General features: G+C 62.6%; 59 protein-coding genes and 1 tRNA gene (2 of these 60 only partly in view). 29 read left to right on the forward strand and 31 right to left on the reverse strand.

Going from position 1 to position 55287, the window contains the following annotated elements; all coding sequences use genetic code 11:
* The 4 genes from AC0L28_RS25375 to AC0L28_RS25390 all read right to left on the reverse strand — a co-directional run.
* Positions 1-791, reverse strand: the 5' portion of a protein-coding gene (locus AC0L28_RS25375; protein WP_287307058.1) for an amidase. Its footprint begins 658 nt before the window's first position; 791 of the gene's 1449 nt are visible here — the first part of the coding sequence; the start codon lies at positions 789-791; the stop codon falls past the left edge of the window.
* Between the two features lie 5 nt (positions 792-796).
* A complete protein-coding gene (locus AC0L28_RS25380; protein ID WP_473480977.1) occupies positions 797-1708 on the reverse strand; it encodes a ribokinase in 912 nt (303 codons plus the stop codon).
* A 146-nt stretch (positions 1709-1854) separates the two neighbouring features.
* Positions 1855-2733 (reverse strand): methylated-DNA--[protein]-cysteine S-methyltransferase, encoded by an 879-nt coding sequence (locus tag AC0L28_RS25385; RefSeq protein WP_473480979.1) that lies wholly within the window; start codon positions 2731-2733, stop codon positions 1855-1857.
* 221 nt (positions 2734-2954) lie between these two features.
* The gene (locus AC0L28_RS25390; protein ID WP_023797457.1) at positions 2955-3449 is read right to left on the reverse strand and encodes a DUF2244 domain-containing protein; all 495 of its coding nucleotides are present in this window, start codon (positions 3447-3449) and stop codon (positions 2955-2957) included.
* Positions 3450-3471: 22 nt separating this feature from the next.
* Between AC0L28_RS25390 and nth the strand changes: the two genes are divergently transcribed.
* Positions 3472-4275: an endonuclease III gene (nth, locus tag AC0L28_RS25395; RefSeq protein ID WP_473480981.1), complete on the forward strand. Its 804-nt coding sequence runs from the start codon at positions 3472-3474 to the stop codon at positions 4273-4275.
* Here nth and AC0L28_RS25400 read toward each other — a convergent pair.
* Positions 4269-4724, reverse strand: a complete 456-nt coding sequence (locus AC0L28_RS25400) for a DUF2214 family protein (protein WP_473480983.1) — start codon at positions 4722-4724, stop codon at positions 4269-4271. The genes nth and AC0L28_RS25400 overlap by 7 nt on opposite strands.
* A gap of 170 nt (positions 4725-4894) precedes the next feature.
* On the opposite strand from AC0L28_RS25400, the gene AC0L28_RS25405 reads away from it, so the two are divergent.
* Both AC0L28_RS25405 and AC0L28_RS25410 read left to right on the forward strand, forming a co-directional pair.
* Positions 4895-5095, forward strand: coding sequence for a YdeI/OmpD-associated family protein (locus tag AC0L28_RS25405; RefSeq protein WP_128169938.1), 201 nt, complete (start codon positions 4895-4897; stop codon positions 5093-5095).
* A gap of 201 nt (positions 5096-5296) precedes the next feature.
* Positions 5297-5836, forward strand: a complete 540-nt coding sequence (locus tag AC0L28_RS25410; RefSeq protein WP_473480985.1) for a GNAT family N-acetyltransferase — start codon at positions 5297-5299, stop codon at positions 5834-5836.
* Between the two features lie 51 nt (positions 5837-5887).
* On the opposite strand, the gene AC0L28_RS25415 is transcribed toward AC0L28_RS25410, so the two are convergent.
* On the reverse strand, positions 5888-6673 hold the full coding sequence (locus AC0L28_RS25415) for an IclR family transcriptional regulator (protein WP_128169896.1): 786 nt from the start codon (positions 6671-6673) through the stop codon (positions 5888-5890).
* A 192-nt stretch (positions 6674-6865) separates the two neighbouring features.
* Between AC0L28_RS25415 and AC0L28_RS25420 the strand changes: the two genes are divergently transcribed.
* The 5 genes from AC0L28_RS25420 to AC0L28_RS25440 all read left to right on the forward strand — a co-directional run bounded on the left by AC0L28_RS25420 (position 6866) and on the right by AC0L28_RS25440 (position 12102).
* Positions 6866-7843 (forward strand): Bug family tripartite tricarboxylate transporter substrate binding protein, encoded by a 978-nt coding sequence (locus AC0L28_RS25420; protein ID WP_027153050.1) that lies wholly within the window; start codon positions 6866-6868, stop codon positions 7841-7843.
* Between the two features lie 129 nt (positions 7844-7972).
* Positions 7973-8509 (forward strand): tripartite tricarboxylate transporter TctB family protein, encoded by a 537-nt coding sequence (locus AC0L28_RS25425; RefSeq protein ID WP_128169897.1) that lies wholly within the window; start codon positions 7973-7975, stop codon positions 8507-8509.
* Between the two features lie 4 nt (positions 8510-8513).
* Positions 8514-10037, forward strand: coding sequence for a tripartite tricarboxylate transporter permease (locus AC0L28_RS25430; RefSeq protein ID WP_128247366.1), 1524 nt, complete (start codon positions 8514-8516; stop codon positions 10035-10037).
* Positions 10038-10052: 15 nt separating this feature from the next.
* Positions 10053-11237, forward strand: coding sequence for a CaiB/BaiF CoA transferase family protein (locus AC0L28_RS25435; protein WP_128169899.1), 1185 nt, complete (start codon positions 10053-10055; stop codon positions 11235-11237).
* Between the two features lie 13 nt (positions 11238-11250).
* Positions 11251-12102, forward strand: a complete 852-nt coding sequence (locus tag AC0L28_RS25440; RefSeq protein ID WP_128169900.1) for a citryl-CoA lyase — start codon at positions 11251-11253, stop codon at positions 12100-12102.
* Here AC0L28_RS25440 and AC0L28_RS25445 read toward each other — a convergent pair.
* From AC0L28_RS25445 to AC0L28_RS25530, 18 genes are all read right to left on the reverse strand, one after another.
* Positions 12078-12587 carry an NUDIX hydrolase gene (locus tag AC0L28_RS25445; RefSeq protein ID WP_128169901.1) on the reverse strand — a complete coding sequence of 170 codons (510 nt, stop codon included), beginning with the start codon at positions 12585-12587 and terminating at the stop codon, positions 12078-12080. The two genes, AC0L28_RS25440 and AC0L28_RS25445, sit on opposite strands and share 25 nt — an antisense overlap.
* A 129-nt stretch (positions 12588-12716) precedes the next feature.
* On the reverse strand, positions 12717-12983 hold the full coding sequence (locus AC0L28_RS25450; protein ID WP_084646721.1) for a hypothetical protein: 267 nt from the start codon (positions 12981-12983) through the stop codon (positions 12717-12719).
* A 136-nt stretch (positions 12984-13119) separates the two neighbouring features.
* Entirely contained in the window at positions 13120-13308 is a 189-nt protein-coding gene (locus tag AC0L28_RS25455; protein ID WP_031254200.1) for a hypothetical protein, read from the reverse strand.
* A 26-nt stretch (positions 13309-13334) separates the two neighbouring features.
* A complete protein-coding gene (locus AC0L28_RS25460; RefSeq protein ID WP_128169902.1) occupies positions 13335-14789 on the reverse strand; it encodes an HlyD family type I secretion periplasmic adaptor subunit in 1455 nt (484 codons plus the stop codon).
* On the reverse strand, positions 14786-16546 hold the full coding sequence (locus AC0L28_RS25465) for a type I secretion system permease/ATPase (protein WP_287180638.1): 1761 nt from the start codon (positions 16544-16546) through the stop codon (positions 14786-14788). Before AC0L28_RS25465 ends, AC0L28_RS25460 begins: the two co-directional genes overlap by 4 nt.
* A gap of 78 nt (positions 16547-16624) precedes the next feature.
* On the reverse strand, positions 16625-17866 hold the full coding sequence (locus AC0L28_RS25470) for a CAP domain-containing protein (protein WP_473480990.1): 1242 nt from the start codon (positions 17864-17866) through the stop codon (positions 16625-16627).
* 588 nt (positions 17867-18454) lie between these two features.
* A complete protein-coding gene (locus AC0L28_RS25475; protein ID WP_473480992.1) occupies positions 18455-19147 on the reverse strand; it encodes a response regulator transcription factor in 693 nt (230 codons plus the stop codon).
* 10 nt (positions 19148-19157) lie between these two features.
* Complete coding sequence (locus AC0L28_RS25480; protein WP_473480994.1) at positions 19158-21875, reverse strand: DUF4118 domain-containing protein; 2718 nt, start codon at positions 21873-21875, stop codon at positions 19158-19160.
* A gap of 69 nt (positions 21876-21944) precedes the next feature.
* Positions 21945-22514, reverse strand: coding sequence for a potassium-transporting ATPase subunit KdpC (gene kdpC / locus AC0L28_RS25485; protein WP_023797475.1), 570 nt, complete (start codon positions 22512-22514; stop codon positions 21945-21947).
* A 12-nt stretch (positions 22515-22526) separates the two neighbouring features.
* Positions 22527-24620: a potassium-transporting ATPase subunit KdpB gene (kdpB, locus tag AC0L28_RS25490; RefSeq protein WP_473480996.1), complete on the reverse strand. Its 2094-nt coding sequence runs from the start codon at positions 24618-24620 to the stop codon at positions 22527-22529.
* A gap of 232 nt (positions 24621-24852) precedes the next feature.
* Positions 24853-26556, reverse strand: coding sequence for a potassium-transporting ATPase subunit KdpA (gene kdpA, locus AC0L28_RS25495; RefSeq protein ID WP_473480998.1), 1704 nt, complete (start codon positions 26554-26556; stop codon positions 24853-24855).
* 33 nt (positions 26557-26589) lie between these two features.
* On the reverse strand, positions 26590-26679 hold the full coding sequence (locus AC0L28_RS25500; protein WP_023797479.1) for a K(+)-transporting ATPase subunit F: 90 nt from the start codon (positions 26677-26679) through the stop codon (positions 26590-26592).
* A 500-nt stretch (positions 26680-27179) separates the two neighbouring features.
* On the reverse strand, positions 27180-27362 hold the full coding sequence (locus AC0L28_RS25505) for a hypothetical protein (RefSeq protein WP_036262205.1): 183 nt from the start codon (positions 27360-27362) through the stop codon (positions 27180-27182).
* Positions 27362-27550, reverse strand: coding sequence for a DUF3606 domain-containing protein (locus AC0L28_RS25510; RefSeq protein WP_023797481.1), 189 nt, complete (start codon positions 27548-27550; stop codon positions 27362-27364). Before AC0L28_RS25510 ends, AC0L28_RS25505 begins: the two co-directional genes overlap by 1 nt.
* 220 nt (positions 27551-27770) lie before the next feature.
* The gene (locus AC0L28_RS25515; RefSeq protein WP_167366476.1) at positions 27771-28031 is read right to left on the reverse strand and encodes a DUF982 domain-containing protein; all 261 of its coding nucleotides are present in this window, start codon (positions 28029-28031) and stop codon (positions 27771-27773) included.
* Positions 28032-28564: 533 nt separating this feature from the next.
* Positions 28565-29329: an NYN domain-containing protein gene (locus AC0L28_RS25520; RefSeq protein ID WP_473481046.1), complete on the reverse strand. Its 765-nt coding sequence runs from the start codon at positions 29327-29329 to the stop codon at positions 28565-28567.
* An 86-nt stretch (positions 29330-29415) separates the two neighbouring features.
* A complete protein-coding gene (locus tag AC0L28_RS25525) occupies positions 29416-29688 on the reverse strand; it encodes an Atu4866 domain-containing protein (RefSeq protein ID WP_128247428.1) in 273 nt (90 codons plus the stop codon).
* A gap of 85 nt (positions 29689-29773) precedes the next feature.
* Positions 29774-30499: an SDR family oxidoreductase gene (locus tag AC0L28_RS25530; protein WP_419694683.1), complete on the reverse strand. Its 726-nt coding sequence runs from the start codon at positions 30497-30499 to the stop codon at positions 29774-29776.
* Between the two features lie 121 nt (positions 30500-30620).
* Between AC0L28_RS25530 and AC0L28_RS25535 the strand changes: the two genes are divergently transcribed.
* From AC0L28_RS25535 to AC0L28_RS25545, 3 genes are all read left to right on the forward strand, one after another.
* Positions 30621-31511 carry a LysR family transcriptional regulator gene (locus AC0L28_RS25535; protein WP_473481001.1) on the forward strand — a complete coding sequence of 297 codons (891 nt, stop codon included), beginning with the start codon at positions 30621-30623 and terminating at the stop codon, positions 31509-31511.
* Positions 31512-31738: 227 nt separating this feature from the next.
* Positions 31739-32146, forward strand: a complete 408-nt coding sequence (locus tag AC0L28_RS25540; protein WP_128173515.1) for a hypothetical protein — start codon at positions 31739-31741, stop codon at positions 32144-32146.
* Positions 32147-32354: 208 nt separating this feature from the next.
* Positions 32355-32810, forward strand: coding sequence for a YybH family protein (locus AC0L28_RS25545; RefSeq protein ID WP_473481003.1), 456 nt, complete (start codon positions 32355-32357; stop codon positions 32808-32810).
* Positions 32811-33057: 247 nt separating this feature from the next.
* Here AC0L28_RS25545 and AC0L28_RS25550 read toward each other — a convergent pair whose 3' ends face one another.
* On the reverse strand, positions 33058-33246 hold the full coding sequence (locus AC0L28_RS25550; RefSeq protein ID WP_287230387.1) for a DUF3606 domain-containing protein: 189 nt from the start codon (positions 33244-33246) through the stop codon (positions 33058-33060).
* 71 nt (positions 33247-33317) lie between these two features.
* Between AC0L28_RS25550 and AC0L28_RS25555 the strand changes: the two genes are divergently transcribed.
* The 3 genes from AC0L28_RS25555 (at position 33318) to AC0L28_RS25565 (ending at position 36170) form a co-directional block, all read left to right on the forward strand.
* On the forward strand, positions 33318-34214 hold the full coding sequence (locus AC0L28_RS25555) for an ATP-dependent DNA ligase (protein ID WP_473481005.1): 897 nt from the start codon (positions 33318-33320) through the stop codon (positions 34212-34214).
* 357 nt (positions 34215-34571) lie between these two features.
* A complete protein-coding gene (locus AC0L28_RS25560; protein ID WP_287230423.1) occupies positions 34572-35288 on the forward strand; it encodes a hypothetical protein in 717 nt (238 codons plus the stop codon).
* Positions 35289-35966: 678 nt separating this feature from the next.
* Positions 35967-36170, forward strand: a complete 204-nt coding sequence (locus AC0L28_RS25565; RefSeq protein ID WP_473481007.1) for a hypothetical protein — start codon at positions 35967-35969, stop codon at positions 36168-36170.
* A 1230-nt stretch (positions 36171-37400) separates the two neighbouring features.
* Here the strand turns inward: AC0L28_RS25565 and AC0L28_RS25570 are convergent.
* Positions 37401-37490: transfer RNA gene (locus AC0L28_RS25570), tRNA-Ser, on the reverse strand.
* Between the two features lie 369 nt (positions 37491-37859).
* Between AC0L28_RS25570 and AC0L28_RS25575 the strand changes: the two genes are divergently transcribed.
* The 3 genes from AC0L28_RS25575 to AC0L28_RS25585 all read left to right on the forward strand — a co-directional run bounded on the left by AC0L28_RS25575 (position 37860) and on the right by AC0L28_RS25585 (position 40093).
* Positions 37860-38177 carry a hypothetical protein gene (locus AC0L28_RS25575; RefSeq protein WP_128173521.1) on the forward strand — a complete coding sequence of 106 codons (318 nt, stop codon included), beginning with the start codon at positions 37860-37862 and terminating at the stop codon, positions 38175-38177.
* A 77-nt stretch (positions 38178-38254) separates the two neighbouring features.
* On the forward strand, positions 38255-38917 hold the full coding sequence (msrA, locus tag AC0L28_RS25580) for a peptide-methionine (S)-S-oxide reductase MsrA (protein WP_473481009.1): 663 nt from the start codon (positions 38255-38257) through the stop codon (positions 38915-38917).
* Positions 38918-39103: 186 nt separating this feature from the next.
* Positions 39104-40093, forward strand: coding sequence for a BMP family lipoprotein (locus AC0L28_RS25585; protein ID WP_128169914.1), 990 nt, complete (start codon positions 39104-39106; stop codon positions 40091-40093).
* A gap of 65 nt (positions 40094-40158) precedes the next feature.
* Here AC0L28_RS25585 and AC0L28_RS25590 read toward each other — a convergent pair whose 3' ends face one another.
* A complete protein-coding gene (locus AC0L28_RS25590) occupies positions 40159-40368 on the reverse strand; it encodes a SlyX family protein (protein WP_091600472.1) in 210 nt (69 codons plus the stop codon).
* A 163-nt stretch (positions 40369-40531) separates the two neighbouring features.
* Between AC0L28_RS25590 and AC0L28_RS25595 the strand changes: the two genes are divergently transcribed.
* The 6 genes from AC0L28_RS25595 (at position 40532) to deoA (ending at position 46813) form a co-directional block, all read left to right on the forward strand.
* Positions 40532-42064 (forward strand): ABC transporter ATP-binding protein, encoded by a 1533-nt coding sequence (locus AC0L28_RS25595; RefSeq protein WP_287172181.1) that lies wholly within the window; start codon positions 40532-40534, stop codon positions 42062-42064.
* Positions 42061-43200: an ABC transporter permease gene (locus AC0L28_RS25600; RefSeq protein WP_287172179.1), complete on the forward strand. Its 1140-nt coding sequence runs from the start codon at positions 42061-42063 to the stop codon at positions 43198-43200. Before AC0L28_RS25595 ends, AC0L28_RS25600 begins: the two co-directional genes overlap by 4 nt.
* Before the next feature lies 1 nt (position 43201).
* Positions 43202-44173 carry an ABC transporter permease gene (locus tag AC0L28_RS25605; RefSeq protein WP_023797500.1) on the forward strand — a complete coding sequence of 324 codons (972 nt, stop codon included), beginning with the start codon at positions 43202-43204 and terminating at the stop codon, positions 44171-44173.
* A gap of 78 nt (positions 44174-44251) precedes the next feature.
* Positions 44252-44644 carry a cytidine deaminase gene (gene cdd / locus AC0L28_RS25610; protein WP_023797501.1) on the forward strand — a complete coding sequence of 131 codons (393 nt, stop codon included), beginning with the start codon at positions 44252-44254 and terminating at the stop codon, positions 44642-44644.
* A gap of 31 nt (positions 44645-44675) precedes the next feature.
* Positions 44676-45494, forward strand: coding sequence for a purine-nucleoside phosphorylase (locus AC0L28_RS25615; protein WP_473481011.1), 819 nt, complete (start codon positions 44676-44678; stop codon positions 45492-45494).
* Positions 45494-46813: a thymidine phosphorylase gene (deoA, locus tag AC0L28_RS25620; protein WP_473481013.1), complete on the forward strand. Its 1320-nt coding sequence runs from the start codon at positions 45494-45496 to the stop codon at positions 46811-46813. The genes AC0L28_RS25615 and deoA overlap by 1 nt, the downstream gene beginning before the upstream one ends.
* Before the next feature lie 59 nt (positions 46814-46872).
* Here deoA and AC0L28_RS25625 read toward each other — a convergent pair whose 3' ends face one another.
* The 3 genes from AC0L28_RS25625 to AC0L28_RS25635 form a co-directional block, all read right to left on the reverse strand.
* A complete protein-coding gene (locus AC0L28_RS25625; protein ID WP_473481015.1) occupies positions 46873-47424 on the reverse strand; it encodes a TIGR02281 family clan AA aspartic protease in 552 nt (183 codons plus the stop codon).
* 110 nt (positions 47425-47534) lie between these two features.
* Entirely contained in the window at positions 47535-48164 is a 630-nt protein-coding gene (upp, locus tag AC0L28_RS25630) for a uracil phosphoribosyltransferase (RefSeq protein WP_023797505.1), read from the reverse strand.
* A 200-nt stretch (positions 48165-48364) separates the two neighbouring features.
* The gene (locus AC0L28_RS25635) at positions 48365-49339 is read right to left on the reverse strand and encodes an adenosine deaminase (RefSeq protein ID WP_473481017.1); all 975 of its coding nucleotides are present in this window, start codon (positions 49337-49339) and stop codon (positions 48365-48367) included.
* Positions 49340-49487: 148 nt separating this feature from the next.
* On the opposite strand from AC0L28_RS25635, the gene ubiE reads away from it, so the two are divergent.
* The 6 genes from ubiE to coaBC all read left to right on the forward strand — a co-directional run bounded on the left by ubiE (position 49488) and on the right by coaBC (position 54088).
* Complete coding sequence (ubiE, locus tag AC0L28_RS25640; RefSeq protein ID WP_473481019.1) at positions 49488-50264, forward strand: bifunctional demethylmenaquinone methyltransferase/2-methoxy-6-polyprenyl-1,4-benzoquinol methylase UbiE; 777 nt, start codon at positions 49488-49490, stop codon at positions 50262-50264.
* 70 nt (positions 50265-50334) lie between these two features.
* Positions 50335-51909, forward strand: a complete 1575-nt coding sequence (gene ubiB, locus AC0L28_RS25645; RefSeq protein ID WP_473481021.1) for a 2-polyprenylphenol 6-hydroxylase — start codon at positions 50335-50337, stop codon at positions 51907-51909.
* A gap of 71 nt (positions 51910-51980) precedes the next feature.
* Entirely contained in the window at positions 51981-52190 is a 210-nt protein-coding gene (locus AC0L28_RS25650) for a FitA-like ribbon-helix-helix domain-containing protein (protein ID WP_023797509.1), read from the forward strand.
* A gap of 2 nt (positions 52191-52192) precedes the next feature.
* Positions 52193-52447: a FitA-like ribbon-helix-helix domain-containing protein gene (locus tag AC0L28_RS25655; RefSeq protein ID WP_023797510.1), complete on the forward strand. Its 255-nt coding sequence runs from the start codon at positions 52193-52195 to the stop codon at positions 52445-52447.
* Complete coding sequence (locus AC0L28_RS25660) at positions 52444-52851, forward strand: type II toxin-antitoxin system VapC family toxin (protein WP_031254220.1); 408 nt, start codon at positions 52444-52446, stop codon at positions 52849-52851. The genes AC0L28_RS25655 and AC0L28_RS25660 overlap by 4 nt, the downstream gene beginning before the upstream one ends.
* 19 nt (positions 52852-52870) lie before the next feature.
* On the forward strand, positions 52871-54088 hold the full coding sequence (coaBC, locus tag AC0L28_RS25665) for a bifunctional phosphopantothenoylcysteine decarboxylase/phosphopantothenate--cysteine ligase CoaBC (RefSeq protein WP_473481024.1): 1218 nt from the start codon (positions 52871-52873) through the stop codon (positions 54086-54088).
* Here the strand turns inward: coaBC and AC0L28_RS25670 are convergent.
* Positions 54085-55287, reverse strand: partial view of an MFS transporter gene (locus tag AC0L28_RS25670; RefSeq protein WP_473481026.1) — the 3' portion only. 234 nt of this gene lie beyond the right edge of the window; 1203 of the gene's 1437 nt are visible here — the last part of the coding sequence; its start codon lies beyond the right edge, outside the window; the stop codon is at positions 54085-54087. The two genes, coaBC and AC0L28_RS25670, sit on opposite strands and share 4 nt — an antisense overlap.

Raw genomic sequence — 55287 nt, forward strand, 5'->3', positions numbered from 1 at the left:
CCCTGCAGGAAGCAGTCCTGCTTGTGATGCGAGAGCGGCGCGCGAGGGTCGTAGCCAGCCTGCTCGTCGAGCAGCAACGCCATGTCGCGAACGTTGCGGCCCATCGGCCCTTCGACGCCCATCTGGGCGTGGAAGACGTCAAGCTCGGGGCCGGCCGGGACAAGTCCCTGCGACGGACGGAAGCCATAGACGTTGTTGTAGGCGGCCGGGTTGCGCAGCGAGCCGCCAAAGTCGCTGCCGTCGGCGACAGGCACCATGTCGAGCGCCAGTGCGACCGCCGCGCCGCCGCTCGAACCGCCGGCGGTCAAGGCCGGGTCGAAAGCATTGAGTGTCGAACCGAACACCGTGTTGTAGGTGTTGGAGCCCAGGCCGAATTCGGGAACGTTGGTCTTGCCGATGATGATGGCGCCGGCCTTGCGGATGCGCTCGACGAAGAAATCGTCTTCCTGCGGCACGAAATCGGCGAAGATCGGCGAGCCGAAGCTGGTCCTGAGGCCCTTGGTCTGCGCGAGATCCTTGATGGCGATCGGCAGACCGAACAGCGGTCCGGCATGCCCAGCATGCGCCAGATGGGCGTCTGCCCTGTCGGCCTCGCGCAAGATGTCGGCACGGTCGCGCAGCGAGACGATGGCGTTGACCAGCGGGTTTACCGCGTCGATCCGGTCGAGGAATGCCGTCGCCACCTCGCGCACCGACAACCGCCTGCGCCGGATCGCCTCGGCAAGATCCACGGCGGACAGGCGGCAGATATTGCCGGCAGGCGGCACGGCGTGTTTTGTGGCCGGACGCATGGCTCTCACCTGGCTGGCGTGTTTTGGAGCGCCGCCTCGACGTCCTTCGCTAGTGGGATCGCCGGCTGGGCGCCGGGCTTCAGGCAAGCGAGCGAACCAGCGGCTGCAGCACGGGCGAGCGTCTGGTCGAGCGGCAGGCCCGATGACAGCCCGGCGGCGAAATAGCCGCAGAACGTGTCGCCGGCGCCGACCGTATCGACCGGAGTGATGTTCAACGCCGGAACCATCAGGAGATCGGCTGGCGTGGCGGCCAGAACGCCGTCACCGCCGAGCGTGACGACTATTGTGCGACCGGTCGTCCCCGCGAAATCGCGCATCCGCGCCGGGCGATCGCGGCCGCTCAGCGACAGCGCCTCGCCATAGAGGTCGAATTCGGTTTCGTTGGCGACGACATAATCGGCCTTGCCGAGGAAGGCGGCCGCCTCTGCGCGGAACGGTGCCGTGTTGAGCACGGTAACCGCGCCTGCCGCCCGTGCTGCGTCCAGTGCTGCATCGACAGTCTGCAGCGGGATCTCCTGCTGCAGGAGCACGACATCGCCCTTCTTCATGAAAGCCTTGGAGAGGTCGCCTGTGACGACCGAATCATTGGCGCCCGGCACCACGGCAATGACATTCTCGCCGTCGTCGGCGACCATGATCAAGGCCGTGCCGGTCGAGGCGAAGGTTTCACCGACACCGGACAGGTCGATCTTGCCGTCCCGCAACAGCGCCAACGCTTCGGTGGCGAAATTGTCCTTGCCGACCGCGCCGACCATGCGCACCTTGGCGCCGGCACGCGCGGCGGCCAGCGCCTGGTTGGCGCCCTTGCCGCCGGGTGCGGTGGCGAAACCGGAGCCACGGACCGTCTCGCCCGGTGCGGGCAAGCGGTCGACATTGGCGATAAGGTCGAGGTTGATCGAGCCGACAACGATTATCAAGTGGTGCCTCCCTGCTGACTGCGGGAAGCTACTCCGTAAGGCCGCCGCTTGCCAGACCGCACGATCTAATCGCGTCAGGTTTGAACGCGCTTCTCAGCGCAACTCCAGGCGTCGGCGGCGCCGACATCGACAATTGGCGCGCGATTTCAGGATCCGACCTGTCCCGCTTCCCAGCCAAGGATGGCGCGTTTGCGGGTCAGGCCCCAGTGGTAGCCGGTCAGCGCGCCGGACTTGCCGAGAGCCCGGTGGCACGGCACCACGAAGGACATCGGATTGGCGCCGACCGCGGCACCCACCGCCCGGCTGGCGCTCGGTGCGCCGATGCCGGCAGCGATCGAGGAATAGGTGCAGGCCTTGCCCATCGGGATGCGCAGCAGGGCCTCCCAGACGCGGACCTGGAAGTCGGTGCCGATCAAGACGACGCGCAGCGGCTGGTCGGGGCGCCACAACGCCGGATCGAAGATGCGCGCCGCATAGGGCGCCGTCGCGGCCATGTCCTCGATATAGTTTGCGTTCGGCCAGCGGCCGGACATGTCGGCGAAGGTCGCACGCTCGTCGCCGACATCGCTGAAGGCGAGGCCGGCAAGCCCACGGTCTGTGACCATGATCAGGGCGATGCCGAAAGGCGAGATATGATAGCCGTAGCGGATCGTCAGCCCGGCGCCGCGCGTCTTGTAGTCGCCCGGCGACATCGCTTCATGGGTGACGAAAAGGTCGTGCAACCGGCCGGGGCCCGACATGCCGACCTCGAAAGAAGCCTCGAGCAGCGGCATGCCGGAATCGAGCAGTTTGCGCGCGTGGTCGAGCGTGACCGCCTGCAGAAACGCCTTGGGCGACAGGCCGGCCCAGCGGGTGAAGAGCTTCTGCAACCCGGTCGGTGTCTCGCCGACTTCCTCCGCCAATATCTCGAGCGACGGCTGGTCACGATAGTCAAGGCTGATCTTCTCGATCGCGCGCCGAACAACTTCGTAGTCACCGCCTTCGGGTGTGATGTCTTTCTTCAGAATAGCTGTCTGTGCGTTCATCGGGCCATCTCCTTGATCGTGAATATCGTCCTTCGCGGCTCCGATCACCACCCGAAACTTGCCTTCTCGTCATGTGCATCCAGATAGATTTGGCTTCGAGCAAGGAGCCGACGATGGCTGGCGAAAACGTGCATCCCACCAAGGAGAAGTAGACGCTGCCGATTACCGTTTATGGCAAGGCACCGCAGAACCGGTTCGCGAAGGAGGCGGTTCGCTCACATTCAGCGCGCTTTCGCGGTCGCCAGGGCGCGCGAAAAGGCTGACGCAAAGCTCTCGCGGTCATCGGGATTGAGAAAGCCGCCGATCGGCACATTCTGGCCTTGTGCTTCCACCGCCATCCTGGTGATGCCGATTTCGGCGTGGCGGGCGACCGAAAAACGCGCCCAGAACGGATTGAAGCGATGGGCTTCCGATTTGCCTGATGGCGCGGTCTTGCGGATGTCGAGGCTGGTGCGCGAGACCGACACCTCCTCACGGGCGCGGGCGGCACGATAATTGGCGCGAAAGGCGATGTAGACGGCGATGACGTCGAGACCCAGGAAGCCGAACACCGGCCAGGCGCCGCGCGACAGGAAAAACGCTCCGGTGACCAACGAGCCGAACAGCAGAGCGCCCATCAGGATGGCAAAGCCGGTTTTGCCCAGCGAGCGATGCGGTATCAGCAACGCCTGGAAGAATGGCTCGTCGGCCTGATATGAGGCGTTTGTGTCGCTCATGCCGGGATATTATAGGAAGGGGATGACGAGCCCCAAGTCCAAAAAATCCTCTACACCCAAAAATGAATTGCTCCCCGGCCGACGCGACGGCGCGAACGCCAAACCGCGTGCCCGGCCGGTGCGGTCCGATTCGCGCTACAGCCCGGCCGAAGTGCACGAGATTTTCCGACGCTTTTCCGTTCAGCGGCCCGAGCCGAAGGGCGAGCTCGAACACATCAACGCCTTCACGCTGCTGGTGGCGGTGGTGCTTTCGGCACAGGCGACCGATGTCGGGGTCAACAAGGCGACGCGGGCGCTGTTCAAGGTCGCCGACACGCCGCAAAAGATGCTGGCTCTCGGCGAAGCCAAGGTCGGCGACTATATCCGCACCGTTGGGCTCTGGCGCAACAAGGCCAAGAACGTCATCGCGCTGTCGGAGGCGCTGATCCGCGATCATGGTGGCGAGGTGCCCGACGACCGCGATCAATTGGTCAAGCTGCCGGGCGTCGGGCGCAAGACCGCCAATGTCGTGCTCAACATGGCCTTCGGCCAGCACACCATGGCGGTCGACACGCATATCTTTCGCATCGGCAACCGGCTGCGGCTGGCGCCCGGCAAGACGCCGGAACAGGTCGAGCAGGGGCTGTTGAGGATCATTCCGGACGAATACATGCGCCATGCGCATCACTGGCTGATCCTGCATGGCCGCTATGTCTGCAAGGCGCGCAAACCGGATTGCCCGATCTGTGTCATCGCCGACATCTGCAAGGCCGAGGAGAAGACGAATGATGTTCCGGCGCCACTGGTCGAAATTGCGCGGCTCGAACCGGTAAGCGAAATTCAGTAGCCGTAGCCGCGCGCCATCGCCGCGGCGAAGACCGGGATCAGCAGGAAGATCGAGGCTTCGGCGCGTACATAAGTTCGAACGGATGCAAGTTGTGCCGCCGGCACTTGAAAGCCGGGACTGGCCGAGGCCTGCCTGCTCCAGGACGCAAAGCTGACCGTCGGGACGATCGACAGCAGGCCGACGGTGACGAAGGCCACCATCTTTGCCCAGAACGCCCAGTTGTAGACGTAGAATTCCCAACCCTTCAGGCCGTAGATGACGCGTCCGATGCCGACAACGATGATCAGCATGGCGATGATGCCGTAATGGCGATCGATGCCGACAAGCCGCCGAAGCGTCGCGGCGGGCAGATCGCCGCGGATCAGGACAAATTCGGCGCCGATGATGCCGGCCAGTGAAAACACCAGCAGATGATGAAAGATGGCAAGCAGAAGATCGGTGGTATCCATGCCCTTTTCCCTCCGTCGGACGGCACAGCGGACGCTGAATCAGTTCATGCGAAGGGTAGCATCGTTCGGCAAGATTCCCATGCCGGAGCTGGAGTTCGCGACTACGTTGACGCCAAATCCTGACAGCCTAAATTTTGACCATGACCAGACTGAAACGCGCCTTGAACCCAATGCCGGACGACATCCGAACCGCTTTGACAAAGCAGGGTTTGATGGCGGCCTATGATGACAGACCGGATTATCAGAAGAACGACTATCTCGGCTGGATCGCTCGTGCCAAACGCCCCGAGACAAGACACAAGCGGCTCGACCAGATGCTGGACGAATTGAAGCGTGGCGGCGTCTACATGAACATGCCGTGGCGCGGCTGAAATCGCGCTTGTCAGGTCACAGTTTCCCGCGGTCGAAGCGCCTCGACCTCGTTTCTCGCGCTGGAAGATGATCTGCCCTGTCCTGGCTCTTGTTGGACATTTGGGCGACATGCATGAGGCACCGGCAAAGAAACACTTTGAATTTGCGCATGATCGTTTCGGAGGCGGTTTTTCGGCGATCGTGCGCCGCGAGGCAGAGTTATGGGAAATCCAGGAGCAGCCAGTGCACCGGTCATCGAGACGAAGCGAACCATCTTGCGGCCACACCAGCTCGCTGATTTCGATGCCTATGTTGCCATGTGGGCCGATCCGGACGTCACCCGCTTCATCGGCGGCAAGCCGCGCACGCGCGAGGAAAGCTGGATGCGCTTCCTGCGTCATGCCGGCCTGTGGTCGCTGCTGGGCTACGGCTTCTGGGCGATCGAGGACAAGGCATCCGGCCGTTTCATCGGCGAGGCCGGTTTCCACGATCTGAAGCGCGACATGGTGCCGTCGATCGAAGGCGTTCCTGAAGCCGGTTGGGCGCTGGCCCCGAGCGCACATGGCCAAGGGTTCGCCAGCGAAGTCGTCGGACGGGCTCTCGCCTGGGGCGACGAGGCATTCGGGCGTGCAAGGACTGTCTGCATCATCGATCCGGAAAACTCCGCTTCGCTGAGCGTTGCGGCCAAATGCGGCTACAGCGAAGTGTTGCGGACCACCTATCACGACGACGCGACGATCCTGCTGGAACGGCAGCCCTAGGGCGTTGCGGCCTGTCATCCGGTGGTTCTGATCGGGCCGAATCGAGGCTTTCTAGGCCTGCCGCTTCAGCACCGGGCCTTCCGCTTCGGCCTTTAGGGCCGCCTGTTCGAGCATCGAGGCGTCTTCGCCGAAAGCGCGGGTGGCGCGCGCGGCCGCCTCGATCAGCGGATTTTTCATGCGCTGCAGAAAGGCCGCGTCGACGCGCGTGCTCGGGCCGGACAGCGTCAACGCACCGAGCAGGATGTGCCCCGGCCCGAACACTGGTGCCGAGACGCCCGCCGTCTCGGGGTCGCGATCGCCGACCGACAAACAATGGTAGGTTTTGCGGATCGTCTCGTATGGTTCGCCCTGCTGACCGGAAAACGCCGCAAGCACGCGGCCGCCTGTGCCGGCCAGCAGGGGCAGCACGTCGCCTTCCCGGATGGTGTAGCGGATGGGATGCTTGGACTCGACGCGGTAAAGACAGGTGCGCACGTCGCCCGAACGGACATAGAAAGCGACACTTTCCCAGCTTCGCTCGGCCAGATCGCGCATGATCGGCAGCAGGATGTCGATCGCCACCACCGAACGCTGGTATAGGGCGCCCAGCCGAAAGGTGGCAGGGCCGACACGGTAGCGGCCGTCGTCGAGACGCTCCAGCAATTGCCCGCGCAGCAACGAGTTCGCCAGCCTCAGGATCGTGCTCTTGTAGAGGCCGGTGCGCGCCGCGATTTCGGCCAGGCTGAGCGAGTGCTCGGCAGCAGCGAAAGCGTCGAGGATGGCGATCGCACGATCGAGCGCGGCAACGCCGTTGGTCGACGCAGGCTTGGATTGTGTTACGGTTGTCCGCTTGACCACGTCGTTCCGTTCCCAGTTGGACAGAAGGGCCGATCGGAACAATTGTGCCGCATCCGGGCAGTTCTGTCCAGCAGAATGCCATTCCGGTTGACAGAACGATGCAAAGACTGCATGAATTTTTGTCGAGCGGGTCTGAATTCAGGCTACGTTGCTGGCAGGCACCGGAGGAGGTGTCGTGATTGGAGGAACCCCATGCTGAACAGACGCAGATTTTTAACGAGCACCGCCGCTGCCGGCGCCGCCGGTTTCGCAGCGTTGCATCTCTCGCCCGCTTTCGCGCAGGACGCACCGCAGATCCAGATCTTTGTGCCGGCAGCGCCCGGCGGCGGCTGGGACCAGACGGCGCGCACGATGGACCAGGTGCTGCGCAGTGAGAAGCTGATCTCCGGTTCGCAGATCACCAATGTCGGCGGCGCCGGCGGCACAGTCGGCCTGCCGCAATTCATCAGCCAGTGGAACGGCAAGGGCAATTCGCTGATGGTTGCCGGCATGGTCATGGTTGGCGCCATCATCGCCAACAAATCGGCCAACAATCTCACCGAGGTCACGCCGATCGCCCGCCTCACCGGCGAATTCGAGGCGCTGGTGGTGCCGGCGGCTTCCCCGTTCAAGACAGCAGCGGATTTCGTCGCCGCCCTCAAGGCCGATCCGACCAAAGTGCCGGTGGCTGGCGGTTCGGCCGGCGGCTCGGACCACATATTGTTCGGCCTTATCGCCAAGACGGCCGGTGTTCCGGCAGCCAACCTCTCCTACGTGCCGTTCGCCGGCGGCGGCGAGGCATTGTCGGCGCTTCTCGGCAACCAGGTCGCGGCCGGCATCTCCGGCTACGGCGAGTTCTCCGAACAGGTCAAGGCAGGCGCGCTTCGGCTGCTTGCCATTTCCGCGGACAAGCGCCAGGAAGGCATCGACGCACCGACGATGAAGGAAGCCGGCATCGATGTTGAACTGTTCAACTGGCGCGGCGTCTTCGCACCGCCGGGCGTTTCCGACGCCGACAAGGCGGCGATGATCACGCTGGTCGAGACGATGGCCAAAAGCGAAGCCTGGGCCACCGAATGCAAAAACCGCAACTGGACGCGGATCCTGCTCACCGGCGACGACTACGCGAAATTTCTCACCGAAGACACGGCTAGGATCGCAGCCATCCTCAAGGACCTCGGCCTTGCCTGATGTCCCCGGAGAGGGGCGGTGTGCACTGCCCCTTTCCGATGTTCGCCAGCCGCATGGACATACGATCCGGCGCGAGTGAAACTGCGATGAGGTCGGCCGTGGGAGACCGGCTATCCAGGGAGGACGATCATGAGCACCAGCGACCAGCAGGCGCCGCGGCCGCGCCTTGCCGTGCCCGAATTGCTGATCGGCATCGGGCTTCTTGCCTGCGCCGGCGCAGTGGCCTGGCAGACTCTGTCGATTCCGGTGTCGCCGCTCTACTCCAAGGTCGGCCCGACCGTCTTCCCCTACATCACCATGGTCGGCATGACGGTCCTTTCCCTGCTGCTGATCGTCGCCGCTCTGCGGGGCGGCTGGCAGCCGGAGGAAGAAAAGGAAACCCCGACCGACTGGAAGGCGATGGGCATCGTCGCCGTCGGACTGGTCGCGAATCTTGTTCTGATCCAGCCGCTTGGCTTCACCGCAGCCTCGGTGATCATGTTCGTTCTCATCTGCCACGGATTCGGCAGCAGACATCCGCTGCGTGACGTGCTGCTTGGCCTGATCCTGGCGCTTGCCGCCTATTTCGGCTTCGCCAGGGCGCTCGGCGTCAACATCGGCGCCGGCTTCATCGAGAACCAGCTGAACACGGGCCTCGATTCCATTATCCGTATGTTGAGAGGCTGAAGCCATGGAAACGCTTGGCCATCTCGCGCACGGATTTTCGGTCGCCTTTACGCCGGTCAATCTCATGTGGTGCCTGCTCGGCACGACACTGGGGACAGCGATCGGCGTGCTGCCAGGCCTCGGACCTGCGCTGACCATCGCCCTGCTTTTGCCGATCACCTACCAGGTGGCGCCGGAAGCGTCCTTCATCCTGTTTGCCGGCATCTATTACGGCGCCATGTATGGCGGTTCGACGACATCGATCCTGCTCAACACGCCGGGTGAAAGCGCGACCATCGTCACTGCGCTGGAAGGCAACAGGATGGCCCGTTCCGGCCGCGGCGGCGCTGCACTTGCCACCTCGGCGATCGGCTCCTTTGTCGCCGGCACACTCGGCACGCTGGGGGTCGCCTTCCTGGCCCCGGTCGTCGTCAAATTCGCGCTGTCCTTCGGCCCGGCCGAATATTTCTCGCTGATGGTGCTGGCCTTCATCACGGTTTCGGCGGTGCTCGGCTCGTCGTCGGTGCGTGGCCTGACCAGCCTGTTCATCGGTTTCGTCATCGGCATGATCGGCGTCGACCTGCAGACCGGGCAACCGCGCTTCACCTTCGGCATGAGCCAATTGCTCGATGGCGTCGACGTGATCGTCGTCGCGGTCGGCCTCTTTGCGGTCGGCGAGACGTTCTACATGGCCTCGCGCCGCTATGCCGGCAAGGACGAGATCGTGCCGCTGAAGGGCTCGCTCTACATGACGGCGGCCGAATGGGCACGCTCGTGGAAGGCTTGGCTGCGCGGCGCCCTGCTCGGCTTCCCGATCGGCGCGCTGCCGGCCGGCGGCGCCGAAATCCCGACCTTTCTGTCCTATGCAATCGAGAAAAAGCTCTCCAAACACAAGGAGGAGTTCGGCACGGTCGGCGCCATCGAAGGCGTTGCCGGGCCGGAAGCCGCCAACAACGCATCGGCCGCCGGCGTGCTGGTGCCGATGCTGACGCTTGGGTTGCCGACCTCGGCGACGGCCGCGATCATGCTGTCGGCCTTCCAAAGCTATGGCATCAATCCCGGGCCGATGCTGTTCATGACGCAGGCCAATCTGGTCTGGGGGCTGATCGCCAGCCTGTTCATCGCCAACATCATTCTCGTCATCCTCAACCTGCCGCTGATCGGGTTGTGGGTGCGGCTGCTGAAAATCCCGGCGCCGCAGCTCTATGCCGGCATCCTGGTGTTCGCCACGGTCGGCACCTACGGTATTTCTCAGTCGCCGACCGATCTCGTCATCCTCTATTTGCTCGGCGCGGCCGGGTTCCTGATGCGGCGCTTCGATTTCCCTACGGCGCCGGTCATCATCGGCATGATCCTGTGGCCGCTTGCCGAAACACAGTTCCGCCGCGCGATGACCATCTCGAACGGCGACTGGTCGGTCTTCTACAAACATCCGCTGTCGCTGACGCTGCTGACGCTGGCGTTCATCGGGCTGATTGGGCCGCATATCTACGCTTACATCGAACGCCGGCGCATGCGTGGACCGGAACACGTGCCGGGCGATGCCTGACCTGTTTGTGACATCATGACCGATCTGCTGTCCGGCATCCGCGTCCTCGACCTGACCAACGTTCTGGCTGGCCCCTACTGTGCCTATCAGCTGGCGCTGCTCGGGGCCGATGTGATCAAGGTCGAGGCGCCGCAAGGCGGCGATCTGGCGCGCCAGCTCGGCGGCTCGCCGGAACTCAACAGCACCGGCATGGGCGCTTCGTTCTTGGCGCAGAACGCCGGCAAACGATCGGTGGTGCTCGATCTCAAGAAAGAGGCCGATCGCGAACGCTTCCTCGATCTGGTCGCCTCCGCCGACGCGCTGGTCGAGAATTTCCGCCCCGGCGTGATGGATCGGCTGGGGCTCGGCTATGCCAGGCTGAAAGAGGTCCGCCCCAGTCTTGCCTATTGCGCGATTTCGGGCTTCGGCCAGACCGGGCCGATGCGCGATAATCCGGCCTACGACCAGATCATCCAGGGTCTTTCGGGCATCATGAGCATCACCGGCACAGCGCAGACCGCGCCGCTGCGTGTCGGATACCCCGTCGCCGACACGCTGGGTGGGCTGGTCGGGGCGTTCGCCATCACGGCGGCACTTGTGAAGCAGAAGACGACAGGCGAGGGCGCTTTCCTCGACGTGTCGATGCTCGAATGCACGCTTTCCGCGCTGGGCTGGCCGGTCTCCAACTATCTGACGGCTGGCGTCGAGCCGCAGCCGATGGGCAACGAGAACATGACGGCGGCACCTTCCGGCACGTTTCGCACCGGCGACGGTCTGCTCAACATCGCCGCCAACAAGCAGGAGCAGTTCGTCACGCTCTGCCGGCTGGTCGGGCTGCCGGAGCTGGCGTCGGACCCGCGCTTTGCCGAGCGCGAGACGCGCAAGCGCAACCGCATCGCCTTGAAGGCGCTGATCGAGGATGCCCTGGCGAACAGCTCGGCCGCGGCCTGGGAGGAGACGCTCAATCGCGCAGGCGTGCCGGCGGGCAGGGTGCTGACGATCCCGCAGGTGCTGGCCGAGCAGCAAGTGATCGAGCGCGACATGACCACCCGTTTCGATAGCATGCCGAACATCGACCGACCGCTGACCGTCGTGCGCGGCGGGTTCATGGTCGATGGTGCAGCACCGTTGCCGACCAAGCCGCCGCCGGCGCTGGGCGAGCATATGGACGAGGTGTTTGCCAGTCTGCCGCCGCGCGTCAAGAAAAGGGCGCAGGCATGAGCGACGCGAGAACATGAGCAACGTTGAGAAAAAAACCGGCCGCGAGCGCGGTGAGGAATGGTGGCAGACCGATATCATCGAAATGCGCCCTGGCGTGATCCGGCTGCGTGGCTATGAGATCCAAGACCTGATCGGCCGCGTCAGCTTTCCGGCGATGATCTGGCTGATGCTGCGCGGCGAACTGCCTGGCGAGGAGCAGGCGGCGCTGCTCGGTATCGCGCTGGGGGCGGCCGTCGACCACGGGCCGCAGGCGCCGTCGATCGCCATTGCCCGCATGGCGGCTACCTGCGGCGTCGGCATCAACAGCGCCATGGCTTCAGCCATCAATGTGCTTGGCGACGTGCATGGCGGCGCCGGCGAGCAGGCGCTTGCCTTCTACGGCGACATCGCCGCGGCACTGGACGCAGGCGTGACGCTTGCCGATGCCGTCGCGTCGCGGCTCGATCGCTTCTTCGCCGATGAAAAATCCTATGTGCCGGGGCTCGGCCATCGCTTCCACCCGGTCGATCCGCGGGCGCCGCGTCTCATCGAGCTGACCCGCGATTTTGCCGCGCGCGGCGTCGTCAGCGGACGTTTCGCCGACATCGCCGAGGCTGTCGAGGCCGAGGTCGCGCGGCGCAAGGGCAAGAAGATCCCGCTCAACATCGACGGCGCCACCGCCGTCATCTATGGCGAGCTCGGCTTTCCGCCGCCGCTGACACGTGGCCTTTTCGTGCTGTCGCGCTCGGTCGGCATCTTGGCGCATGCGTGGGAACAGTCGCAACAGAGCGACCGCAACAAAGGACCACTGCCGCGCGAATGGTTGTGGGCCTATACCGGCACGCCGGTCCGGTCTTTCCCTCAGGGAGAGGACGACGCCAAATGAGACCTTGGTTCAAGTGCGCCAGCGGGCGCTGGCTGGGGAATTTTCAAGTTCTTCAGCAGCGTTGAAAGTTCGGGCTCGTCGATAAGCACGGCTGCGTCTTCCGGCGCCAGCCATGCCCGCTGCCGCCTTTTGGCTTCCTGCCAGTTGGCCAGTTCCTCCGTCACCGCCAGCAGGTAGACGGTGACGTCGACGCGGACGAAGCGGTTCGTCAGCCGCTTCCAGTAGGAATAGGTGCCGGCCGGCTGCTTCAGCGTCTTGCCGAGGACGCCGGCTTCCTCCCGCGCTTCGATGGTGGCTGCCTTGCGCCCACTCTTGCCCTTCATCGGCCAGCCCTTGGGCACGATAAAGCGCCTTGTCGATATCGAGGTGACCAGCATCACCTCGACGCCGCCATGCCTGCCCAGCCGAAAGGGAATTGCCGCGACCTGGCGGATCCGCTCGCCCTTCCTCGCCTTGCGCACGACCTTCTTCTTGGTGGCTGCCATTTGCCGACGATCCAATCAGGGCAGTGCCCAAGCGCAAAGGCACGTTGCGAAATCAAAACCGCCTTTGATGCTACTTTAAGTAGAGCGGCGTTCAAGCATATCAGCTAAATAAATGAAAACGCCGGGCCATCAGCGGCAGACGCTGATGAAGCGGCTGCCCGATCGCCGCAACTGGCAAGTAGGCGCCATCTGCGGCACATCTGGCCGTTGCGGCACGACCACGCGATCCTGGGCACGGAACTGCTGTTGCTGCTGCTGAAATTGCTGCCGTCGCAGCCTGTTCTCCAGCATCTGCAATTCGCCTTGCAGGACCACGGTATTGCGATTGGCGGGAGCGACGTTCTGCGCGGAGACAGCCGCGCCCGACAGCATCGCTGTTGCCAGGGTTGCCGACATCAAGATCGTCGAAAGGCGAAGCGGCGACATCCATCCATTCCCTTACGAAACAGAACCTTGCGATTATATAGGGCGTTTGTCTGATGATGCCATGGATTAAAACCCCACGCCGGAGCGGAATTGGCTGACTAGCCAGTCAGGGCGCAAAGCCCGTCGACCGATGTGTGCTGGCAAAGGGCACCAATACGAGGCCGACGACAAGAAGCTGGAGGGCATCCTGCAGTTCCATGCCTTTCAGGCCTGGATTGGATAATTTGAACCGCAACATCGCACAGTTGAAAATCGCGGCACGGGCGGCGCTGCGTTCCCCGGAGCCTTTGGCCACGGCACGGCGATAGCCCAGCTGCGCGACTATTCGCGGAATGCGCGGCTGATCTGGTCGGTCAATGGCTTCATCAGAAACGAGATGACGGTGCGATCGGTCGTGCGCATGAACGCCTCCACCGGCATGCCCGGCTTGAGGCTTTCCGGATCCAACGAGCCAAGCTTGCCTTCGTCAAGCCTGATCCGCACGCTGTAGTAGGATAGTCCGTTCCGCTCGTCTTCGACGAGGTCGGGAGAAACCGTTGCTACATGTCCTTCGATTTCCGGCGTGACCTGCTGGCTGAACGCCGACAGCCGCAGATGGACAAGCTGGCCGGGCTGGACCTGATCGATGTCTTGAGGCGCGATGCGTGCCTCCACAGTCAATTCGTCAGCGGTCGGGACAATCATCATAATTGGCTCGCCGGTCGTGACGACGCCGCCGACCGTATGGATCGCAAGCTGATGCACCCGTCCGTTCTGGGGTGAACGAATATCGGTCTGTCTAAGCAATTCCTCCGCGGCGATCTTTCGCTCTGCCAATTCTGTGGTTCGAGCCTCCGTTTCGCGTAATTCTTTCGCGACCTCGCTGCGCCAATCCTGCTGGATCTGGATGATGGCCATTTCTGTTTCGCTGATTCTGCCGTTCGCTTCGGCTATCGCAGCGACGAGTTGGCCGCGCCCTCCCTCGATCTGAGCCTCGCCCCGCTCCAGGTCCAGGAGTCGCGACCGCTGGACGAGTTTCTTTTCCCAAAGGCCCCTGACGCCCTTGATCTCGTCGCGGACCAACGCAATCTCGTGCTCCTTGGCCGCCCTTTGTGCCTCGAGGCCCGCTATCTCCTCCTTGAGCTGGCTCACCCGTTGCCTGCGTTGCTCGATTTGGGCACGGTAAGCTCCCCGTCGCAAAGCGAAAAGTTTCTGCTCCCCGCCGATCACACGCGCCACATGTCCAACAGAGGAGCGGCTGGTGAGATCCTCGGAAAAGGCTATCGCCTCGGCATCCTCACGCTCCGCTGTGAGGCGTGCCTCCCGCGCCGAGAGTTCGTCCAGGGTATTGGTTATGACGGCGAGATTGGCGCGTGTAAGCGTGTCGTCGAGACGGAGCAAAATATCGCCTGCTCTGACTTCATCGCCGTTGCGCACGTTGATCTCACCCACAACGCCGCCGCTTGGATGCTGAACCGCCTTGACGTTGGATTCCACTGCGATATGGCCGGTAGCGATGACGGCGCCTGACAATTCCGTCGTTGCGGACCATGCACCAAGGCCGCCGACAAGCAGCGCCACGGTTGCGGCGCCAAGAAGCATATACCGGCGAAGGGATAAGTCGTTCTGCGTCGGCTGCGATCGCACATCGGTAGGGAGGTTAGCCCGAACGAACAGCAGCCCGCCGATTTTGCCCTTGACGCCGGCCAGATGGCTCGCTCCGGCACGAATATGCGGAATCATCCCCCTCACGCCGTTACGCGCGCCAAACAACGATCGATCATGAAATAACGTCATCCTGATGCCTTTTCCTCCGGGGCAACTGCTTGAAGCGTTCCCACGGAGGCACTCCGTGTCGTGCCCCGGACGACCAGATCCCTCGCCCCAAATGCGTGCTGACGGCCGGAGTCGAGAACAAGTAAAAGGTCCACTGCCGCCAGGGCGCTTGGACGATGGGCGATTACGACAACCACGCCGTGCCGCTGTTTGACTGCAAGGATCGCCTGGGTCAAAGCCTGCTCGCCTCCAGCGTCCAGATTCGAGTTCGGTTCATCCAAAACAACGAGGAAAGGATCACCATAAAGCGCGCGGGCCAGTCCGATGCGCTGCCGCTGTCCTGCTGAAAGCGATGCGCCGCCCTCGCCGATCTCGGTCTGATATCCGCGAGGCAAGCGCAGGATCATTTCGTGCATGCCCGCGGTCTTGGCCGCCGCGATAATGGTTGCCGGATCCGGAGAAGGATCAAAGCGGGCAATGTTTTGAGCAATGGTGCCTGCGAAAAGTTCGACATCTTGCGGCAGATACCCGATGTGCCGCCCCAGTGCCTCAGCCGGCCACTGTTCGATGGCGGCGCCGTCCAGGCGGATTTTGCCGCGCGCTGCCGGCCAGACGCCGACGAGCGCCCGCGCCAGTGACGATTTGCCCGATGCACTCGGACCGATGACACCGAGCGCGGAGCCGGCGCTCAGCGAAAACGTAATGTCCTGTACAACAAAACGGCGCTCGCCTGGCGGAACGACGCCGATCCCTTCAACCGAGAGTTCGGTCCGCGGCGGCGGCAGCTGCAAGCGATCCTCTGTGGCGGGGAACTCCCTGAAAAGTTCGCTCAGCCGATGCCAGCCTTGTCTAGCGGCAAGAAAGTTCTTCCAGTGCGCAATTGCGAGTTCGACTGGCGCCAGCGCTCGCGCGGTGAGAATAGAACTTGCGATGATGATGCCAGGCGTGGCTTCCTGGCCGATCACCAAATACGCTCCGATCGCGAGAACGACTGATTGCAGCAGCATCCTAAAGCCGCGGGAGAGCGCGCCGAATGAGCCCGTGACATCGCTGGCACGCATCTGCGCCTGCCTGTATTTGCCGTTTGCTTCCGCCCAGCGCGAGGCCATAGTGGATCTCATGCCCATCGCTTCGAGCACCTCGGCATTGCGGATGCTTGCCAGTGCGATATTGCTGCGCGCTCCGGCATATCCAGACATTTCAGTTGCTGGATGGCGGACCGTTTTCTCCGTGAGTACGGTCAATGCCAAAAGCAGGATCGCCCCAATCAGCGCAGCCAGGCCAAGCCAAGGATGGAAGGCAAAACAGAGCGCGAGATAAAGCGGCATCCACGGCAGGTCGAAAAGAGTGGCGGGACCACCGCTGGCCAGGAAACCGCCGATTTGATCGAGATCGCGCACCGGCTGCATGCCCTCGCCCGAACGGCCTCTGGCCAAGGGCAATTGCGACATCACGCGGTAGGTCCGCTCACTCAGGCGCTCGTCGAGTCCGCTGCCGATACGCGCCAGCACCCGGCCGCGGATCGCGTCGAGTGCACTTTGAAAAACATATAGAATCGAAATCAGCAGGACCAGAGCCACCAGCGTCGGCACGCTACGGCTGGGCAGGACCCTGTCGTAGACCTGCAGCATAAACACCGAGCCGGACAACATCAGCACGTTGATAAGGCCGCTGAAAGCCGCCACCGCCAAAAAGGCGCGCCGGAAATGCGCCAGGCAGGCAGCCAATTCGGACTTCGCCCTCGGCGGGCGGAGCTTCTCTGAACCAGATTGTGACATTGATGTCCCCTCGATCAACCGCATGCGTCAGCAGGCGATGCGGGCCCATAACTGCAGGCCCGCATCGTCCGGCATTGGCTACGCGGCCTGATCGGCGATCACGCTGTTGTTATGCGCAGACAGTTGCTCGATGAGTTTCGCAGCCAGCGCGTCGGCATCGCCCGCTTGCGTATGTGCATACTCTGCCCAATCAAAAGCCGGTCTCGGATCGCCCGCATTTGCTAGCGCGGTCGACGCATTGTCCCGGACCTGCTCGATAGCGTCGTCGAGTTGGCCCCGAGCGTTCCCGAGTTGTGGAAACACGATGTTATCGCCGTCAAGCGCCACCTGTGCACCACTCTCCTTAGCCGTGCCAGGCGTTCCTTCAGCCTCCTCATGTTCGGCCAGGGTCTGGTCAGACCGGAAGTTTACGCCCTGTTTGCCGAAGAAGGTTGCAAGCCATTGGGAGCCAGAATTCGGCTGCCCAGAATCCGGCGGCGTTGTCGGGGCCGGTTCAGCTTGCGCCGTTGGTGTCGGGGCCGGCTCAGCTTGCGCCGTTGGCGTTGGTTCCTGCTGCGGCGCCGGATCGGAAACTGCCGCCGGTTCATCCTGAACGGCAGCGACAGTTCCCTGCTTCGGATCGACGAGATCGAGTTTGACGTTCTTGCTCCCGACAGAGACGGTGCGCGTCGAAGCTTCGATGCCCGCCCCCGAGAAGGTTACTGTGTAGGTGCCGGGCTTGAGCGCGAGGTCGTAGCCGCCGGCGCCCATGGTCTTCGTCGTAAACGTCGCGCCCGTCGAACTCTTCGCTGTGATGGTGAGACCGGATAGACCTTCACCGGGATCGTAGAACCTATCCCCGTCCTTGTCGTCGATCGCCACACCGGTCAGGAACAGGTCTGATCCGGTCTTGGCGAAATTCTCCGCCACGAAACCGCTGGAGCGCCCCTGGTAATCGCCAACCTCGAATCCAAGACCTACCTCGCGGAAGTTCCCGTTGAGGATGTTGGCACGATGACCCGGGGAGTTCATCAGGTTGTTGTGCAGGAGCAGAATCTCGTCATTGTAGCCCGTCGGTGACCTGGTCGTAGCCCATGCGATGTTCTCTCCTGTCGCCCAGGAGCCCGTTAGGGTGTAGCCGGCAGCCTTCATACGCTGGGTGGGCGAGGACCCTCCCGACCCCGTGTGAGAAAAGGTGTCGGTTGCAAGCATCCATCTGCTGTGCCCCTCAGCCGCCTCGCTGAGATCATTATCGAAGGCCAGCGGCTGCACGCCGGCCTTAGCCCTCTCCGCGTTGATAAGTTCAAGTAGATATTGTTCATGTGCGCTATGTTGCGGCATTAGGTCGTCGCTCCACTGTTTCGTTTTTGGACGGTCCCGCCAAGCTGTAGAATTTCCCAATCACGCTTGGTAAAAGCCGACTGTGGCTAACCTGCGGCAAGCAGCTGTTAACCATGATTTTGTTAAAGAGAATTTGTGGGGATGCGATAACACAAAATTTCATATTGTAATGCAACCAGCAAGTGTGACATTCAATTATGCGCGTTCTCGCGATGCGCGACGTGCGCGCCAGGCCGTGACGAGTTGAGAGTGGCGGCCGCGGCTATGCCGCCGGCAAGAGGTCGGGCTCTCGTCCTTTACCCGCATGCCGCCGGCATCCAGATCGGGACGGCGCCCGGTCCGGTCCCGAACGCCTCGCGTCGACCATTGCCATTAACCGAAGGTTGTTCGCCGATCTTGGACATCAGGGACCCGTGTGGCCGGGCCGTCTCGATCGCTGTCAAGATCGTTAAACGAAAAGCTGATCAAGTCGGCTTCGCCGTGCAACCGGGACGCTGGTTGTGGAGCGCTGGATCAGCTGCAACAGGCGGCTGATGGTAGACGCGCGCCCCGCAGTGGGGTTAGACGGGCCCGCCCGCGGCCCTCGCTTCAGTCGACTTCGCGCAGGCGGTATCCTACGCCGGTTTCGGTGGTGATGTAACGCGGCTGGTCGGGCGTTTTCTCGATCTTTTGCCTGAGCTGCCGCACATAGACCCTGAGATACTGCACGTCGGTCGAATCGCCCCAGACCTGCTTCAAAAGAAACTGGTGGGTGAGAACCTTGCCGGCGTGCTGCACGAGGATGCGCAGGATGTCGTACTCCTTCGGCGAGAGCTTTATCTCCCTGTCCTCGATCATGACGATGCGCTTCACCAGATCGACCGTGAGATCGCCGGTGTGGAAGACCGGCTTCTCGCCTTGCTGCTGGAACTTGTGGCGGAGCGCCACGCGGATGCGCGCGACAAGCTCGTCCATGCCGAACGGCTTGGTGATATAGTCGTCGGCGCCGAGATCAAGTGCCGAGACGATGCCGGCCTCGTCGGTGCGGCTGGAAAGGATGACGACGGGAACATCCAGGCCGTCGTCCCGCCATTTGCGCAGCAATTCGTGACCGCCCATGCCGGGCAGGCCGAGATCGAGCAGGATCAGGTCCGGCTTTTCCGTCTCCACGAGTTCGATCGCCGTCTTGGCGTTCGGCGCCTCGCTGATCGCATAGCCCTGGCTGCCAAGGCCGACGCGGAGCAGCTTGCGGATCGGCGGTTCGTCATCGACGACCAAAATCCTGACGTCCAGGTTCGTCATGGCAAGTTCGTCATGGCAGGTCATCCATGCCGGGGTCGCCCACATGTTGGTCTGCCGCTACCGGCATCCTGATGGTAAAAACCGCACCCGGGCGGTCGGTCCTGTTGGCCGTCGAAATGGTCCCGCCCATCGCCTCGATGAAGCCACGGCAGATCGAGAGCCCGAGCCCGGTGCCGGCACGGACCTGATCGCCCTTGCGCACCCGGTGGAACGTGTCGAAAATGCGCTCCAGATCCGCTGGCGGAACGCCTGGCCCCTCGTCCATGATCTGCAGCATGACGGAACCATTGTCGGCCCAGCCCTGCAGGCGGATCGTCGAAGCTGGCGGGGCAAATTTAGCGGCATTGTCGAGGAGATTGAACAGCGCTTGCTCGAACAGGACGGGGTCGACCCTCAGCATCGGCAGATCCGTGGGAATGTCCATTTCGGTCTTGTGTTCGCCGATGATTTTTCTGGCTCGATGCAAGGCGGTGCCGACAATGTCGCCGACATAGTGGAACGCGTAGTTCGGCTCCATCGCACCGGATTCGATCTTGGTCATGTCAAGCAGATTGGCGATGAAGCGGTTCAGCCGCTCCGATTCGTCGAGCACGGTCGACAGCAGGTCCGCCCGGTCCGTTTCGGGAAGCGCCGGCGCAAATTCCCGCAATGTGCCGGCGGCGCCCATGATTGCGGCAAGCGGCGTTTTCAGGTCATGGGAAATCGAGGTCAGCAGCGCCGAGCGCAGGCGGTCCGCCTCGGCCTCGAGCCTGGCCCGGTCGACGTCAGCAACAAGCTGGATGCGCTCGATCGCGACCGCCGCCTGATCCGCGAGCGCGTCGAGCAGGCGCTTCTGTTCGGGGGTCAGCAACGGGCCTTGCTTGTCATTGTCGAGGCCGACGACGCCGACGGCGGTGCGACCGGTCCGCAACGGCAGATACAGGCGTCTTGCTCCGGGAAGCGTGTCTGCGCCGCGGCCTGCGGGGCGATCGTGCTCCCAGGCCCAACGGGCGGCCGCGATGTCGGCCTCGGCCAGCGTGTCGTCGGGTGGGTAACCGGCCTTGACGGTGATCGTGCCGTCTTCCGGCAGCAGCAGCACCACGCGCAGCTTCAGCATCGAGGCGATCTGGAAGGCAGTCGCCCAGAGCACGTCGTCTAGCGTGCCGGCGCCGGCGAGCTTCTTCGAGAAAAGATAGATATCTTCCGTGGCGCGTGCCCGCGCGCGGGCAGCGACCGCCTGTCGCTGCACCCGCGCTGTCAGATTGCTGGCAATGACCGCAACAACCAGGAAGGCAGCCAGCGCCACGATGCTCTCCGGGTCCTGGATCGTCAGCGTGTAGCGTGGTTCCAGGAAGAAAAAGTTGAAGGCAATGGCGCTGATGAGGCAGGCATACAAAGCCGGCCAGAGACCGCCGGTCACCGCCGACGTCAGAACCCCGATGAGAAAGATGATCGCCAGATTGCGGACGTCGAGGAACTGGTGGAGAAGGACCGCGAAGGCGAGCGAGCCAGCAACATAGGCCGTGGCCTTGAGATAGGGCCAGATATCGAATTGCCACTGCTCGTCCGCCACCTTTACGGTCCGTGACGTCGCCTCGTCGTTGCGTTCGTTTCCCGAAATGACATGGACGCTGATGTCGCCGGCATTGCGGATGAGATCATAAGTGAGCGAGCCTTCGATCAATTCCCGCCAGCGCGAACGGGTCGGCCTGCCGATCACGATATGGGTGAAGTTGTTGGCGGTCGCATGGCGAACGATGTCCTGCGCGACGTTCTGGCCTGGAATGGTCGTTACTTCGGCGCCAAGCTGCTCGGCAAGGCGCAGCAGCGTCGCGAGCCGATCCTTTTCCTCCTCGGACATGGCGGCTGAACGAGGGGTATCGACATGAAGCGCCGTCCAGGGAGCGCGGAGCCGGTCGGCCAATCTCCGCGCATAGCGGACGCGGGCCGCCCCGCCCGGACGCGCATCGACGCAGACGAGAACCCTTTCCCCCGCCGCCCAGGGCCCGGGTATGGCGTGGGCCTGCATGTGGGTCAGCAACTGCTCGTCGACGCGCTGGGCGGTGCGGCGCAGCGCCAGTTCCCTGAGCGCCGTCAGATTGCCCGGCGAGAAATAATTCTCGATCGCGCGCCGGGCGGTGCTGGGGATATAGACCTTGCCTTCCTCGAGCCGCTTGATCAGGTCGTCGGGCGTGAGATCGATGATCTCGATGTCGTCGGCCTGGTCGATGATGGAGTCTGGAACCGTCTCGCGCACCCTGACGCGCGTGATCTGCGCCACGACATCGTTCAGGCTTTCGACATGTTGTATGTTGAGCGTGGTGTAGACGTCGATGCCGTGCGTCAGGATTTCCTGAACGTCGAGATAGCGCTTGGGATGGCGGCTGCCCGGTGCGTTGGTATGGGCAAGCTCATCAACGAGGACCAGCGCCGGACGCCGGGCAAGGATGGCATCGAGATCCATTTCCTCGAGGATGCGCCCCTTGTACTCGACCCGATGACGGGGAATCACCTCATAGCCGTCGACCAGCACCTGGGTTTCCTTGCGGCCGTGCGTCTCGACGACGCCGATCACCACGTCCACTCCGTCGGCCAATCTTGCACGGCCCAACATCAGCATTTCATAGGTCTTGCCGACACCGGGTGCTGCGCCCAGAAAAATCCGCAGACGACCGCGCGCCTCCCGCTCCGCACGGTCAAGCAGGGCGTCGGGTGAGGGTCGGGTTTCGTTGCTTCTGTCGTCCGGCATCACAATCGATCATGAATGGCGCCGGGGATGGTGTCGATCCCCAGCCTGCCACTCATTGCTTCCCACAATTCATTGCTTGATGGCCTCGTCCAGCGCCAGGTTAAGCGCCAGCACATTGACCACAGGCTCTCCCATGAAGCCGAGTTCGCGGTCCTCCACATGGCTGTCGACAAGCGACTTGACACTGGCTTCATCGGCGCCCCTGGCCCTGGCCACCCTGGCGACCTGGAAATAGGCGGCCTCGGGGCTGATATGCGGATCGAGGCCGCTGGCTGAAGTCGTGACCAGATCGATCGGCACCTTCTGGTTCGGATTTTCCGCATTCAGCCTGTCGGCATCGCTCTTGACGCGGTCGATCAGCCTGGGGTTGGTCGGCCCGAGATTCGAGCCGCTCGAAGCGGCGGCGTCGTAGCCGTCGCCCGCAGCCGACGGCCGGCCATGGAAATAGCGCTCGCTGGCAAAAGCCTGGCCAATCAGTTCGGAGCCGACGACCTTGCCGTCCCTCTCGATCAGGCTGCCATTGGCCTGGCGCGGGAACAAGGCCTGGGCGATGCCGGTCATGCCGATCGGATAGATCAGGCCGGTGAGGATGGTGAAGAAAACGATCATGGTGATGGCGGGTCTGATTTGCTTGAGCATCGATTTCATTCCTTATGCGAGGCCAAGCGCCGTGATGGCCATGTCGATCGCCTTGATGCCGACGAAGGGGACGATGATGCCGCCGAGGCCGTAGACGAGAAGGTTACGGCTGAGCAGCGCGGCCGCGCCGATGGCGCGATATCTGACGCCCCTCAGCGACAGCGGGATCAGCGCGACGATGATCAGCGCGTTGAAGATGATGGCCGAGAGAATGGCGCTCTGCGGCGTCGCCAGATGCATGATGTTAAGCGCCTGCAGCGGACCTGATGTCTGCCCCGGCGCGATGTAGAAGACGGCGAACAGGGCCGGGATGATGGCAAAATACTTGGCCACGTCGTTGGCGATGGAGAAGGTTGTCAGCGAGCCGCGCGTCATCAGCAGCGCCTTGCCGATTTCGACGATCTCGATCAGCTTGGTCGGGTCGCTGTCGAGGTCGACCATATTGCCGGCTTCGCGTGCGGCGACCGTGCCGGTGTTCATGGCAACGCCGACATCGGCCTGCGCAAGAGCAGGCGCATCATTGGTGCCGTCGCCGCACATGGCGACGAGCTTGCCCTTGGCCTGTTCGTCGCGGATAAGCTTCAGCTTGTCCTCGGGCGTCGCCTGGGCAAGGAAATCGTCGACGCCGGCCTCCGCCGCGATCGCCGCCGCCGTCATCGGGTTGTCGCCGGTGATCATCACCGTGCGGATACCCATCTTGCGCAGTTCGGCGAAGCGTTCCCTGATGCCGCCCTTGACGATGTCCTTGAGATGCACGACGCCGAGCAGGCGTCCGTCGCGCTCGACCGCAAGCGGAGTGCCGCCGGATTTGGCGACATCGTCGGCGATCGCCTGGAGGTCGCGGACGGTGTCGCTGCCGGGGCGCATGCCATGCGTGGCGACGGTCGACTGATTGACGAACGCGAGCACCGAATCGACCGCGCCCTTGCGAATCGAAGAGCCATCAATGTCGACGCCGCTCATGCGGGCTTGCGCAGTGAAGGGCACGAAAGCGGCATGCAGTGTCGCCATGTCGCGGGCACGGATGGCGTATTTCTCCTTCGCCAACACGACGATCGAGCGGCCTTCCGGCGTTTCATCGGCAAGCGAGGCCAACTGCGCCGCGTCGGCCAACTCCTGCTCGGTGACGCCCTTGACCGGGCGGAATGCCGTCGCCTGGCGATTGCCGAGCGTGATCGTGCCGGTCTTGTCGAGCAGCAGCGTGTCGACGTCACCGGCCGCCTCGACGGCGCGGCCCGACATCGCCAGCACGTTGAACCGCACCAGGCGATCCATACCGGCGATGCCGATGGCCGAAAGCAGCGCGCCGATGGTCGTCGGGATCAAGGTGACGAACAGGGCGACCAGAACGGTCACCGAAATGGTGCCGCCCGAATAGGCGGCGAAACTCGGGATCGTTGCCGTCGCCAGCACGAAGATCAGCGTCATGCCAACGAGCAGGATGTTGAGCGCGATCTCGTTGGGCGTCTTCTGGCGCGCAGCGCCTTCGACCAGCGAGATCATGCGGTCGAGGAACGTATGGCCGGAGGCCGCGGTGATGCGCACGCGGATCCAGTCAGACAGAACCTGCGTGCCGCCGGTCACCGCCGAACGGTCGCCGCCGGATTCACGGATAACCGGAGCGGATTCGCCGGTGATCGCTGCCTCGTTGACCGAAGCGACGCCTTCGATCACCTCGCCGTCCGATGGAATGATGTCGCCGGCCTCGACGAGCACCACGTCGTCGACCTTCAGGCTGGTGCCGGGCACCAGCTTGAAATTGCTGCGGTCGTCGCCGCTCAACAGCTTGGCCTGGCTCTCGGTGCGAGCCTTGCGCAGCGAATCGGCCTGCGCCTTGCCTCGGCCTTCGGCGATCGCTTCGGCGAAGTTGGCGAAAAGCACGGTGAACCACAGCCAGATGATGATCTGCAGCGAGAAGCCGAGATCGCCGCCACCAGTGACGAGATCCTTGACGAACAGGACTGTCGTGAGCGCCGAGACCACGGCGACGACGAACATCACCGGATTGCGCATCAAGGTGCGCGGGTTCAGTTTCCTGAAGGCGCCGTCGATGGCGGGCAGCAGAATGCGGGCATCCATGATGACAGCGGATTTGGACTGGCTCATTTGGTGGCTCCAGTATCGATGTTGTTGGTTGGCGCCGATCGATCGGATGCCGAACGAAGATGCGGAAGCCCGGAGGCCAGCAGCCAGATCAGATCATGACTGCCGCAATGCCGAAGAACGTGGACATGGTCGGGAAAGGAGGCGGGGTTGCCCCTTTCCGATCATCTTGATGCCGAATCTTGCGACGTATGGTTTCGAGCCAGGACATAATTTTGATCCAAGGTGGGACGGTTCAGAAAGTCTGCCCGTGGATGCCAGCCAGGTGCTCGATGATCGGTCCGACCGCCAGCGCCGGGAAGAAGGTGAGGCCGCCTACGATCAGAATGACGCCGACCAGCAGCCCGACGAACAGCGGCCCGTCGGTTGGGAAGGTGCCGGCGGAGGCCGGCACCGTCTTCTTGGCGACCAGCGAACCAGCGATCGCCAGAGCCGGGATGATGACCAGGAAGCGGCCAATCAGCATGCCGATGCCGAGCGTGATGTTGTACCAGGGCGTGTTGCCGGTCAGGCCGCCAAAGGCCGAGCCGTTGTTGGCGGCAGCCGAGGTGTAGGCATAGAGAACCTCGGAGAAGCCGTGCGGGCCGGCATTGGCCATCGAAGCGACGCCGGTCGGCAGCACCACCGCGATGGCGGTGAAGATCAGCATCGCCAGCGGCAGGCAGAGAATGGCGAGCATCGCCATCTTGACCTCCTTGGCCTCGATCTTCTTGCCGAGATATTCGGGCGTGCGTCCGACCATCAGTCCGGCAACGAAGACGGCGATCACGATGTACATCAGGATGCCGTAAAGACCGGCGCCGACACCGCCGACAATGACCTCGCCGAGCTGCATGTTGATGATCGGGATCATGCCGCCAAGCGCTGTGAAGCTGTCATGCATGGCGTTGACGGCGCCGCAGGACGCGGCGGTGGTGATCACCGCAAACAGCGCCGAGAAGGCGATGCCGAAGCGTGTTTCCTTGCCTTCCATGTTGCCGCCGTCGATGCCCAGCGCATGCACCAGCGGATTGCCTGATGCTTCCGCCCAGTAGCAGACGGCGACGCCGGCGATGAACAGGACGCCCATCGCCGTCAAGATCGCCCAGCCCTGGCGCTGGTCGCCGTTCATGCGGCCGAATACGTTGGTCAGCGCCGCACCGATGGCGAAGATCGAAACCATCTGGATAAGATTCGAGATCGCGTCGGGGTTTTCGAAGGGATGCGCGGCATTGGCGTTGAAGAAGCCGCCACCATTGGTGCCGAGCATCTTGATGGCGATCTGCGAGGCTGCTGGCCCGACCGCGATTGTCTGCCGCGCGCCTTCCAGGGTTGTGGCTTCGAGATAGGCGCTGAGCGTCTGCGGTATGCCGAGATAGACATAGACCAGCGTCAGCACGATGCAGAGCGGCAACAGCAGGTAAAGGGTGCAGCGGGTCATATCGACCCAGAAATTGCCGATCGATTTGCCGGAAGCCTTGGTGAAGCCGCGGATCAGCGCGATTGCGACGGCGATGCCGGTCGCTGCGGACAGGAAGTTCTGCACGGTGAGGCCGGCCATCTGCACGAGATAGGACATCGTGCTTTCACCGCCGTAGTTCTGCCAGTTGGTGTTGGTCATGAAGCTGGCGGCGGTGTTGAAGGCGAGCCCGGGTTCGACGGCGCTCATGCCGGCCGGATTGTACGGCAGGCTGCCTTGCAGCCGTTGCAGGGCGTAGAGCACCAGGAAGCCGGCGAGGTTGAAGAACAACAAGGCCGCCGCATAGGTGGTCCAGTGCTGCTCCTCACGCTCGCTGGTCCCCGAGATGCGATAAAGGCTCCGCTCGACAGGGCCCAAAATCGGCGAAAGGAACGTGCGGTCGCCGCTGAAAACACGATACATGTAGCCGCCGAGCGGCTTCACCAGCAAAACGACGATCCCGCAATAGACGAGGATCTGCATCCATCCGTTGAAAGTCATTGAAATAGCCTTCCGTGCCTGCGCCAGTTGCCGTTAGAAACGTTCTGGGCGAATGAGGGCGTATGTCAGGTAGACGAGAAGGAACAGGGTCACAGCGCCACCGAGGATATAGTCGACAAGCATGTTGCGGTCCTTCCGCCTAAAGACTGTCGCAGGCTTTGACGAAGGCGAAGAACAGGGCGAAAAACAAAAACCCTATCCCGAGAACGATGATGTCCATCGGAGCTGTTCCTTATTTTCGTTTTTGCACTGGCTTGCCTGCAGCCGGGCAGCGTTGAAGTCATGTGAAGACACTCTGTCGCGATGATAATGGCGACCGAGATGTGTCCTTCCCGACGAAATATGGATCCAAACCCCATAAAGGTTCGAGACGTGGCGAAGAGGAAAGAAATAAGAATCCTATAAAGGATTTGCCGTCGCGGCTCTCAGCGCGGCGCTCAAAGACAAGCCGTGCGGCGGGGCGAAGCCGCCGAAAATCAGCGATTTCGCGTATAGATCACGGCATAGTCGTGCGCCCGCTTCCAGCCGAGTTCATCGTGGGGCTGTCGTCCAGCGTGCGAATGGCTGGCGGGTGCGAAGCTGATGCGGGAACGAGGGCGGACTCGCTCCGCCAAATCGGCTGCTCAGCCTTCGGCCTTGAAGTTCTTGGCTTCCTTCTCGACCTTGGCGCTGTCCTTGCCGTGCTTGCGCATCAGATCCTTTGCCTGGTTGGGCGAAACGTCAGTTGTCTCGGCCAGTCGCAGGGCCTCCTTGTCGTCCGGTTCGCGTTTCTTCCGATCGGCCATTGCGGTCCGTTTGTCAGCCATCACAATGCCTTTATGCTCTTGGCGATTTCGTTCAGCACCTTGCGGTCGGTGCCGTGGCGCTTGATCAGCGTGCGAGCCTGGTCGGGAGTGATGCCGGCTTCCTCGGCGAGATGCCTCACCTCATAGTCTTCGTCGCCGGCTACTTGTGAGCGATCGCGGTTGTCGGTCTTGGTCTTGTCGTCGGGCATGGCAGTTCTCTCCTCGCTTGGACCTGGAGCATAACGGCGGAGATTTCGTGAGGTTCCTTAATGCATGTCGCCCAAAAGTGCGCAGCGGTTTTGGGACAACGACATGCATAAACAGGAACAATGCATGTCGCCCAAAGCTGCGCAGCGGTCTTGGGCAACGACATCCCTAAAAACAAGAACCAAAAGCACGTGGCATCGCGCTCTTCAGACGTGACGCGCTTTAATGCCGGCCTTCGCGCACAAACACATGGGCTTCCTTGGCGGCCGCCGTGAATGCCCGCCGCGCAGTGCCAACCGCCCGCCGCTGCTCCATCGCATCCATCATGGCTTTCAAGGCCGCGCGATATTTCGGCCCGCGCTTTTCGTCTGGCCATTTGTCGACCAGAAGCGAGGCCGCCTGGACCGTCCTCGTCACAGAAAGCCGGCGTCCGGTGCGTTCGCTCTCGATCGTCACCGGAACGTCGAACTGTTCATCACGCATTGCCGCCACTCCTTGAGCCCAACGGCAGCAACGGCGCAGCGGATTGTCAGTTCCGATTCGAATGGCGCGAACCATCTCGATCACTATTCATGGTTACCGAGTGGCTTACGTCGCCGGTCTCATTTTCGACAATGCGCAAGCCGATTGCAGACGATGGGTTAGCGGCACCGATGGTCGAACACGATCCCCATGGTCCTACCAATTGCGGTCATGACGATAAGCTCGACCAGTTGGTCGTCGCTGTCCGCACAAGCCGGGCCTGCCCGGCGGATGGAATCTATTGCGGCTCTGGTCGATATGGTGTCGCCGGCGCGGAATTTTGAAAGCGCAGATGAAACAAGTTCATGGGCCGGCAAGTCGACGACAGGCGCTCTCGAAACGACGTTCATTGGCATCCTCCACCATGAAGCCTTTCCCACCAGAATGATACGCCGAACGGCGGTTTTCGCCAGCGAAATTGTGGTCCGACCAGAGGCCGATCCGGACACCAATTGGACCGGGCCAGTACCGGGCCAGCTAGCTTTTTGCAGGGCTCAGCGCGATGCTGCCGACTTCGATTTCTCTCGGCTTCTTGCCGCTGGCTTGACCCTTATGCGCATCGCTCCACCGCCCTCGGGCTGGTCGATCTCAAAGGCGTTGGTCTTGCGCACGAGATCGCTCAGCTTGCGAAAGCCGAAGGTCCTGGGATCGAAGTCGGATACCAGATTGGCGAGCTGATTGCCGACAATCCCGAGCGGCACCCAGCCGTCCTCGGTTCCCATCTGTGAAATGACTCTGGTGATGATCGGTGTCGCGGCGCTGGGCGGCTGCAAGGATTTCGTTGGCGCCGCATCTTGCGCGTTGGCTGACGCAGTCGGAAGCAGGTTCTCGGTGTAAACGAAGCGGCGGCATGCCTGCCGGAAACTCTCCGGCGTCTTCTGCTCGCCAAATCCATAAACGTCGATGCCGTGCTCCCTGATGCGAGCGGCAAGGCGGGTGAAGTCGCTGTCGGACGACACCAGGCAGAAGCCTTCGAACCGCCCGCTGTGGAGAAGGTCCATGGCGTCGATGACGAGCGTGATGTCGGATGCGTTCTTGCCGGTGGTGTAGGCGAATTGCTGCTGCGGGATGATCGCATGCTTCGACAGCACATCGGCCCATGCCTTTGAGCGGGTGCTGGAGAAATCGCCGTAGATGCGACGAACGCTTGCCTCGCCGATCTTTGCGATCTCCTCGAACAAGCCGTCGGCAATCTTGGCCGAGGTATTGTCCGCGTCGATCAGCACTGCAAGCCGTGGAGAACGTGGTTCGGTTGGCAAGGTGAGCCCCTGTTTTTGGCTGCGCACCAGAGACATATGGTGCAGCGGAGCCATGCGAAACCTCTTTATCGAGATACGGACGTCATCTACTTCTCCAGATACAAGATCATGCCGGCGTGGTGCAGCACACCGTCGATGAACGTTCCGTCAGCGGTAAAGCCGGTGTCGTCCCAGTAGTCGATGTGATTTCCCCGGATCTCATAGCGCCCCTGGTATGCGCTGTCACGGTTCCCACGCGCTTCGTCATAGCGACCATTTGGAAGCAAGTTGTGGCGGATATGGCCATCCGCCGTGACCCACATCCCGACATAGGGGTGGCTTGCCGAAGCTGGGGTAACGGAATTTTGCGCGATATTCATTTGGGCGAAGCCTTTCTGTGCGGATAAGCCGGCCGCGCCGGCAACAAGCACGGCAGCGGCAAGTATGGAAATCTGTTTCATCGGACTACTTGCTGGCTGTCGGCCGGATGACGATCTCGTTCACGTCGACATCGTCCGGCTGTTCGATGGCAAAGCGCACGGCACGGCCGATCGCGTCGGGCTGCAGCGCAATGGCGCGATAGGTCTTCATCGCTTCCACTGCGATAGGATCGGTGATCGTGTCGGCGAGCTCGCTCTCGACCACGCCGGGATGAATGCAGGTGACGCGGATGTTGTCGTGCTCCTGCCGCAAGCCATCGGAGATGGCGCGGACCGCGTATTTGCTTGCGCAATAGACAGCGGCTGTCGGCGATACCGAAAGCGCGCCGATGGAGGCGATGTTGACGACATGGCCGGAGCCTCGGGCCGTCATCTGCGGCAGCACCGCAGCGATGCCGTAGAGCACGCCCTTGATGTTGACGTCGACCATTCGGTCCCATTCATCGACCTTCATCGAGATCATCAGCGACAACGGCATGACGCCGGCATTGTTGACGATCACATCGACGCGTCCCCAGGCCTGGCGCGCCGCATCGGCAAAAGCGGCGACATCGTCGCGGTCGGTCACGTCCAGGCGGCGTGTCATTGCCTCCCCGCCCTTTGCCCTGATCTCTTCTGCGAGCGCGTCCAGCCGACCGGTGCGGCGCGCACCGAGCATGACCTTTGCTCCTGCGGCACCGAGCTCCCGGCCGATGGCGGCGCCAATGCCGCTCGAAGCCCCGGTGATGAGCACGACTTTGTTGAGGGACATGTTTCGTCTCCGTCTGGTTGATCTTGCGAACCGCCATGCAGCGGTTGCCACGAAGATGGATCTGTTTCACTGTAGCGATAAGACGACCATTTGTTTACAGCGTCGAAAGCACAGCTAACCAATGCAGCCGGATCTCAATGCGCTTGCCGTCTTCGCCCTCGTCGCCGAGGAGCGGAGCTTTCGCGCGGCTGCGGACCGGATGGGCGTCACCCGCTCGGCCGTCAGCCAGACGATGAAGCGGCTGGAAGAGACGCTCGGTATCGGGCTGGTCCAGCGCACGACGCGAAGCGTCAGCCTGACCGAGGCTGGCGAACGCCTCTACGCCGAGATAGCGCCCGCCATCGCCGACATGTGCGCCGCAATGGAGAGCACCGGGGACCTGCGCGGGCGTCCGCGCGGGCAGTTGCGGCTCGCCGTCTCGTCGATCGCCGAGCGCTTTCTTTCAGGGCCGTTCCTGGCGACCTTTGCCGAAGCCAATCCGGAGGTCCGGATGGACATCACGGTGACGGACGAGGAATTCGATATCGTCGCCGAGGGATACGATGCCGGCGTCAGGCTCGGCGAGGTGATCGAGCAGGACATGATCGCGGTGCCTGTCGCCGGTGACGAGCGGCAGCTGGCCGCCTGCGCGCCGGCCTATCGTGATCGGTTTGGCGAGCCGTCGCATCCGCAGGAACTCGCGGGCCATCGCTGCATTGGCTGGCGTCGCGCCTCGAAGGTCGCGCCCTATCGTTGGGAATTCGCCGAGGACGGCAAGGAGTTCAGCGTCGCGGTCGCGCCGGCGATCACGACCAACGACATGGCGTTGATGATAAAGCTCGCCATTGCCGGAGCCGGCATCACTTTCGGCATGGAGGAAAGCTTTCGCCCGTGGATCGCTCGGGGCGAACTGGTGCCGGTTCTCGTCGACTATTGCCCGCGCTTTGCCGGCTTCTACCTTTATTATCCGAGCCGTCGCAACGTCGCGCCGAAGCTGCGCGCGCTTGTCGAACACCTGCGGCGTCCTGGCTAGCGTTTTCCACGCGGACGATTGAACCGAAATCGCTTTCCGGCCGCCCGCTTTGGGACGGGAGTCCAGATCGTCAAACTCCGCTGTGCGCACCCGGTATCTCGATGTTGCATTTATATTAGTGTGAGCGCATGTTTTCATCAGCCGGCGCAAGCCGGTTAGGCCCGGCGGCCAGCCGGTCACCCCCAACAGGCTGCCGGGCCGCCTGCAACGGCTTGGGAGGACATGACATGCCGAAAATCTCGGAACTCTTTTTCAAGACAGCGATCGTCTTTCTTATTCTGGGAATTGCAGCCGGCCTGCAAATGGCAATTTCAGGCAATCACGGCGCCTACCCGGCTCACGCACACATCAATCTCCTGGGATGGGTAACAAGTGCAATATTCGGTGGGTATTACGCCCTGAACCCGACAAAAGCCGCCCGCAGTATCGCAATGGTCCATTATGGCGTCTATAATTTTGGCCTGGTGGTGATGTTGCCGGCCCTCTACTTGATGCTGCATGGAAATCCGGCGCTTGAGCCGATCGTCGCCACCGGCTCGATGATCGTCGCTGCCAGCGTGCTCATCTTTGCCTTCGTGGTTTTCTCCGCCGAAACGGCGCGCTCAGTCTCGGGAATGCCTGCGGTTCCACGCTAAACGATGTCAGGATATTGCTGAGCCAGGCCCGCGCCTCTGGCGGAGAAGGCGGGCCGATCGGGTAGTGGGCTGAGAGCGTCTGGCGCTTGCGTAATTAGATAAGCCTAATGCAAATCAGGTCTGGCCGATTGAGTGGGCGCGGCGGTGCACTCGGGTTGGGCGTGCTATTCATCCGATAGATATGTCGATCACGCAAAGGGAGGACGAGATGAGACCGGTTAAGTCATTCGCATTTGCTGCTGTGCTGCTTCTATCGTCTGCATTGTCTGCGGCCGCCCAGTCGGCTCGCGAGGACATCGAAGCGGCGCTGCCGAAATTCACGGACGCCTTCAATAGCGGAAACGCGGCGGCGGTGGGTCAATTGTATACCGAGGACGCTGCCTTGCTGCCGCCCGACGGCAAGCGCGTCGATGGCCGCAAGGGCGTGGAAGAGTTCTGGCAGGGCGCGATCAAAGGCGGGATGAAGAATCTCACCCTTAAGGCGCTGGAAGTGGAAGAGAGCGCGAAGCTCGCCTACGAAGTTGGCGCATTTACGCTCGATGCGCCGAGCAAAGACGGCGCCCTCTCCACCCTTGTGGGCAAGTACATCGTCGTCTGGAAAAAGGGCGACGACGGGACATGGCGCCTGCATCGGGACATCTGGAATTTAGGTGCCGCCCAATAGGGATTGAAAATCCAGGCCTCATTGACCGGCTTGGCGGAAGGTGCGGCTGGTTTTTTGCGTTGGAACAAAGGCTTAGGTAGAAAGTTCGGCTTCCGCAGCATTATTTCCTGTGCAGACATGCTGCGAGATCGGCTCGTCCCTCCGATCAGCCCGCGTCCTCTTCCCCACCACGGGGCGCGGGCTTTTCGTACGGAAATAGCCAATGACCAGCCGGCGATCGGCGGCCCCAGGTCTGAGAGTTTTGTCATCATTGTGCCGGCAATGCCTTCGCGGCAGCGGTCAGAGTTGCCCGATCGTTGCCGTGCTTGCGGATCAGCTCGCGCACCTGCTCCGGCGTGATGTTATTCTGCAGAGCGAAAAAGTTCACTTCATAATCATCGTCCGCCGATATCTTGTTGCGGTAGCGAAAGTCGCGTTTGCTTTTGTCGTCTGCCATATCGCACGTCATTTTAGAACTTTATCATATTCACTATGGCTAATATACGCAGCTGACCTAGACTGGGTTCCATGCGTAGGCGGGCAGAGGCCGGCACCGGCCGGCTAGAGTTCATTCCCCCGATGGAGCCCAAGCTGGTGGCCATGCCGCCCGCGGGTGACAACTGGATTCATGAGATCAAGCTGGATGGCTACCGCGCCCAGATCATTATCAACGGCCACGAGGATATCCGCGTCTATACCGAAACCGGTAAGGACTGGACGCGTCAATATCTGGGCATCGTGGAAGCCGCGGGTGAGCTTGAGGTCAAGAACGCCATCATCGACGGCGAGGCGGTCGTCACCGACAAGGCCGGCATGCCCGACTTCAACGCGCTCCAGAACGCGGTCCACAACAATCCCTACGGCATGTACCTGTGCGCATTCGACATTCTGCACCTGAACGGCCATGATCTGCGCGACATCGGCTGCAAGGCACGCCGTGAACTTCTCAGCGGTATCATCAAGCCGCACAGCCGCATTCGGTTCAGCGAGGCCCTGCCTGGTGACGCGCAGTCGCTCTTCCACCTCGTCGAGGAGGTCGAGCTTGAGGGAATTGTCTCGAAGCGCGCCGACAGCAAATATCGCAGCGGCCTGACCTCGAACTGGCTGAAGACCAAGAGCTTCACGGTCGATGAATTCGAACTGCTGGGCGTCGAGCGCCAGCCCGGCGAGGCAGCCTTCGCCCTTTTGGCACAGCCCGGCACCGGGAAATATGTCGGTTCCGCCCTGATCAGCCTGGGCTGCGACATGAAGGAGCGGCTGTTCAAGCGGGTTCGGGAGCACGCCGGGCCGCCGCCAGAGGCCATGAAGAAACGGCCGGGGACACAATGGCTCAGGCCCGGGGTGAAGCTGCGCATCAGGCATCTTCGCGGCGACCACAGCCACATACGCAATGCGTCGCTGCTGGGTTTCGGTGACGAGAGCTAGTGCGCTTTGTCTGCCCCTTTGAGCGACGGGCGCTTCGGCGCCGCAGCCAGAAGGACGTCGTGACCTGGGAGTGGTTCACGCGGCTGGCCAACGACTGGCTGCCCAAACCGCGCATCCTTCATCCTTGGCCGCACCAGCGCCGTCAATTACCCGAGGCAGGAGTTGTATGCGCTAATCGGGCTCGTCGGATTTGTGCGGGGCGCGCTCGGCAATGGGAGTGCCACCGCGATCTGTATTATGTGACGATCGAGCCGCTACGGACATGCCCGGCTGGGCGGCAACCAGGCCGCGAATTGGCCGCAATGCCCCGGTTCAACTACCTTCCGTGGCTCATGCTATCGCTGAGGTGCGTGAAGTATGAAGTATCTGTTGTCTCTGGGCATTGTGCTCTTTTCGGTACCTTTATCGGCATCGGAGATCATCCTGGAGCAGGTCACATTGCGCCGAGGGATGGAAGGCGACACCAGGCAGTCGGGAGCCTTGGACGATCCGAAAACCTACAGCAAAAACAAGGTGTACCGTGAGGAAAAGGCGCTCGCAGCGAACGCTGGCGTCGAGCTAGACCAATTCCTGGATGATTACTATGCGAAAGGATTTCGGAAGGAATCTGGAGCCAACAGAGCAGTACACTACCTGATATTCTACAATTCAATCTCGGCACCACGGTGCAAGAGGGAATATTTGATCCAGCGGGTAAGGCACACCAAAATATACTACAGAAATAATAGAAGGATTGCGGATAAAACAGTCGAGTATCTTGTGGAAGTTTTCAAGCTGAACAACTACGGGCATACCAAACGCGCGGACGGTCACGTTCAGCTTCATTTTCTGGGGGACGTCCAATCGCGAAAGACTGTCGTCGACATCGAGGTCGGTTGCGGCGAGGTGCGCAGCGTGGCCGATGGAATGGCTAGGCCTTTCGAGCAGAAAATCCTGTTTAAAGAGTTGCAGGATTATTCCAGCAAACCCGGCCTCTACGACAAGGTCAGCTTCGAGTTCTCCAGGTCTTACAGCTTTGCTTCGGAATTCGACCGAAATGGACACACGATAACGTTGCCGGATTTTCTCCAGTAACCTTCCTCGAAGTAGATCCGACCTTGCTGCCTTTCTGCCGCCGGACCCGAAGGTTTTTTCCGGTGACAGTGCACCTTGTTGCCTTCAGTTCCCGCATTCCACCCGTCGCCCGCTGCCTCACGGTGGCGGGGCCTTTTGATGGGCACACCGGAACCAGAGCTTGGCGATCCGGTTAACTGGATATGCCAAACAAAATCAAAGACCCGCCACCGAAGCCCGCCCCGAAGAAGACACCTGTCCGTCGTCCCGACAAGGAAGCGTCGCCGGAGCCTGAACATGTGGACCCGCCGCCACGAGACGTGCGCGAGGCTCCGGCACCAAATCCAAACGGCGACAGGAAGTCATAACCGCCGCGCAAGAACGACGTAGCGCCTCGCCGCCTCATGACGGCGGCCTTCATTTCGAACCGGAATGACCCCTCAAAAGCAAGCTTTCGCCTGATCTATAGGCAACTACGGTGACAGTGCACTATTTCTTTCCTCGCCTGCTGCGTCCCCATTACGCTGCGTGTTTTCAGTTTTCAGAGGCCCAACCGGCCAGCAGTAGGCGAGGCAAGCAACTGCGGGAACGGATACATTTTTGTCAGCAGACAACGCTGCCCCATTCCATAGCGCCTCTCCGAACTGTTGTTTCGGTGCTATGGTGTTCCTGCATGATCAGACTGCAAGGATATGAGGCATGCCCGAAATCACCCGCCGTACACTTCTTGCGTTCACCGCCGTAGCCTCGGTCGTTGAACCGACGTTTGCTGAAAGGGAAGGTGCCTCGCGCGAATTGCAGGCGCTGATTGGAGCCCATGAGGCGGCCTATGTCGCGCTCCACAGGGTTGTTCATCGAACGGACAGCAGCAGCCACGACCGCAAGAGGGCAGACCGGATTTGAAGAGGAAGCATTGCTGGCCATCTGCTCCTATCCTGCGATCAGTCGAGGCAACCGCCGAGCCAAGGCCGAGTACCTGTTAGCCACTGAGGCACGGGGCGAACTTGACCTGGAAGAGCACATGCAGGCCATCCTGCACTCGATGATGCGTGGCTGATACCATTGTCACCGGCAGCCACCGCAATTCGATGGCTCCAGCGAGTTCAATGGAAAGCGGATGGTTCTGCGGCTCTCTTGGACTGCTCGGCCCGACGATGTGGGTGCCCGAACACGTGGGAGAGCATCACATCGAGCCCTTGAGACCGGTTCGAGGTGCAGCCGCCCGGTATCTACTTACGCGGCGCGTTGTTGAGCGAGGTGGAAACCCGAACGGGCTCGACGAGGCTCGACGGCGGTCACGATGCTGTGGTGGTGATCGCAGTACACGCGGTCAGGCGAAGTTGGCCCAGCACAAAAGCGGTGACCGCCGGGCACTGACCGATCTTCGCGAACCGGGAAGCGGCATTGACAACTGCCCAGCTTGATGAGGGGGACGTCACTTGTTGGCAGTCTGGTATTTTCAGGCATGATGTCTTTCTGGTTCCTAAAGGTTGGCCGTACGTCATCGCCATGATCCAATAGTCTGATTTCCACCGTGGAGGGCAGCGACTGCGTCGGGCGAGTTCATCTCGCTTGGCTGGCTATGGAACACCATGTGGTGTCGGGAACTGCTTCAAGCAATTGCTTGCGGCTAGAAGCCACACCGCCGCTGATGGGTGCGCGAAGCAGGCATCCTTGTCCGTGCCGGTTGACCCCCGGGGAAGCTTGTCCGAAGGCGGGGTGGGTGCGGATTGTGGGGCCCACCACGCTGCGTTCTTTTCGGCTTTTAGGGAACCGGCCAGCAATGCGGATACATTTTGTCAGCAAACGATGTAGTCGCGTCCTAGAGCGCCTCTCCGAAGTGTTGCGCCGGCCGGCCTGTCAGATAGCAAGGATATGACGCATGCCCGAAGTCACCCGCCGTACACTACTTGCGTTCACCGCCGTGGCGTCCGTCGTTGAACCACGTTTGGTGAAGGGGAAACTGCCTGACGCGAATGCAGGCGGAAGCGTCGTTTCGGATGGTTCGAGAATGCGGCAGGCTGTCGCGGATCGGGCCTGCGCAAAGCGCCAACCGAAGGTGCAAGGAAGGTGCAAATAAATTCGACAACGATCGATATTTCTTAGCTAAAACAACCTTTTGGTAGGGAAATGTGGCGGAGAGAGCGGGATTCGAACCCGCGTTACGGTCTCCCGTAAACACACTTTCCAGGCGTGCGCCTTCAACCACTCGGCCACCTCTCCGTCCTGGCATTTTCGCTGCGGCCGGTTTCGCCGCGCGGGTTGGGGAGATGCCGTCTCCTTGTTGGGGGATTCCCGGTCCGGAACTTCGCACCGTAGGCGCCGTCAACCAGCGGACACCTTTTCCCCACACCTGAGCCGTCAAAGCAAAAGGCGCGGGGCTCATCTAGTCGATCCGGTGCCGAATGCCAAGACGCTCTGTTCGCTTTGTCGGATAGAGTTGCTCTGTTCCTAGCCGACCGACGCCTCGCCGACGCGAACCGGCGGCGCAGGTTCAACTTCGCGTGTCGCGATTGCGGATAAAGCGCGCAGATCCTATTTATCAGGCCGATACAGATATTTCTGAAAAGCTTGCGGGGAGGTAAGGTCTGGGTGTTCCGCTTCGTCTTCCGTCTTGCCGCAATGGTTGCGCTTTCGGTTTCGGTCATCATGGCGGTGGTCGACGCGACGCGCTCGGTGGCGGCCTCCGCCCTGGTCATGACCCCGCTCAACACCAGCTGGCTCGCCGTCGCGCCGGATACGCGAAGCGCCTTCGAAAGCTTCGTCCGCGACAGGCTTGGTCCGCTGCTGTGGGACGGTGCGATCGCCTGGGTGCTCAACCAGCCCGGTTTCGCGGTGTTCGCGGTGCTTGCCTTCGTTCTCTACATGATCGGCTACCGGCGGGAGCGGGCGACCGGGCGGTTCGCCTAGACTTGATAATTTGTTGTTAAGGATCTTCTGGCGTCCCCAACCAAGGCGTCCCAACCAACGAGAAAGGGAGACTGCACATGTTTCTCAGCGACATGCTGAACAAGAAGCTCAACCTGCCGAAACCTGCCGAGGCGCTGCCGGGCCGCGCCAATCCTATCCCGACGGCATCCAATCACTTTGTCTCGAAGCGGCCGCTGAAGGGGCCCTATCCAGACGGGCTGGAGAGGGCCATGTTCGGGCTGGGCTGCTTCTGGGGCGCGGAACGCCTGTTCTGGCAGGTCGAGGGCGTGTGGGTCACGGCCGTCGGCTATGCCGGTGGCGTAACCCCCAATCCGACCTACCAGGAAACCTGCACCGGTTTGACCGGTCATGCCGAAGTCGTGCTGGTCGTCTACGACCCGAAGGTCGTGTCCTATGCACAGCTTCTGAAGCTGTTTTGGGAAAGCCATGATCCGACGCAAGGCATGCGCCAAGGCAATGACGTCGGCACCACCTACCGCTCGACGATCTACACGTTTGGTGATGCGCAATACCAGGCGGCGATCGCCTCGCGCGACGCCTACGAGGCCTCGTTGGACGGCGCCGGGCGCGGCAAGATCACCACCGAGATCGCTCCGGCACCGGAATTCTACTTCGCCGAGGAAGACCACCAGCAATATCTGGCGAAGAATCCCTACGGCTATTGCAATCTGCAGGGCACCGGCGTCACCTGCGCCATCCCGGCTGCCGTCTCCGCCTGAGGCCTTGGCGGGACGATGATCCCGGCTTTTCCAACAGGTCAAAATTCCGCGTGAATTTTGCTTCGGGCCGTGCCAGATTGGCCCGAAGCGGGAGGAAGACACTCCTGTCTGATGTCGCATGCCTGCCGGAGAACCGGGCAGGCAGGCGGTGCATAACGGAAAAATAACCGACAGGGTGTGGATCACATGAAACGTATCGTTCTCGGCCTCCTGGCCGCAACTGCGATGGTTCTTCCGGCCTTCGCCGCAGACATCCAGCCAGCACTTCTCTACGATCTCGGCGGCAAGTTCGACAAGTCGTTCAACGAAGCGTCCTACAACGGCGCCGAAAAGTTCAAGGCCGAAACCGGCATCGCCTATGTGGAATTCGAGGTCTCAAACGCCACCCAGCGCGAGCAGGCGCTGCGCCGTTTCGCCGAGGATGGCCGCAATCCAATCGCCATGGCGGGCTTCTCCTGGGCAGATGCGCTGGAGAAGATCGCCGTCGAGTTTCCCGAGACCAAATTCGCCATCATCGACATGGTCGTCGACAAGCCCAACGTCCGCTCCGTCGTCTACAAGGAGCAGGAAGGCTCCTATCTCGTCGGCGTGATGGCGGCGATGGCCTCGAAGACCAAAAAGGTCGGCTTCATCGGCGGCATGGACATTCCGCTGATCCGCCGATTCGGCTGCGGTTATGTCGGCGGCGCCAAGGCGGCCGGCGCGACCGATGTCATCCAGAACATGACCGGCGACACGCCGGCAGCCTGGAACGATCCGGCCAAGGGCGGCGAGATCGCCAAGACGCAGATCGACCAGGGCGCCGACGTGATCTACGCAGCGGCAGGCGGCACCGGTGTCGGCGTGCTGCAGGCAGCGGCCGACGGCGGCAAGCTCGGTATCGGGGTCGATTCCAACCAGAACGGCCTGCAGCCCGGCAAGGTGCTGACCTCGATGGTCAAGCGCGTCGATGTTGCCGTCTACAACACGTTCATGGATGCCAAGAACGACAAGTTCACCGGCGGCATCAACGATCTCGGCCTCAAGGAAGGCGGCGTCGACTACGCCATGGACGACAACAACAAGGCGCTTGTCGACGACGCGATGAAGGCGGCGGTCGAAAAGGCCAAGGCCGACATCATCGCCGGTACCATCAAGGTGCACGATTACATGTCGGACAATGCCTGCCCTTATTGATCGCGACATTGCCGATCTGCTCGAAGCCGCCGGGTGAAAACCCGGCGGCTTTTCTATCCGCAAGCTCACCAGTGCGGCGGCTTGGTCACCGGCACGTCGGGCGCGGCCTGTTCCTCCAGCGCCAGGAAGCGGTCGGCCAGCGCATCGAGCTTGCGCTGCATGCGCTCGATCACCTTCCACTGCTCGGCGATCTGGCCGGACAGTTCCTCGATGGTCTTCTCCTGCTCGGCGGCGCGGATTTCCAGCGTCGTCAGCCGGTCGTCGGGCATGGTCATTTGAAATCCTCGATCCAGGCGATTGTGCAGGCTGCGGCCACGTTCGAAATTGACAAGCGCGCGGGGATTTGTCGAGAGTGAACGCTGCTCCGGCAATTGGCACAGGCGGGGCGTCATGCTAGGCGTTTTGACCAAGCGATAAAAATACGATGGGAAAGGCTGCATGGCGCAAGCCGCAATCGAGCTGATCGGCATCAACAAGAGTTTTGGCGCCGTGCGCGCCAATCGCGACATCAATCTGGAGATCGCGCGCGGCACCATCCACGGCATTGTCGGCGAGAACGGCGCCGGCAAATCGACGCTGATGTCGATCCTTTATGGTTTCTACCAGGCCGACAGCGGCGAGATCCGCGTCGGCGGCCAGCCGGCGTCGATCAAATCGCCCAACGACGCCATCGCGCTCGGCATCGGCATGGTGCATCAGCATTTCATGCTGGTCGACAATTTCACGGTGCTGGAAAACGTCATTCTCGGCGCTGAAAGCGATGCGCTGCTGAAGAAGAGCATCGCCAAGGCGCGGTCCGAGCTGGAACGGCTCGAGCGCGAATATGGGCTGGAGGTCGATCCCGATGCGATCATCGAGGAGTTGCCGGTCGGACTGCAGCAGCGTGTCGAAATCCTCAAGGCGCTGTATCGCGGCGCCGAGATCCTGATTCTCGACGAGCCGACGGGCGTGCTGACGCCCGCAGAAGCCGACCATCTGTTCCGCATCCTCAGGCAGTTGAAGGAGCAGGGTAAAACGATCGTGCTGATCACCCATAAGCTGCGCGAGATCATGGCGATCACCGACACGGTCTCGGTCATGCGCCAGGGCACGATGGTGGCGACACGGGAAACCACGAAGACCACGGTCGGGGAACTGGCCGAGCTGATGGTCGGGCGCCGCGTGCTGCTCAGGGTCGAGAAGGGCGAGGCGGAAGCCGGCGGGGTCAAGCTTGCGGTGAAGAACCTGACGGTGAAGGATTCGCGTGGCGTCACCATGGTCGACGACGTCTCCTTCGATGTGCGCGCCGGCGAGATCGTTGGCATCGCCGGCGTCGCCGGCAACGGGCAATCCGAAATGCTCGAGGCGATTTCCGGCATCAGGCGCGCCGTCTCGGGCTCCGTCATGCTCGAGGGCAGGCCGATCGATCTGACCGGGGCCGCCGATCCCGGCGAACTGCGCGACCGCGGCCTCGCCCATGTCCCGGAAGACCGTCATCATGTCGGGCTGGTGCTGGCCTTCGAGGAGAACGAGAATTCGATACTCGGCTATCACGACGATCCGCGATACCTGAAGGGACCGTTCCTCGACATCGACGCGATCCGCGACGACGCGAGGGACAAGATCGCCAAATACGACATCCGCCCGGCGGACTGCCGTCTCAAGACCGCGAATTTCTCCGGCGGCAACCAGCAGAAGATCGTGCTGGCGCGGGAAATGGAACAGGACCCGGGCGTGCTGATCGTCGGCCAGCCGACGCGCGGCGTCGATGTCGGCGCCATCGAATTCATCCACAAGCGGCTCATCGCCATGCGCGACCAGGGCAAGGCAGTGCTGGTGGTGTCCGTCGAGCTCGACGAGATCCGTTCGCTCTCCGACCGCATCCTGGTTATGTTTGCCGGCCGCATCGTCGGCGAGCGCGGCCCCGAGGCGAGCGAAGGCGAGCTAGGACTGCTGATGGCTGGCGTCGAGCACCGGGAGGCGGCGGAATGAGCACGCCTTACGCCAAGCTGCCGGCCTGGGCGGATTACGGGCTGATCCCGGTGATCAATCTCGCCGTTGCCTTCGTCGTCGCCGGCCTCGTCGTGCTTCTGGTCGGCGAAAATCCGTTCCGCGCTGCCGCCGTCCTGGTCGAGGGCGCCTTCGGCCGTGGGCAAGGCATTGCGTTCACGCTGTTCTACGCCACCACCTTCATCTTCAGCGGGCTTTCGGTGGCGGTTGCAGCGCATTGCGGCCTGTTCAACATCGGTGGCGAGGGCCAGGGCTATATCGCCGGTCTCGGCATCGGCATCGTTTGCCTCGCCTTCGACAGCGTGCTGCCATGGTGGCTCACCTTTCCGCTGGCGATCATTGCCGCTGCGGCGATGGGGGCGCTGTGGGCACTGATCCCGGCCTATCTGCAGGCCAGGCGCGGCTCGCACATCGTCATCACCACCATCATGTTCAATTTCATCGCCGCCAGCGTCATGGTCTACGCGCTGGTCGGATTCTTGAAGCCGGCCAATTCGATGGCGCCGCAGACACGCACCTTCCTCGACGGCGCGCAACTGCCGAAGCTCAACTGGGTCATCGAATTGTTCGGCGCCAAGATCCGCTCGGCGCCGTTCAACATCAGCTTCCTGCTGGCGCTGGCCATGGCGTTTCTGGTCTGGATGCTGATCTGGCGCACCAGGCTCGGTTACGAGATGCGCACCTACGGCCACAGCGCGAAAGCGGCGCGCTATGCCGGCATTTCGGAAACCCGCATCATCATAGTCGCCATGATGATTTCGGGCGCGCTGGCCGGCATGATGGCGCTCAACCCAACGATGGGCGACCAGCACAATGTCGCGCTCGAATTCGTTTCGGGCGCCGGTTTCGTCGGCATCGCAGTAGCGCTGATGGGGCGCCTGCACCCGGTCGGCATCGTGCTCGCCGCAATATTGTTCGGCATGCTCTACCAGGGCGGCGCCGAGCTCGCCTTCGAAATGCCGGCGATCAGCCGCGACATGATCGTTATCATCCAGGGCCTGGTCATCCTGTTCGCCGGCGCGCTCGAGCATATGTTCCGGCCCTATGTCCAGGCGCTGTTCGCCTCGCTCAGCCCGAGATCTGTCGGCATCGAAGCGATCAAGGGGAAGGGTGCCTGAGATGGATCTGTTCAACGCCATCATCCAGGTTCTGGACTCGACCATCCGCCTGTCGGTGCCGTTGCTGCTCGCATGCCTCGCCGGTCTCTATTCGGAGCGGGCCGGCATTTTTGACATCGGGCTCGAGGGCAAGATGCTGGTCGGCGCCTTCGCCGGTGCCGCCTCCGCCTCCGTCTTCCATTCCGCCTATATCGGCCTCGGCATGGCCATCCTCATCTCGGTCGCTTTTGCGCTGGTCCACGGCTTTGCCTCGATCACCCATCGCGGCAACCAGATCGTCTCCGGCGTGGCGATCAATTTCATCGCCGCCGGATCGACGATCATGCTCGGCCAGGCCTGGTTCCAGCAAGGTGGACGTACGCCGGCTCTGGCATCGGATGAGCGGTTCGGGGCGATCGTCTGGCCCGGCGCGGACGCGCTCAGGGGCGTGCCGATCCTCGGACCGATATATTCGGAACTGATCTCCGGCCATTCCGTGCTGGTCTATGTCGCGTTCCTCGCCGTGCCGTTCACCTGGTGGGTGCTGTTCCGCACCCGTTTCGGCTTGCGCATGCGCGCGGTCGGCGAGAACCCGGCCGCGGTCGACACCGCCGGCATCTCGGTCGCCTGGCTGCGCTACCGGGCGTTGATCTGCACCGGCGTGCTCACCGGTATTGCCGGCGCCTATCTGTCGATGGTGCAGAATGGCGGCTTCGTCAAGGACATGACTGCCGGCAAGGGCTACATCGCCCTGGCCGCGCTGATCTTCGCCAAGTGGAAGCCGGTCAACGCCATGTTCGCCTGCCTGTTGTTCGGCTTCCTCGACGCGCTGTCGATCCGCCTGCAGGGCACGCCGCTGCCGCTGATCGGCAAGGTGCCGGTGCAGCTCATGCAGGCGCTGCCCTATATCCTCACCGTCATCCTGCTCGCCGGCTTCATCGGCAAGGCAATTCCGCCGCGCGCCGGCGGCGTGCCCTATGTCAAGGAACGCTAAGCGTGATTTCGAACCGCAGGTCAGCGTCAGCGAAATGTAGAAGCCGGTTTTCGGACAAGATCATGCAATGGAAAAACAATGTCGCATGATCTGTTCGAAGAGGCCAAGGCCGCCATGGCGAAGGCCTATGCGCCCTATTCGAAATTCCCGGTCGGGGCGGCACTGCGCACCGAGGACGGCCGCGTCTTTACCGGCGCCAACGTCGAGGTCGCGTCCTATCCGGAAGGTTGGTGCGCCGAAACCACCGCGCTCGGCCACTTCATCATGGCCGGCGGCGGCAGGATAACGGAAATCGCTGTCATCGCAGAGCGCATGGCTAAATGCTCGCCCTGCGGCGGCTGCCGGCAGCGGCTGGCCGAATTCTGCCGGCCGGAAACCAAACTCTATCTTTGCGACAATGCCGGCGTGGTCGAAACCGTGACCATGGGCGAGATGCTGCCCTACGGCTTTCAGGGCGAAATGTTGAAATGAGGAGCTTGGTTGAAATGAAGAGCTGGTTGACATGAAGGAAGCGCTTGATCGTCTGGTCGAAAGGCTGGACGGGCTGGCGCCCGCCACCGCGCTGGTGCTGGGTTCGGGCCTTGGCGGGCTTGTCGACCAGGTCGAGGATCCTGTCCGCATTTCCTATGGCGAATTGCCGGGCTTTCCCAGAAGCGACGTCACCGGCCATGCCGGCGAGGTGGTGGCGGGACATTTTGCCGGCACGCCTGTGCTGATGCTGTCCGGCCGCGCTCACTACTACGAACACGGCAACGCGGCGGCGATGCGGCCGGCGCTTGAAGTGCTTGCCGGCCTCGGCATCTCGCAACTGATCCTCACCAATGCCGCCGGCTCGGTCGATCCGGGCATGGGGCCGGGCTCGGTGATGCTGATCACCGACCACATCAATTTCTCGGGTTCCAATCCGCTGATCGGCGAGCCGAGCGACCGCCGCTTCGTCGGCCTGACCGAAGCCTATGATGCCGGCCTTCGCTCAGCGATCGAGACGGCGGCGAAGGCGACGGACGCCGCGCTGCACAAGGGCGTCTATATGTGGTTTTCGGGGCCGTGCTTCGAGACGCCCGCCGAGATCCGCATGGCGCGCGTCATGGGCGCCAATGCCGTCGGCATGTCGACCGTGCCGGAGGTCATCCTCGCCCGTTTTCTCGGCCTGCGCGTCGCCGCCTGCTCGGTCATCACCAATCTCGCCGCAGGGATGACAGGGGCGGAGCTTTCGCACCAGGAGACCAAGGACATGGCGCCGATTGGCGGCGCGCGGCTGGCGACGATCCTCCAGCGTGTGTTCCAGGATGGGTTGCCGGAGCGTAAGGTCCCGGCCTGATGCTTCCCCAGGAAATCATCCGCAGCAAGCGCGACGGCCACAAGCTGTCGACGCAGGAGATCGCCAGCTTCATCGAAGGCGTCACCGCCGGCACCGTCTCGGACGGGCAGGTCGGGGCCTTCGCCATGGCGGTGTTCTTCAACGGCATGAGCCGCGACGAGGCGGTGGCGCTGACCCTGGCGATGCGCGATTCCGGCGGCGTGCTCGATTGGTCGGACCTGCCAGGCCCGGCCACCGACAAGCATTCGACAGGCGGCGTCGGCGACAATGTCTCGCTGTTGGTGGCGCCGATCGTCGCTGCCTGCGGCGCTTATGTGCCGATGATTTCCGGCCGCGGCCTCGGCCATACCGGCGGCACTCTGGACAAGATGGACGCCATCCCGGGCTATACCAGCCAGCCGGATGTCGCGGGATTCCGCAAGGCAGTGCTCGAAGCCGGCTGCGCCATCATCGGCCAGACCGCCGATCTCGCGCCCGCCGACCGCCGGCTCTATGCGATCCGCGACGTGACGGGAACCGTCGAATCGGTGCCGCTGATCACCGCCTCGATCCTGTCGAAGAAACTGGCCGCCGGCCTGCAGTCGCTGGTGCTCGACGTAAAGGTCGGCAACGGCGCCTTCATGGAAAAGTCGCGCGACGCAACGACACTGGCGAACAGCCTGGTCGAAGTCGCCAATGGCGCCGGCCTGAAGACCTCGGCGCTGGTCACCGGCATGAACGAGCCGCTGGCGTCGGCAGCCGGCAACGCGGTCGAGGTGCGCAATGCCGTCGATTTCCTCACCGGCCGCTTCCGCGACCGGCGCCTGGAGGATGTGACGCTGGCACTGGCCGCAGACATGCTGCAGTCGGCCGGGCTGGTGTCGTCCAACCAGGACGGCATGCGGCGCGCCGCCGAGACGCTTGCCGGCGGCGGTGCCGCCGCCGTCTTCGCGCGCATGGTGGCGGCGCTCGGCGGTCCGGCCGACTTCGTCGAGAACCCGGAAAAATACCTGCCGAGGGCGGCGACGGAATTTGCGGTCAAGGCCGCCGAAAACGGCTTCGTCACCGGCATCGCCACCCGCGACATCGGGCTCGCCGTCGTCGGGCTTGGCGGCGGGCGCATACGGCCGGGCGACAGGATCGACCATGCGGTCGGCATCACCCGGCTGCTGCCTGTCGGCGCGGAGGTGCGGGCCGGCGAGGCGCTGGCGCTGGTCCATGCCCGCAATGCCGCAGATGCCGAGGCGGCCGCCGCCGTCGTGCTTTCGGCCTATGCGATCGGCGCTTCGAAGCCGCCCGCGGAAAAAACCGTCATCCGGCGGATCCTGCCGCGCGGATGAAGTTTTTTATTGGACCATGATCTTTCCGAAAACCGGTTTCCACTTTTCGGGATCATGGTTCACTGGACGAGCAGCAGCGCGCCGTTCTCGACCTGGTATTTTTCCAGCCTCTGGAGAAAGCTCAGGCCGATCAAATTGGTGCGTAGCGCCTTGTCGTCGAGCACGACCGCCTGGACGCCGTCGAGCGTGATCTTGCCGATCTGCAGCCGATCGACGGTCACCAGCGCAGCCTTGATAGCGCCGTTGGCGGTGTTGACCTGGTGCTTGAAATCCGACGCGTTCAGCGAAACGCCGATCCTGCGCGCCGTCGAACTGTTGATGGCGACCAGCGTTGCGCCGGTGTCGATCATGCAGTCGACCGTTCGACCGTTGAGCTTGAACGCCGACGTGAAATGCCCGCGCGCGTCAGCCGGGATCACGACCTTGCGGCCGAGCGGCTGCGCCGGCCTGTCGGGAACCGTGGCCAGGTTCAGGTCCGTTTCGACCGCCGGGCTGGCCCCGACCGCCGATTTCAGCAGGCCTTCGAACATCTGCGGATTCGACTGGTAGAGCATCGGGAACGACGCCGATGCTACGGCGAGCACGCCAAGGATGAGAAGATTGCGCAGCATGGACCGGCCTTCGTGAAGACCCATGCTTATCGCGGCATGGTGTTTGCCGCTTTAACAGATGCAGAAAGCGGTCGTTTGCGTAAACGATCGGTAAACGAGCGGCGCCACGGTCATTTGGTCCCGTACATGCGGTCGCCAGCATCGCCGAGGCCTGGCATGATGTAGCCCTTCTCGTTGAGCTGGCGGTCGATGGAAGCGGTGAAGACCGGGACATCGGGATGCGCCTTGATGAAGCGATCGAGGCCTTCTGGCGCCGCCAGCAGGCAGAGGAAGCGGATGTTGGTGGCGCCGCGCCCCTTCAACTTGTCGATCGCCGCGATCGCCGAATTGGCGGTCGCCAGCATCGGATCGACGACGATCACCAGCCGGTCGGCGAGATCGCTCGGCGCCTTGAAGAAATATTCGACCGCTTCCAGCGTTTCGTGGTCGCGATAGAGACCGATATGGGCGACGCGCGCCGCCGGCACCAGGTCGAGCAAGCCCTCGAGCAGGCCGTTGCCGGCGCGCAGTACTGAGGCGAAGACCAGCTTCTTGCCCTCCAGCGTCGGCGCTTCCATCGTCTCGATCGGCGTTTCGATCGTCGTCGTCGTCAATTCGAGGTTGCGGGTGACCTCGTAGCCGAGCAGCAGCGAGATCTCGCGCAGCAGCCGCCGGAAGCCGGCCGTCGAAGTTTCCTTCTTGCGCATGATGGTCAGCTTGTGCTGGACAAGCGGGTGGTCGACGACGGTGACGCCCTGCATGGTGGTCTCCTAGCTGCGCAGGTGAAAAGTGAGTAGTGAGTAGTGAATAGTGAATAGTGAATAGGTTTGCGAGTCTTGGTTCCGACAGTCCTTGGTTCAGCGGAAAAACTCACGGTTGACGGACCGAAGCGCCGGGCGCACCATTCACCATTCACCATTCACCATTCACCATTCACCATTCACCATTCACCATTCACCATTCACCTGCCCTTGACGTCGAGCCGGCCTAGCAGCATTGCCTTGGTCTTCCTGTCGACGAAGGCGGCGTCGATGGCGGTTCTGGTGACGGAGGCGAGCGCCTTGTCGTTCATCGAAAAATGCTCGGCGGCAATGTCGTATTCGCGCTTCAGCGACGTCCGGAAATAGGGCGGATCGTCGGAGTTAAGCGTCACCTTGCAGCCTGCCGCCAACAGGGCCGGAAAAGGGTGATCGGCGAAACTGTCGAACACCCTTAGCGCGATGTTGGAGCTCGGACAGCATTCGAGCACGACGCCTTCATCGGCAATGCGACGGACAAGGTCGGGGTTTTCGATGGCGCGCACGCCATGGCCGATGCGAGCGGGGCGGATGTGATCGAGCGCGGCCTTGACGCTCTCCCAGCCCATCAGTTCGCCGGCATGGACGGTGATGCCAAGGCCGGCCTCGCGGGCGATTTCGAAGGCCCTGACATAGTCCTCCAGATCGCCCATCCGCTCGTCGCCGGCGACGCCGAAGCCGGTGACCAGCGGATGCCCGCAGCGGGCGGCGAAGCGCGCCGCCTGCTCGATCGATTCGACGCCGGCATTGCGCACGCCGGTGACGATCATGCGGCCCTCGATGCCGGTCTTGGCCTTGGCGCGCGCCATGCCTTCGCCGAGCGCGTCCGTATAGGCCCTGGGCGACAGCCCGGCCTTCCCGGCGTGGTCCGGCGAGGTGAAGATCTCGGAATAGATGGCGCCGTCGCGGGCGAGGCTGGTCAGATAATGATCGGCCAGCCGCGCATAGTCCTCTTCGGCGCGGAACAGGTCGGAGGAGAAGTCATAGGCGGCGAGGAAGGAGCTGAAATCGTGCCAGACGAAAGAGCCGTCCTGAATGTAGGGCGAGGTGTCCTTGCCGTATTTCTGCGCCTGGCGGATGACGAGTTCGGGCGCCGCTGCCCCTTCGATATGGCAGTGCAGTTCCGCTTTCAAAGGCATGCAATCATCCCGTCAGGTCAGTCCAGGACATGGAGCCATAAGCATGATTCCACGACCGGGAAGCGCGGCCGAACACCGCGCCTTAAACAATAGCGTCGGCACCATCGATCGGCTATGGTCCCGCCGGTTTTATGGCGGATCAAAAATAATGTCGGTTGAGAGAACCACGGCCGTTGGCGGTATGGAAACCTCCTATGGTTTCAAGCGCGTAGGGGCAGGCGAGAAGCAGTCCCTGGTCAACGACGTTTTCCACAAGGTGGCGAACCGCTACGATCTGATGAACGACCTGATGTCGGGCGGCCTGCATCGGCTGTGGAAGGACGCCATGGTCACATGGCTCAATCCACCGAAACGACCGGGCTGGAGCGTTCTCGACGTTGCCGGCGGCACTGGCGACATCGCCTTCCGCATCGTCGAGGCGAGCGGCAGGTACGCCCATGCCACGGTTCTCGACATCAACGGCTCGATGCTCGCCGTCGGCCGCGACCGGGCCGAGAAAAAGGGCCTGACGGACAATACCGATTTCGTCGAGGCCAATGCCGAGGAGCTGCCTTTCGCTGAGGCCAGTTTCGACGCCTACACGATTGCTTTCGGCATTCGCAACGTGCCGCGCATCGATGTGGCGCTTGCCGAAGCCTTTCGCGTGCTGAAGCCTGGCGGGCGCTTTCTCTGCCTCGAATTTTCCGAGGTCGACATGCCGCTGCTCGACAGGGTCTACGAGGCGTGGTCGTTCAACGCCATCCCCAGGATCGGCAAGGCGGTGACCGGCGAAAACGAACCCTATTCCTATCTGGTCGAATCGATCCGCAAATTTCCCAATCAGCAGAATTTTGCCGCGATGATTTCCCGCGCCGGTTTTGAGCGCGTGTCTTTTCGCAATTATGCCGGCGGCATAGCTGCGCTTCATTCGGGTTGGAAGCTTTGAGGCTGGCCCGTATTTTTTATACGCGACCTGCCCTTCGCCGGTCTAGAAAACCGGCAGGACAAGCGCAGTCATGAGCAGTGTCGGCGCTGGTTTCAGGCTCGTACGGGCCGGCTGGGTGCTGGTCCGCGAAGGCGTCGTCGCGGCGTTGCCGGGCGATGAGCTGTTCGGCCTGCCGAAATTCGGCTGGCGGGTGGCACGGCTGTTCACCCGCCGCCGCGCGCTTGCCTACGAGCGTGGCGATCGGCTGGCCAAGGCCGTCGTCCGGCTCGGCCCATCCTATGTCAAGCTCGGCCAGTTCCTGGCGACACGACCCGATGTCGTCGGCAACGACATAGCGCTCGATCTCGCCATGCTGCAGGACAAGATGCAGACATTTCCGCAGACCGAGGCCATTGCGGCGATAGAGGCCTCGCTCGGGCGCAAGGTCGGCGAGCTCTACGCCAGTTTCGGCGAGGCCGTCGCCGCGGCCTCGATCGCTCAGGTCCATACCGCCGAAACTTTGCAGAACGGCGTCGGTTCGCGGGTGGCGGTGAAGGTGATCCGGCCGGGCGTGCGGCGCCGTTTCTTTCGCGATCTCGAAAGCTATTTCCTCGCCGCCCGTCTCCAGGAAAAATACATTCCGTCGTCGCGCCGGCTGCGGCCGGTCGAGGTGACCCAGACGCTGGCGCAGACCACCAAGATCGAGATGGATCTGAGGCTTGAGGCGGCAGCGCTTTCGGAGCTCGGCGAAAACACCAGGGACGATCCCGGCTTTCGCGTGCCGACGGTCGATTGGGAACGCACCGGCCGCGACGTGCTGACCATGGAATGGGTCGACGGCATCAAGATGAACGACATTGCCGGCCTGACTGCCGCCGGCCACGATCTGAAGGCGATCGCCGCCAATCTGGTCCAGTCGTTCCTGCGCCATACGCTGCGCGACGGTTTCTTCCACGCCGACATGCATCCGGGAAACCTGTTCGTCGAGCCCGATGGCACCATCGTCGCTGTCGATCTCGGCATTGCCGGCCGGCTCGGCAAGAAGGAGCGCCGGTTCCTCGCCGAAATTCTCTACGGCTTCATCACCCGTGACTATCTGCGCGTCGCGGAAGTGCATTTCGAGGCCGGCTACGTGCCGCGCCTGCATAACGTTGCGGCATTCGCCCAGGCGATCCGCGCCATCGGCGAGCCGATCCACGGCCAGCCGGCCGAAACCATCTCGATGGCCAAGCTCTTGGCGCTTCTGTTCGAGGTCACCGACCTCTTCGACATGGCGACGCGGTCCGAACTGGTGCTGCTGCAAAAGACCATGGTGGTGGTCGAGGGCGTTGCCCGCACGCTCGACCCGGCATTCAACATGTGGAAGACGTCAGAACCGGTGGTCGGAGGCTGGATATCAGGCAATCTCGGCCCGCGTGCCCTGCTGGCCGACGCACGCGACGGCGCCAGCGCGTTGCTGGCGCTGGCCCGCCAGGCGCCGGACCTCGCCGCCCGCACCGAGCGGCTGTCGCGCGAGATCGATCTGATGGCCGAGCACGGGCTGCGTTTCGATGACAGGACGGCGCACGCCATCGGCAAGGCCGAGGCGCGCTATAGCAGATCCGGCAGGCTGGCGCTGTGGGTGATCGCGCTGACGCTGGTCTTTATCGCCTGGAGGCTGCTCTGACTGCAATGACAGCAGTGCTGTCATTGCAGTCATGCTCCAGTGTCGCTATATTAGGTCGCGGGAGCGCGATCATGGCCCGGATTACTGTTCGCAATGTGGATGAGAGTGTCATGCGGCGACTGCGTGAGCGTGGCGCCGCGCGTGGCGTTTCCATGGAGCAGGAGGCGCGGGACGTGCTCGCCGCATCCGTAGGGCTTCCGACCACCAAAGGTTTCGACTCGTCCGGCATTGCAGCCGAGGACGAAGCCAAGTTCAGACCGACCACACGGGGGCAAGGGTAGTTATGGGCACCCTGACCATTCGCAATCTCGACGACGATCTGAAGCAAAAGCTGCGCGAGCGGGCTGCCAGACATGGCGTGTCAATGGAGCAGGAGGCAAGAAATCTCTTGCTGAAGGATGTGGCAGTCACCAAAGAACGTGACGGGGATTTTGTTACGGCGGAGGAAATCCTCGAATTCGGCCGACGACTGCAACAAGCGGATTTCGATCAGAAGAAATTCACTGATGACCTCTGGTCCTTCATCGAGGAGGAATGACCGTGGTGGTCGACACCTCAGCGATCGTGGCCATCCTGAAGCAGGAGCCCGACGCTCCGGCGATCGCCCAGCGCCTCGCCGGAAATCAGCGGATACTTATGAGCGCCGCAACCCTGATGGAATGCGGCACAGTAATTGTCCGCCGCTATGGCGCGGCTGGCACGGCCGAGTTGACGGGCCTTCTTGCTAGACTCAAAGTCACGATCGTCGCGCTCTCCGCCGAACATGCGCAAGCCGGAATTGAAGCCTATGCACTGTATGGCCGAGGTACTGGCCATCGCGCCAATCTCAACATGGGCGACTGCTTCGCCTACGCGTTGGCCAAGACGCGAAACCTGCCGCTGCTTTTCAAAGGCGACGATTTCATCCATACCGACATCGAACCGGCGCTGAAGCCGGCATGACATCGGACAAGAACTGGGCATGACCCTCTCCGGCAAGCGCATCCTGCTGATCATCGGCGGCGGTATCGCCGCCTACAAGGCACTCGACCTGATCCGCCGGCTGCGCGAGCGGGGTGTTGTGGTGCGCGTGGTGATGACCGCCGCGGCGCAGGAATTCGTCACCACGCTGTCGGTCGGGGCGTTGTCGGCCGACCACGTGTTCACGGACTTGTTCGACCGCAATGACGAGCACGATGTCGGCCACATCCGCTTGTCGCGCGAGGCCGATCTTGTCGTCGTGGCGCCGGCTACCGCCGACCTGATGGCGAAGCTCGCCAACGGCCATGCCAACGACCTTGCCTCGACCGTGCTCATTGCGACCGACAAGCCTGTGCTGATGGCGCCCGCCATGAACCCGAAAATGTGGTCGCATCCCGCGACCCGGCGAAACCGGGCGACGTTGCGGAAGGACGGCGTCGCATTCGTCGGCCCGGCAAAGGGCGAAATGGCCGAGAGCAACGAGGGGGGCGAAGGCCGCATGGCCGAGCCGCTGGAAATCGTCGCTGCGATCGAGGCGCTGCTCGATATCAGTCCGAAGCCGCTGGCAGGCAGAAAGATCATCGTCACCTCAGGGCCGACGCATGAGCCGATCGACCCGGTGCGCTATATTGCCAACCGTTCGTCCGGCAAGCAGGGCCATGCCATCGCGGCGGCGCTGGCCAGGCTGGGCGCCGATGTGCGCCTCGTCTCCGGTCCGGTCGGCATTGCCGATCCGGCTGAGGTCACCACGTTGCATGTCGAAACCGCCAACGAGATGAAGGACGCGGTCGAACAGCTTTTGCCGGCGGACGCGGCGGTGTTCGTCGCGGCGGTTGCGGACTGGCGCAGCGAGACTTCGGCCGGCGAGAAGATAAAGAAGGTGGCGGGCGAGGGGCCGCCGGCGCTGCAGATCATCGAAAACCCTGACATCCTTGCCGGTGTCGGCCATCACAGAAAGCGGCCCAGCCTGGTCGTCGGCTTCGCCGCCGAGACGCAGGATCTCGTCAGGAACGCCGAGGCCAAGCTCAGGAAAAAGGGCGCCGATTTCATCGTCGCCAACGACGTATCCCACGAAAGCGGGGTGATGGGCGGCGACCGCAACAAGGTGCGGATCGTCTGGAAGACCGGTGTCGACGAATGGCCCGAGATGAGCAAGGACGAGGTGGCGACGCGGCTCGCCGCCTTGATCGCCGAACGGCTGAAGACGATTACTGTCTAGCCCGTCGCTTCCTGCGGCCGGGCTGCTGGCCCCGAGATCCTCAGCGCGGCAAGGCATCCCAGAATCCCGAGTGGCACGAAGGCGAGGAACAGCCAGGTGGCGACATTCGCCGCCGCCTCACGATTCAGGCCTTCGGAAAAACCGCTGGCGTTTGCGACGATGCCGGTCAACGCGGCACCGACCGCATAGCCGATGCGCTGCATGGTCGGCACGGCGGCGGAAGCGATCGTCTGCTCGCCGTCACTGGCCGATGCGACGATCACGCGTGTGACGAAGGGCCAGGCAATGCCAAAGCCGCCGCCCTGCAGTAAGGCGCAAAACAGGATCAGCGGAATCGAACCGGCCGGCACGGCATAGGCGAAACCGGCGATGCCCGTCGCAATCATCAGCGCGCCGCCGGTGATGATCAGTCTCTCCCGCTCCGGCGGCGCATTGGCGACGAGGATCGACAGGATCGACCAGGCGATCGATTCGGCGGCGATGATATAGCCGGTGGTCAGGATCGGAATGCCGTGCAGGCGGGTCAGAAGCAGCGGCCCGTAGACGGCGAAGGAACAGGTCGCCACCGAAAACGCGGCGACCATGGTCATGCCTGCGCCGACCGGCGAGCGCCATGAGAACAGCCGCGACGGGAACAGCCGCGAGCCCGGCTTCAGCGCGTCGATGCGAACGAACAGCGCGAGCCCGATCAGGCCGAGGATGAGCAGCAGGGACGAGCGCAGCAGGGCAATGTCGACACCGGCCGTGGCGATCAGCACGACGCTGACGGCAAGGCAGCCGAGCGCGGCAAAGGGGAAGGGCGGCGCGGTTCCAGTGATCGCCTGCGGCCGGGTCGCCTCGGGCGTGTCGAGCACGATGAAGCTCGCCAACGCCATGGCGGTGCCGCCAAGCGTGAAGACGCCGAAAGCCCAGCGCCAGGAGAGCAACTCGGTCATCAACGCACCGAGCACCGGCCCGCTGAAGGCGGCGACGCCCCAGATCGCCGACATAACGCCGAAAAGCTGCGGCCAGATGGCGCGTGGAAACAGCCGCTCGACCGAGACGAAGGCCAGCGACACCAGCGCGCCGCCGCCAAATCCCTCGATCAGTCGCCCGGCCAGGAACAGCGGCATGGACGGCGCGATGGCGCAGACCAGGGCGCCGGCCGCGTAGAGCAGGGCGGCAACCACCATGTTGGTGCGCAACGCGACATAGCTCAC

The organism is Mesorhizobium sp. WSM4847 (assembly GCF_055811335.1).

Bases quoted from the DNA above. Each gene is read 5' to 3' on its own strand.
- AC0L28_RS25475 (WP_473480992.1), bottom strand. From the start codon at position 19,147: ATGACGAACCTGGACGTCAGGATTTTGGTCGTCGATGACGAACCGCCG.
- nth (WP_473480981.1), top strand. From the start codon at position 3,472: ATGACGAGCCCCAAGTCCAAAAAATCCTCTACACCCAAAAATGAATTG.
- AC0L28_RS25585 (WP_128169914.1), top strand. From the start codon at position 39,104: ATGAAACGTATCGTTCTCGGCCTCCTGGCCGCAACTGCGATGGTTCTT.
- AC0L28_RS25445 (WP_128169901.1), bottom strand. From the start codon at position 12,587: ATGGCAGCCACCAAGAAGAAGGTCGTGCGCAAGGCGAGGAAGGGCGAG.
- AC0L28_RS25535 (WP_473481001.1), top strand. From the start codon at position 30,621: ATGCAGCCGGATCTCAATGCGCTTGCCGTCTTCGCCCTCGTCGCCGAG.
- AC0L28_RS25505 (WP_036262205.1), bottom strand. From the start codon at position 27,362: ATGGCTGACAAACGGACCGCAATGGCCGATCGGAAGAAACGCGAACCG.
- AC0L28_RS25635 (WP_473481017.1), bottom strand. From the start codon at position 49,339: ATGCCTTTGAAAGCGGAACTGCACTGCCATATCGAAGGGGCAGCGGCG.
- AC0L28_RS25540 (WP_128173515.1), top strand. From the start codon at position 31,739: ATGCCGAAAATCTCGGAACTCTTTTTCAAGACAGCGATCGTCTTTCTT.
- AC0L28_RS25550 (WP_287230387.1), bottom strand. From the start codon at position 33,246: ATGGCAGACGACAAAAGCAAACGCGACTTTCGCTACCGCAACAAGATA.
- AC0L28_RS25615 (WP_473481011.1), top strand. From the start codon at position 44,676: ATGAAGGAAGCGCTTGATCGTCTGGTCGAAAGGCTGGACGGGCTGGCG.
- coaBC (WP_473481024.1), top strand. From the start codon at position 52,871: ATGACCCTCTCCGGCAAGCGCATCCTGCTGATCATCGGCGGCGGTATC.
- AC0L28_RS25560 (WP_287230423.1), top strand. From the start codon at position 34,572: ATGAAGTATCTGTTGTCTCTGGGCATTGTGCTCTTTTCGGTACCTTTA.
- AC0L28_RS25605 (WP_023797500.1), top strand. From the start codon at position 43,202: ATGGATCTGTTCAACGCCATCATCCAGGTTCTGGACTCGACCATCCGC.
- deoA (WP_473481013.1), top strand. From the start codon at position 45,494: ATGCTTCCCCAGGAAATCATCCGCAGCAAGCGCGACGGCCACAAGCTG.
- AC0L28_RS25470 (WP_473480990.1), bottom strand. From the start codon at position 17,866: ATGCCGCAACATAGCGCACATGAACAATATCTACTTGAACTTATCAAC.
- AC0L28_RS25525 (WP_128247428.1), bottom strand. From the start codon at position 29,688: ATGAATATCGCGCAAAATTCCGTTACCCCAGCTTCGGCAAGCCACCCC.
- cdd (WP_023797501.1), top strand. From the start codon at position 44,252: ATGTCGCATGATCTGTTCGAAGAGGCCAAGGCCGCCATGGCGAAGGCC.
- AC0L28_RS25545 (WP_473481003.1), top strand. From the start codon at position 32,355: ATGAGACCGGTTAAGTCATTCGCATTTGCTGCTGTGCTGCTTCTATCG.
- AC0L28_RS25655 (WP_023797510.1), top strand. From the start codon at position 52,193: ATGGGCACCCTGACCATTCGCAATCTCGACGACGATCTGAAGCAAAAG.
- AC0L28_RS25465 (WP_287180638.1), bottom strand. From the start codon at position 16,546: ATGTCACAATCTGGTTCAGAGAAGCTCCGCCCGCCGAGGGCGAAGTCC.
- AC0L28_RS25435 (WP_128169899.1), top strand. From the start codon at position 10,053: ATGACCGATCTGCTGTCCGGCATCCGCGTCCTCGACCTGACCAACGTT.
- kdpA (WP_473480998.1), bottom strand. From the start codon at position 26,556: ATGACTTTCAACGGATGGATGCAGATCCTCGTCTATTGCGGGATCGTC.
- AC0L28_RS25390 (WP_023797457.1), bottom strand. From the start codon at position 3,449: ATGAGCGACACAAACGCCTCATATCAGGCCGACGAGCCATTCTTCCAG.
- AC0L28_RS25405 (WP_128169938.1), top strand. From the start codon at position 4,895: ATGCCGGACGACATCCGAACCGCTTTGACAAAGCAGGGTTTGATGGCG.
- ubiE (WP_473481019.1), top strand. From the start codon at position 49,488: ATGTCGGTTGAGAGAACCACGGCCGTTGGCGGTATGGAAACCTCCTAT.
- AC0L28_RS25430 (WP_128247366.1), top strand. From the start codon at position 8,514: ATGGAAACGCTTGGCCATCTCGCGCACGGATTTTCGGTCGCCTTTACG.
- AC0L28_RS25660 (WP_031254220.1), top strand. From the start codon at position 52,444: ATGACCGTGGTGGTCGACACCTCAGCGATCGTGGCCATCCTGAAGCAG.
- AC0L28_RS25510 (WP_023797481.1), bottom strand. From the start codon at position 27,550: ATGCCCGACGACAAGACCAAGACCGACAACCGCGATCGCTCACAAGTA.
- AC0L28_RS25450 (WP_084646721.1), bottom strand. From the start codon at position 12,983: ATGTCGGCAACCCTGGCAACAGCGATGCTGTCGGGCGCGGCTGTCTCC.
- AC0L28_RS25425 (WP_128169897.1), top strand. From the start codon at position 7,973: ATGAGCACCAGCGACCAGCAGGCGCCGCGGCCGCGCCTTGCCGTGCCC.
- AC0L28_RS25565 (WP_473481007.1), top strand. From the start codon at position 35,967: ATGCCCGAAATCACCCGCCGTACACTTCTTGCGTTCACCGCCGTAGCC.
- AC0L28_RS25440 (WP_128169900.1), top strand. From the start codon at position 11,251: ATGAGCAACGTTGAGAAAAAAACCGGCCGCGAGCGCGGTGAGGAATGG.
- AC0L28_RS25600 (WP_287172179.1), top strand. From the start codon at position 42,061: ATGAGCACGCCTTACGCCAAGCTGCCGGCCTGGGCGGATTACGGGCTG.
- AC0L28_RS25590 (WP_091600472.1), bottom strand. From the start codon at position 40,368: ATGACCATGCCCGACGACCGGCTGACGACGCTGGAAATCCGCGCCGCC.
- AC0L28_RS25555 (WP_473481005.1), top strand. From the start codon at position 33,318: ATGCGTAGGCGGGCAGAGGCCGGCACCGGCCGGCTAGAGTTCATTCCC.
- AC0L28_RS25400 (WP_473480983.1), bottom strand. From the start codon at position 4,724: ATGGATACCACCGATCTTCTGCTTGCCATCTTTCATCATCTGCTGGTG.
- AC0L28_RS25460 (WP_128169902.1), bottom strand. From the start codon at position 14,789: ATGACGTTATTTCATGATCGATCGTTGTTTGGCGCGCGTAACGGCGTG.
- upp (WP_023797505.1), bottom strand. From the start codon at position 48,164: ATGCAGGGCGTCACCGTCGTCGACCACCCGCTTGTCCAGCACAAGCTG.
- msrA (WP_473481009.1), top strand. From the start codon at position 38,255: ATGTTTCTCAGCGACATGCTGAACAAGAAGCTCAACCTGCCGAAACCT.
- AC0L28_RS25595 (WP_287172181.1), top strand. From the start codon at position 40,532: ATGGCGCAAGCCGCAATCGAGCTGATCGGCATCAACAAGAGTTTTGGC.
- AC0L28_RS25530 (WP_419694683.1), bottom strand. From the start codon at position 30,499: ATGTCCCTCAACAAAGTCGTGCTCATCACCGGGGCTTCGAGCGGCATT.
- AC0L28_RS25480 (WP_473480994.1), bottom strand. From the start codon at position 21,875: ATGCCGGACGACAGAAGCAACGAAACCCGACCCTCACCCGACGCCCTG.
- kdpB (WP_473480996.1), bottom strand. From the start codon at position 24,620: ATGAGCCAGTCCAAATCCGCTGTCATCATGGATGCCCGCATTCTGCTG.
- AC0L28_RS25650 (WP_023797509.1), top strand. From the start codon at position 51,981: ATGGCCCGGATTACTGTTCGCAATGTGGATGAGAGTGTCATGCGGCGA.
- AC0L28_RS25500 (WP_023797479.1), bottom strand. From the start codon at position 26,679: ATGCTTGTCGACTATATCCTCGGTGGCGCTGTGACCCTGTTCCTTCTC.
- AC0L28_RS25410 (WP_473480985.1), top strand. From the start codon at position 5,297: ATGGGAAATCCAGGAGCAGCCAGTGCACCGGTCATCGAGACGAAGCGA.
- ubiB (WP_473481021.1), top strand. From the start codon at position 50,335: ATGAGCAGTGTCGGCGCTGGTTTCAGGCTCGTACGGGCCGGCTGGGTG.
- AC0L28_RS25385 (WP_473480979.1), bottom strand. From the start codon at position 2,733: ATGAACGCACAGACAGCTATTCTGAAGAAAGACATCACACCCGAAGGC.
- AC0L28_RS25515 (WP_167366476.1), bottom strand. From the start codon at position 28,031: ATGCGTGATGAACAGTTCGACGTTCCGGTGACGATCGAGAGCGAACGC.
- AC0L28_RS25625 (WP_473481015.1), bottom strand. From the start codon at position 47,424: ATGCTGCGCAATCTTCTCATCCTTGGCGTGCTCGCCGTAGCATCGGCG.
- kdpC (WP_023797475.1), bottom strand. From the start codon at position 22,514: ATGCTCAAGCAAATCAGACCCGCCATCACCATGATCGTTTTCTTCACC.
- AC0L28_RS25420 (WP_027153050.1), top strand. From the start codon at position 6,866: ATGCTGAACAGACGCAGATTTTTAACGAGCACCGCCGCTGCCGGCGCC.